Origin of the sequence: Kitasatospora sp. NPDC057940, from assembly GCF_042887425.1 — a bacterium.
In the GTDB taxonomy this organism is placed as follows: Bacteria; Actinomycetota; Actinomycetes; order Streptomycetales; family Streptomycetaceae; genus Kitasatospora.
Genome location: NZ_JBHVPH010000044.1, coordinates 1 through 45,681, shown reverse-complemented (window position 1 = coordinate 45,681; position 45,681 = coordinate 1). Strand labels below are relative to the sequence as shown.

General features: G+C 72.6%; 46 protein-coding genes and 1 pseudogene. 31 read left to right on the top strand and 16 right to left on the bottom strand.

Annotation, left to right across the window (positions count from 1 at the left end; all coding sequences use genetic code 11):
- Positions 1 to 112: 112 nt before the first annotated feature.
- From mshD to pstB, 8 genes are all read left to right on the top strand, one after another.
- Positions 113 to 1,075 (top strand): mycothiol synthase, encoded by a 963-nt coding sequence (gene mshD / locus ACFVTF_RS36475; protein WP_387818346.1) that lies wholly within the window; start codon positions 113 to 115, stop codon positions 1,073 to 1,075.
- A gap of 392 nt (positions 1,076 to 1,467) precedes the next feature.
- The gene (locus ACFVTF_RS36470) at positions 1,468 to 3,645 is read left to right on the top strand and encodes an RNA degradosome polyphosphate kinase (protein ID WP_371522723.1); all 2,178 of its coding nucleotides are present in this window, start codon (positions 1,468 to 1,470) and stop codon (positions 3,643 to 3,645) included.
- A 103-nt stretch (positions 3,646 to 3,748) separates the two neighbouring features.
- Complete coding sequence (locus ACFVTF_RS36465) at positions 3,749 to 4,837, top strand: CHAD domain-containing protein (RefSeq protein ID WP_387818344.1); 1,089 nt, start codon at positions 3,749 to 3,751, stop codon at positions 4,835 to 4,837.
- Positions 4,838 to 4,904: 67 nt separating this feature from the next.
- On the top strand, positions 4,905 to 5,348 hold the full coding sequence (locus ACFVTF_RS36460; RefSeq protein ID WP_387818342.1) for an NUDIX hydrolase: 444 nt from the start codon (positions 4,905 to 4,907) through the stop codon (positions 5,346 to 5,348).
- Between the two features lie 243 nt (positions 5,349 to 5,591).
- Complete coding sequence (gene pstS, locus ACFVTF_RS36455) at positions 5,592 to 6,722, top strand: phosphate ABC transporter substrate-binding protein PstS (protein ID WP_371517581.1); 1,131 nt, start codon at positions 5,592 to 5,594, stop codon at positions 6,720 to 6,722.
- Positions 6,723 to 6,871: 149 nt separating this feature from the next.
- Entirely contained in the window at positions 6,872 to 7,849 is a 978-nt protein-coding gene (gene pstC, locus ACFVTF_RS36450) for a phosphate ABC transporter permease subunit PstC (protein ID WP_350885123.1), read from the top strand.
- Positions 7,846 to 8,922 carry a phosphate ABC transporter permease PstA gene (gene pstA / locus ACFVTF_RS36445; protein ID WP_371517580.1) on the top strand — a complete coding sequence of 359 codons (1,077 nt, stop codon included), beginning with the start codon at positions 7,846 to 7,848 and terminating at the stop codon, positions 8,920 to 8,922. Before pstC ends, pstA begins: the two co-directional genes overlap by 4 nt.
- Before the next feature lie 43 nt (positions 8,923 to 8,965).
- Entirely contained in the window at positions 8,966 to 9,742 is a 777-nt protein-coding gene (gene pstB, locus ACFVTF_RS36440) for a phosphate ABC transporter ATP-binding protein PstB (RefSeq protein WP_063348284.1), read from the top strand.
- Between the two features lie 156 nt (positions 9,743 to 9,898).
- On the opposite strand, the gene ACFVTF_RS36435 is transcribed toward pstB, so the two are convergent.
- Positions 9,899 to 10,894 carry an inorganic phosphate transporter gene (locus ACFVTF_RS36435; protein WP_350885128.1) on the bottom strand — a complete coding sequence of 332 codons (996 nt, stop codon included), beginning with the start codon at positions 10,892 to 10,894 and terminating at the stop codon, positions 9,899 to 9,901.
- A 5-nt stretch (positions 10,895 to 10,899) separates the two neighbouring features.
- Positions 10,900 to 11,520, bottom strand: coding sequence for a DUF47 domain-containing protein (locus tag ACFVTF_RS36430; RefSeq protein WP_063348282.1), 621 nt, complete (start codon positions 11,518 to 11,520; stop codon positions 10,900 to 10,902).
- Between the two features lie 414 nt (positions 11,521 to 11,934).
- Here ACFVTF_RS36430 and ACFVTF_RS36425 point away from each other — a divergent pair, with 414 nt between their 5' ends.
- Entirely contained in the window at positions 11,935 to 12,327 is a 393-nt protein-coding gene (locus tag ACFVTF_RS36425; RefSeq protein WP_363586545.1) for a metal-sensitive transcriptional regulator, read from the top strand.
- Positions 12,328 to 12,402: 75 nt separating this feature from the next.
- On the opposite strand, the gene ACFVTF_RS36420 is transcribed toward ACFVTF_RS36425, so the two are convergent.
- A complete protein-coding gene (locus tag ACFVTF_RS36420) occupies positions 12,403 to 12,603 on the bottom strand; it encodes a hypothetical protein (protein ID WP_371517579.1) in 201 nt (66 codons plus the stop codon).
- A 196-nt stretch (positions 12,604 to 12,799) separates the two neighbouring features.
- Positions 12,800 to 13,699 (bottom strand): hypothetical protein, encoded by a 900-nt coding sequence (locus tag ACFVTF_RS36415; RefSeq protein WP_387818337.1) that lies wholly within the window; start codon positions 13,697 to 13,699, stop codon positions 12,800 to 12,802.
- Between the two features lie 162 nt (positions 13,700 to 13,861).
- Here ACFVTF_RS36415 and ACFVTF_RS36410 point away from each other — a divergent pair, with 162 nt between their 5' ends.
- The gene (locus ACFVTF_RS36410) at positions 13,862 to 14,059 is read left to right on the top strand and encodes a hypothetical protein (RefSeq protein WP_371517577.1); all 198 of its coding nucleotides are present in this window, start codon (positions 13,862 to 13,864) and stop codon (positions 14,057 to 14,059) included.
- Between the two features lie 14 nt (positions 14,060 to 14,073).
- On the opposite strand, the gene ACFVTF_RS36405 is transcribed toward ACFVTF_RS36410, so the two are convergent.
- A complete protein-coding gene (locus ACFVTF_RS36405) occupies positions 14,074 to 14,787 on the bottom strand; it encodes a phosphatase PAP2 family protein (protein ID WP_363586549.1) in 714 nt (237 codons plus the stop codon).
- Between the two features lie 185 nt (positions 14,788 to 14,972).
- Positions 14,973 to 16,217: an NlpC/P60 family protein gene (locus tag ACFVTF_RS36400; RefSeq protein ID WP_387818334.1), complete on the bottom strand. Its 1,245-nt coding sequence runs from the start codon at positions 16,215 to 16,217 to the stop codon at positions 14,973 to 14,975.
- Between the two features lie 248 nt (positions 16,218 to 16,465).
- Between ACFVTF_RS36400 and ACFVTF_RS36395 the strand changes: the two genes are divergently transcribed.
- From ACFVTF_RS36395 to ACFVTF_RS36370, 6 genes are all read left to right on the top strand, one after another.
- Positions 16,466 to 16,816, top strand: coding sequence for a hypothetical protein (locus ACFVTF_RS36395; RefSeq protein ID WP_350885142.1), 351 nt, complete (start codon positions 16,466 to 16,468; stop codon positions 16,814 to 16,816).
- A 168-nt stretch (positions 16,817 to 16,984) separates the two neighbouring features.
- Complete coding sequence (locus ACFVTF_RS36390) at positions 16,985 to 17,800, top strand: hypothetical protein (protein ID WP_387818332.1); 816 nt, start codon at positions 16,985 to 16,987, stop codon at positions 17,798 to 17,800.
- A 28-nt stretch (positions 17,801 to 17,828) separates the two neighbouring features.
- Positions 17,829 to 19,073, top strand: a complete 1,245-nt coding sequence (locus tag ACFVTF_RS36385; protein WP_387818330.1) for a hypothetical protein — start codon at positions 17,829 to 17,831, stop codon at positions 19,071 to 19,073.
- Positions 19,074 to 19,080: 7 nt separating this feature from the next.
- Positions 19,081 to 20,655, top strand: a complete 1,575-nt coding sequence (locus tag ACFVTF_RS36380) for an SCO6880 family protein (protein ID WP_350885148.1) — start codon at positions 19,081 to 19,083, stop codon at positions 20,653 to 20,655.
- A gap of 54 nt (positions 20,656 to 20,709) precedes the next feature.
- Positions 20,710 to 22,059 carry an ATP-binding protein gene (locus ACFVTF_RS36375; RefSeq protein ID WP_350885150.1) on the top strand — a complete coding sequence of 450 codons (1,350 nt, stop codon included), beginning with the start codon at positions 20,710 to 20,712 and terminating at the stop codon, positions 22,057 to 22,059.
- Between the two features lie 243 nt (positions 22,060 to 22,302).
- Entirely contained in the window at positions 22,303 to 24,102 is a 1,800-nt protein-coding gene (locus ACFVTF_RS36370; protein ID WP_387818328.1) for a bifunctional metallophosphatase/5'-nucleotidase, read from the top strand.
- Between the two features lie 39 nt (positions 24,103 to 24,141).
- Here ACFVTF_RS36370 and ACFVTF_RS36365 read toward each other — a convergent pair.
- Positions 24,142 to 24,900: pseudogene (locus tag ACFVTF_RS36365) on the bottom strand (ATP-binding protein); the annotation flags it as partial.
- Here ACFVTF_RS36365 and ACFVTF_RS36360 point away from each other — a divergent pair.
- Positions 24,809 to 25,345 carry a hypothetical protein gene (locus tag ACFVTF_RS36360; RefSeq protein WP_387818326.1) on the top strand — a complete coding sequence of 179 codons (537 nt, stop codon included), beginning with the start codon at positions 24,809 to 24,811 and terminating at the stop codon, positions 25,343 to 25,345. The pseudogene ACFVTF_RS36365 and the gene ACFVTF_RS36360 sit on opposite strands and share 92 nt — an antisense overlap.
- Before the next feature lie 253 nt (positions 25,346 to 25,598).
- Here the strand turns inward: ACFVTF_RS36360 and ACFVTF_RS36355 are convergent, their stop codons facing one another.
- The 4 genes from ACFVTF_RS36355 to ACFVTF_RS36340 form a co-directional block, all read right to left on the bottom strand.
- Positions 25,599 to 26,369, bottom strand: coding sequence for a response regulator transcription factor (locus ACFVTF_RS36355; protein ID WP_350885156.1), 771 nt, complete (start codon positions 26,367 to 26,369; stop codon positions 25,599 to 25,601).
- Between the two features lie 63 nt (positions 26,370 to 26,432).
- On the bottom strand, positions 26,433 to 27,584 hold the full coding sequence (locus ACFVTF_RS36350; protein WP_387818324.1) for a S1C family serine protease: 1,152 nt from the start codon (positions 27,582 to 27,584) through the stop codon (positions 26,433 to 26,435).
- A 125-nt stretch (positions 27,585 to 27,709) separates the two neighbouring features.
- Positions 27,710 to 28,771 carry a LacI family DNA-binding transcriptional regulator gene (locus ACFVTF_RS36345; protein ID WP_371517568.1) on the bottom strand — a complete coding sequence of 354 codons (1,062 nt, stop codon included), beginning with the start codon at positions 28,769 to 28,771 and terminating at the stop codon, positions 27,710 to 27,712.
- A 135-nt stretch (positions 28,772 to 28,906) separates the two neighbouring features.
- A complete protein-coding gene (locus ACFVTF_RS36340) occupies positions 28,907 to 29,638 on the bottom strand; it encodes a response regulator transcription factor (RefSeq protein WP_350885162.1) in 732 nt (243 codons plus the stop codon).
- 679 nt (positions 29,639 to 30,317) lie between these two features.
- Between ACFVTF_RS36340 and ACFVTF_RS36335 the strand changes: the two genes are divergently transcribed.
- The 7 genes from ACFVTF_RS36335 to ACFVTF_RS36305 all read left to right on the top strand — a co-directional run bounded on the left by ACFVTF_RS36335 (position 30,318) and on the right by ACFVTF_RS36305 (position 35,061).
- Complete coding sequence (locus ACFVTF_RS36335; protein ID WP_371517567.1) at positions 30,318 to 30,611, top strand: MoaD/ThiS family protein; 294 nt, start codon at positions 30,318 to 30,320, stop codon at positions 30,609 to 30,611.
- 5 nt (positions 30,612 to 30,616) lie between these two features.
- Entirely contained in the window at positions 30,617 to 32,014 is a 1,398-nt protein-coding gene (locus ACFVTF_RS36330; RefSeq protein WP_387818321.1) for a hypothetical protein, read from the top strand.
- A 180-nt stretch (positions 32,015 to 32,194) separates the two neighbouring features.
- The gene (locus ACFVTF_RS36325) at positions 32,195 to 32,920 is read left to right on the top strand and encodes a DUF2993 domain-containing protein (RefSeq protein WP_387818319.1); all 726 of its coding nucleotides are present in this window, start codon (positions 32,195 to 32,197) and stop codon (positions 32,918 to 32,920) included.
- Between the two features lie 281 nt (positions 32,921 to 33,201).
- Positions 33,202 to 33,282, top strand: a complete 81-nt coding sequence (locus ACFVTF_RS36320) for an Ms5788A family Cys-rich leader peptide (RefSeq protein WP_350517234.1) — start codon at positions 33,202 to 33,204, stop codon at positions 33,280 to 33,282.
- A 231-nt stretch (positions 33,283 to 33,513) separates the two neighbouring features.
- Positions 33,514 to 34,350, top strand: a complete 837-nt coding sequence (locus tag ACFVTF_RS36315; protein ID WP_063351213.1) for a sulfurtransferase — start codon at positions 33,514 to 33,516, stop codon at positions 34,348 to 34,350.
- A 38-nt stretch (positions 34,351 to 34,388) separates the two neighbouring features.
- Entirely contained in the window at positions 34,389 to 34,679 is a 291-nt protein-coding gene (locus tag ACFVTF_RS36310; protein WP_030059605.1) for a DUF1416 domain-containing protein, read from the top strand.
- Between the two features lie 109 nt (positions 34,680 to 34,788).
- Positions 34,789 to 35,061 carry a DUF3099 domain-containing protein gene (locus tag ACFVTF_RS36305; RefSeq protein WP_350885170.1) on the top strand — a complete coding sequence of 91 codons (273 nt, stop codon included), beginning with the start codon at positions 34,789 to 34,791 and terminating at the stop codon, positions 35,059 to 35,061.
- A gap of 3 nt (positions 35,062 to 35,064) precedes the next feature.
- On the opposite strand, the gene ACFVTF_RS36300 is transcribed toward ACFVTF_RS36305, so the two are convergent.
- Positions 35,065 to 35,427 carry a DsrE family protein gene (locus ACFVTF_RS36300; protein WP_371517564.1) on the bottom strand — a complete coding sequence of 121 codons (363 nt, stop codon included), beginning with the start codon at positions 35,425 to 35,427 and terminating at the stop codon, positions 35,065 to 35,067.
- Between the two features lie 348 nt (positions 35,428 to 35,775).
- Here ACFVTF_RS36300 and ACFVTF_RS36295 point away from each other — a divergent pair, with 348 nt between their 5' ends.
- The 3 genes from ACFVTF_RS36295 (at position 35,776) to ACFVTF_RS36285 (ending at position 37,904) form a co-directional block, all read left to right on the top strand.
- Positions 35,776 to 36,360 carry an FABP family protein gene (locus ACFVTF_RS36295; protein WP_387818316.1) on the top strand — a complete coding sequence of 195 codons (585 nt, stop codon included), beginning with the start codon at positions 35,776 to 35,778 and terminating at the stop codon, positions 36,358 to 36,360.
- A gap of 106 nt (positions 36,361 to 36,466) precedes the next feature.
- Positions 36,467 to 36,931: a Fur family transcriptional regulator gene (locus ACFVTF_RS36290; protein ID WP_371517563.1), complete on the top strand. Its 465-nt coding sequence runs from the start codon at positions 36,467 to 36,469 to the stop codon at positions 36,929 to 36,931.
- A gap of 10 nt (positions 36,932 to 36,941) precedes the next feature.
- Positions 36,942 to 37,904: a YgfZ/GcvT domain-containing protein gene (locus ACFVTF_RS36285; protein WP_387818313.1), complete on the top strand. Its 963-nt coding sequence runs from the start codon at positions 36,942 to 36,944 to the stop codon at positions 37,902 to 37,904.
- Positions 37,905 to 37,923: 19 nt separating this feature from the next.
- Here the strand turns inward: ACFVTF_RS36285 and dtd are convergent, their stop codons facing one another.
- Positions 37,924 to 38,364, bottom strand: coding sequence for a D-aminoacyl-tRNA deacylase (gene dtd, locus ACFVTF_RS36280; RefSeq protein WP_063348263.1), 441 nt, complete (start codon positions 38,362 to 38,364; stop codon positions 37,924 to 37,926).
- Positions 38,365 to 38,887: 523 nt separating this feature from the next.
- On the opposite strand from dtd, the gene ACFVTF_RS36275 reads away from it, so the two are divergent.
- The 3 genes from ACFVTF_RS36275 (at position 38,888) to ACFVTF_RS36265 (ending at position 40,925) form a co-directional block, all read left to right on the top strand.
- The gene (locus ACFVTF_RS36275) at positions 38,888 to 39,508 is read left to right on the top strand and encodes an ABC transporter substrate-binding protein (RefSeq protein WP_387818311.1); all 621 of its coding nucleotides are present in this window, start codon (positions 38,888 to 38,890) and stop codon (positions 39,506 to 39,508) included.
- Between the two features lie 62 nt (positions 39,509 to 39,570).
- Entirely contained in the window at positions 39,571 to 40,533 is a 963-nt protein-coding gene (locus tag ACFVTF_RS36270; RefSeq protein ID WP_363586565.1) for an asparaginase, read from the top strand.
- Positions 40,534 to 40,715: 182 nt separating this feature from the next.
- Entirely contained in the window at positions 40,716 to 40,925 is a 210-nt protein-coding gene (locus ACFVTF_RS36265) for a dodecin (protein WP_063348261.1), read from the top strand.
- Between the two features lie 90 nt (positions 40,926 to 41,015).
- Here ACFVTF_RS36265 and ACFVTF_RS36260 read toward each other — a convergent pair whose 3' ends face one another.
- From ACFVTF_RS36260 to ACFVTF_RS36250, 3 genes are read right to left on the bottom strand one after another with little or no spacing between them, the layout of a single operon-like run.
- Positions 41,016 to 41,831, bottom strand: coding sequence for a heme ABC transporter ATP-binding protein (locus tag ACFVTF_RS36260; RefSeq protein ID WP_371517558.1), 816 nt, complete (start codon positions 41,829 to 41,831; stop codon positions 41,016 to 41,018).
- The gene (locus tag ACFVTF_RS36255; protein ID WP_371517557.1) at positions 41,828 to 42,889 is read right to left on the bottom strand and encodes a FecCD family ABC transporter permease; all 1,062 of its coding nucleotides are present in this window, start codon (positions 42,887 to 42,889) and stop codon (positions 41,828 to 41,830) included. Before ACFVTF_RS36255 ends, ACFVTF_RS36260 begins: the two co-directional genes overlap by 4 nt.
- Positions 42,886 to 43,911 (bottom strand): hemin ABC transporter substrate-binding protein, encoded by a 1,026-nt coding sequence (locus tag ACFVTF_RS36250; protein ID WP_387818308.1) that lies wholly within the window; start codon positions 43,909 to 43,911, stop codon positions 42,886 to 42,888. Before ACFVTF_RS36250 ends, ACFVTF_RS36255 begins: the two co-directional genes overlap by 4 nt.
- Before the next feature lie 186 nt (positions 43,912 to 44,097).
- Between ACFVTF_RS36250 and ACFVTF_RS36245 the strand changes: the two genes are divergently transcribed.
- Positions 44,098 to 45,678, top strand: a complete 1,581-nt coding sequence (locus ACFVTF_RS36245) for an HtaA domain-containing protein (protein ID WP_387818306.1) — start codon at positions 44,098 to 44,100, stop codon at positions 45,676 to 45,678.
- Positions 45,679 to 45,681 lie beyond the last annotated feature (3 nt).

Genomic DNA, 45,681 nt, shown 5'->3' with positions numbered 1-45,681 from the left:
AGGGGGGACCCTGTGGGAGAGTAGGACGCCGCCGAACAATCATTCACAGAGAACCCCCATCCGGGAAACCGGATGGGGGTTCTTTGCATTTCCGGTGACGTATCGTCGGGGCATGGACGATCAGACAGCGGTCATTGCGAACAGTGTGCTCCGCCCCGAGCAGCGCGACGGCGCCCTGCGCGTTCTGGCGGACGCCCAGGCGGTGGACGGCCGGGCTGCCGTGTCCGAGCAGGGCCGGCTTCGGCTGCGTTCCTCGGACACTCCGCGCCCCGGGGTGAGCCACTTCATCGAGAGCGAACACGCCGACGTCGTCGGTTACGGACAGCTCGAAGTCCCGGAGGGCCCTGCCGCCAACCCCGCCGCCGAGCTGGTGGTCGACCCGGCCGCTCGCGGCCGCGGCCTGGCCCGGCCGCTGGTGGACGCGGTGCTGGCACAGGCCCACCGGGCCGGCCGCGACGCGGTGGACTTCTGGGTGCACGGCGGTCACCCGGCGGCCCGGCACCTGGCCGGCCGGTACGGGGCCGAGCTGGTCCGCGAGCTGCGGCAGATGCGCCGCACCGGGCCGCAGACCGAGGCCGTCGCCGTCCCCGAGGGCGTCGAGCTCCGGACCTTCCGCCCCGGCGAGGACGACGCCGAGTGGCTGCGGTTGAACGCGCTGGCCTTCGCCCACCACCCGGAGCAGGGCTCCTGGACGGAGCAGGACCTGGCCGAGCGGCTGGCCGAGCCCTGGTTCGATCCGGCCGGCTTCTTCCTCGCCACCCGGGGCGGCAAGGTGGTCGGCTTCCACTGGACCAAGGTGCACCCGGCCACCGCCACCGAGCCCGCGCTCGGCGAGGTCTACGTGGTCGGGGTCGACCCGGCGGAGCAGGGCAGCGGTCTCGGCCGTGCCCTGACCGCTGCCGGTCTGCGTCACCTGACCGGTTTGGACGCGGGCGAGCGCGGACTGGAGACGGTCCTGCTCTACGTCGACGCCGACAATCCGGCCGCGGTGCGGGTATATGAACGATTGGGGTTCACCATCCACGAGGTGGACCTTATGTACCGCGTCCAGTACCGCGAGGACCAGGCGGCCTAGGACCGGACAGGACTTACAGGACTTACAGGACCTACAGGACCTACAGGACCTACAGGACCTACAGGACCCGCAGGACCTACAGGACCCGCAGGACCGGGCAGGGCCTAGCGGCTCGGGGCGGTCCGGGGCAAGGGGCCGGACGTCACCGGCCCTTGCCCCGACCGACTCAGCTTTCCTCCTGGCCATGCGGTGTTTACCGTGGATTCAATTGCTGCCGCGAAGATCACAGGATGAAGTCCGTAGTGTCTCGCTCGTGCAGAGTCGACCGCCACGTGCCGGCCGGCCCTGTACGGACCGCGCCCGGCGGGTGGGCGTTGGCCCTGGGCGAGGACGACGGCCCGCAGAGCCATTCGCGTCCGGACGACGTCCTGCTGCTGGAGGAGCTGGAGCCCATGAGCATCCCCCGCCCCGTCGCTGCCTCGCTGTCCCCGCCGGCCAGGATGTCCGGTGCGCTGGGGATACCGCCCGAGCTGCCGGCCGAGGACGAGCAGGAGTTCGACGCACTGCCGCAGGGTCGCTTCCTGGACCGCGAGCGCAGCTGGCTAGCGTTCAACGAGCGCGTTCTGGAGTTGGCCGAGGATCCGGGGATCCCGCTGCTGGAGCGGGCCAAGTTCCTCGCCATCTTCGCGAGCAACCTGGACGAGTTCTTCATGGTCAGGGTGGCCGGGCTGAAGCGCCGGATCGCGACGGGCGTCGCCCAGCGCAGCGCGTCCGGCCTCCAGCCGCGCGAGGTGCTGGACCTGATCTGGACCCGCTCGCGCGAGCTGATGGCGCGGCACGCCGCCGCCTTCCAGCAGGAGGTGCTGCCGGACCTCGCCACCGAGGGCATCGAGGTGGTCCGCTGGCCGGAGCTGGCCGAGAAGGAGCAGGCCCGGCTGCACACCCTGTTCCGGCAGAAGATCTTCCCGGTCCTCACCCCGCTGGCGGTCGACCCGGCGCACCCCTTCCCGTACATATCGGGGCTCTCGCTCAACCTGGCCGTGGTGGTGCGCAATCCGGTCTCGGGGCACAAGCACTTCGCCCGGGTGAAGGTGCCGCAGTCGCTGGCCCGCTTCCTGGAGGCCTCGCCGCAGCGTTACGTCCCGCTGGAGGACGTGATGGGCGCGCACCTGGAGGAGCTGTTCCCGGGCATGGAGGTGCTCGCCCACCACGCCTTCCGGGTGACCCGCAACGAGGACCTGGAGGTGGAGGAGGACGACACCGAGAACATCCTCAAGGCCCTGGAGAAGGAGCTGATGCGGCGGCGCTTCGGCCCGCCGGTGCGGCTGGAGGTCGAGGAGTCGATCGATCCCTACATCCTGGACCTGCTGGTGCGGGAGCTGAACATCACCGAGGCGGAGGTCTTCCCGCTGCCCGGTCCGCTCGACCTGACCGGTCTGTTCGGGATCGCCGAACTGGACCGCCCGGAGCTGAAGTACCCGAAGTTCGTGGCGGGCACCGCCCGCGGGCTGACGGACGTCGAGTCGGCGTCCCAGCCGGACATCTTCGCCGCGATGCGCGAGCGGGACGTCCTGCTGCACCACCCGTACGACAGTTTCTCCACCTCGGTGCAGGCCTTCCTGGAGCAGGCCGCCGCCGACCCGGACGTCCTGGCGATCAAGCAGACGCTGTACCGCACCTCCGGTGACTCGCCGATCGTGGACGCGCTGATAGACGCGGCGGAGTCGGGCAAGCAGGTGCTGGTCCTGGTCGAGATCAAGGCGCGCTTCGACGAGCAGGCCAACATCAAGTGGGCCCGCAAGCTGGAGGAGGCCGGCTGCCACGTGGTCTACGGCCTGGTCGGGCTGAAGACGCACTGCAAGCTGTCGCTGGTGGTCCGGCAGGAGGGTGACACCCTGCGCCGCTACTCGCACGTCGGCACCGGCAACTACCACCCGAAGACCGCCCGGCTGTACGAGGACCTGGGGCTGCTGACCTCGGACCCGCAGGTCGGCGCCGACCTCTCGGACCTCTTCAACCGGCTGTCCGGCTACTCGCGCCGGGAGTCCTACCGCCGCCTGCTGACCGCCCCGCGCGGCCTGCGCGACGGGCTGGTCTCCCGGATCCACAACGAGATCGCCCACCACCGGGCCGGCCGGCCGGCGTACGTGAAGCTCAAGGTCAACTCGATCGTCGACGAGGCCGTGATCGACGCGCTGTACCGGGCCTCGCAGGCCGGCGTGCAGGTCGACGTCTGGGTGCGCGGGATCTGTGCGATCCGGCCGGGCGTGCCGGGGCTGAGCGAGAACGTCCGGGTCCGCAGCATCCTGGGCCGCTTCCTGGAGCACTCCCGGATCTTCGTGTTCGGCAACAACGGCGATCCGGAGGTCTGGATCGGCAGCGCCGACATGATGCACCGCAACCTGGACCGCCGGATCGAGGCGCTGATGCGGATCACCGACCCGGCCCACCGGGCCGAGCTGTCCGGCCTGATCGACCTCGGGATGTCGGACGAGACCGAGTCCTGGCACCTGGGGCAGGACGGTGCGTGGACCCGCCACTCGCAGGACGCCGAGAGCCGGCCGCTGCGGCACGTCCAGGATCTGCTGATCGACTCGCGCCTGCGCCGCCGGGCCGTCGCCTCGCGCTGACGCGACCACTGATGCGAGCCGCTGGAACCGTAGGGGACCGGTTCCAGCGGTCGGCCACCAGCCCCGGGGGGACGAACCCGGGGGAACGGGGATCTACCACGCCATGACCGATGCGCCGATGACGGCCCAGGCGGCCGCCACCACGACCGCCGGGGACATCCTCTCCAGCCACCTCACCGCCCAGGCCGGCGCGTTCCTGCGCGCCCTGCCGCTGACGGTGGGCGAGGTCGGCGCCAGACCGGGGACGGCCGCGGTCGTCCCGGCGGCCGGTACCGCAGACCTGCTGCGGGCGGTCCGGCGGATCGGCGGGCTGCTGCACACCTTCGGCTCCGTCTTCGAGCAGGCCTGGGCCCAGGAGTCGCGCACCGAACTGCGCTGGCTGCTCAACCTGCTGGCGCTGGAGCCCGGTTACGTCCGCCGCTCGGCCCGGCTGCTGGGCGCGCTGGACTCGCTGAGCGGCAGCGATCCGGACGGGACGGGCATGCTGGCCGGGCACGCCGGGGCGCCCAAGGCGCGGGCGCTGCTGGACCGGCAGCTGACCCTGGCCCGGACCAGGGCGCACTCCTCGGTGCTCCAGGAGCTCCGGTCGGCCCGGCTGCACGCGCTGGCGGACCGGATGACGCTGCTGGTCGGCGACGCCCCGCTGCTGGAGTCGGCGGGCGGCCGGGCGCCGGCGGTGCTGCTGCCGCAGGCGGCCGCCGCGTTCACGGCGCTGTCGGCGAGCGCCCAGCAGCTGCCGCTGCACCGGGCGGCCACGCCGTACGGCGGCGACGGGCTGCGCCGGCTGGGCGCCGTCCCGGCGGCGCGCGGCGCGGTGGACGCGGACACGGCGCTGGCGGCCGACGACGCGCCGTGGGCACGGACGCGCATCCTGGTGAAGCGGGCCCGGTACGCGCTGGAGGTGTGCGGTCGCGGGTCCGCCGAACTGGACGAGCTGGACGGGGTGCTGGGCCGGCACCAGGAGGCGGCGGACGCCGCGGTCACGGCGGCCACCGCCGCGCGGACCCCGCGGATCACCCCGGCGACCGCCTACGTGCTGGGCGTGGTGCATGCTGATCAGCGACTGGAGGTGGAGGCGGCGCGGTACGCCTTCGGCCGCCGGTGGCCCGACCTCCCGCCCGGCCTGGACGGCTGGCCGGACCTCCCCCCTGCCGAGGGCTGGGGGCATTCCCCCGCACCACGGACGGCCTGAATTGCGCGATCGCCTGAGCACCGGGCCGGCAGTGGACGCGGCCGCGACCGGGGCGGGACGTGCCCGGGTGATCCTGGCGGCTGGCGCGGTGCTGTGGCTGCCGGGCCGGCCGAAGAAGAGCGGCCGGCTGGGGCGGCCGCGGATCGCGGTGATCCACCGGCCCAAGTACGACGACTGGAGCCTGCCGAAGGGCAAGCTCGACCCGGGGGAGGGAGTGGTCGCGGCGGCGCTGCGCGAGGTGCGCGAGGAGACCGGGTTCGCCTGCCTGCTCGGTCCGGAGCTCCCGACCCAGCACTACCTGGCGCAGGGTCGGCCGAAGGAGGTGCGCTACTGGGCGGCGGTGCCGTCGAGCGGGGCGTTCCGGCCGAACCGCGAGGTGGACCGGCTGGAGTGGCTGCCCGCCGGAAAGGCCCGGGCCCGGTTGACGCACGACCGCGACCGGTTGCTGGTCGACGCCCTGCTGGCGATCCTGGGGGCGAAGCCCGTACGGGCGAGCGATCACGCTCGGTGAAGGAACGGTGGGAGTGATCTCGTCGCGCCCTTGCCGTGACGCAACCGTGACTACCTGGCGTAGTTTCCTGTCATCCTTTCGAGGTTCACTCTCCGTTCACTTGTGACCGGCTGTCGTGTCACCTACCCGGCCTAACTTCGGGTTTACCGGAGGGCCGAACGGGCCCCGGACCACAGCAGAACCCGCGCCCGCCGTCCTCGCACGGCCCGCGCGACGGGCAATGCCACAGAAAGGGACATCCCTGTGAAGCTCCAGCGGAACGGCCGCTCCAAGGCCCTCGCCATCGGTGCCATGGCGCTCGTCAGCTCGCTGTCGCTCGCTGCCTGCGGCTCGGACGACAACGGTGCCAAGGCCGCCGGTGGCTCCAGCGGCTCCGCCTCGGCCGCCGCGGTCAACTGTGGCAAGGGCGGGACGCTGCTCGCCGCGGGCTCGACGGCCCAGGCCAACGCGATCGACGTCTGGAAGACCACCTACGGCGCGTCCTGCTCCGGCACCACCGTCAACTACAGCGGTGGCGGTTCCGGCGCCGGTGTGCAGCAGTTCAACCAGGGCAAGGTCGCCTTCGCGGGCACCGACTTCGCGCTCAAGCCCGCCGACGTCGACGCCTCCAAGACGGTCTGCACCGGTGGCAAGGCGATCGACCTGCCGCTGGTCGCGGGTCTCGTCTCGCTGGTCTACAACGTCGACAACGTCGACAACCTGGTCCTGGACGGCCCGACCTCCGCCAAGATCTTCGACTCGCAGATCACCAAGTGGAACGACCCGGCGATCGCCGCCCTGAACCCGGGCGTGCAGCTGCCGGACGCCGAGATCCAGACCGTCCACCGTTCGGACGACTCCGGGACCACCTACAACCTCACCTCCTACTTCACCAAGACCTCCGGTGGCGCCTGGACCGCGGCGCCGGAGAAGGCGTGGAAGGGCAAGGGCGGCCAGTCCGCCCAGGGCAGCGCCGGCGTCTCCGCGCAGATCAAGCAGGTCAAGAACTCCATCGGCTACGCCGAGCTGTCCTACGCGCAGAGCAACAACCTCAAGAGCGCCAAGATCGCCACCGGTGCGGCCAAGCCCGTCGAGGCGACCGCGGCCAACGCCGCCCTCACCTTCGCCTCCTCCACCGTGGTGGGCACCGACGGCGACCTCGCCCTCTCCCTGGACTACGGGACCAAGGCCGACAACGCCTACCCGATCGTCCTGGTGACCTACGAGATCGCCTGCGACAAGGGCAACAAGCCGGAGAACCTGGACAACCTCAAGTCCTTCCTGACCTACGCCGTCAGCGACGCCGCGCAGAAGGCGATCGGCGACAAGGGCTACGTCCCGCTCCCCGCCGCCATCAGCGACAAGGTCAAGGCCGCCGTCTCCTCCCTGGCCTGACCCGACAGGAGCACCGGTGGGACGGCCCCGTGAGCGAGGGGGGCCGGGGCCGTCCCACCGGAACGCACCGACCCAGCACCAACGTCCGGGGCACCGCCGCCATGGTGCCGTCCTCCTTCCGGGGCGGCACCACCAGACCGGAGTAGACAATGACTTCATCCTCCCCTGCCGCCCCGCGAGGCAGGGAACGCCGACCGCGCGACAGCCGCTTCGGCGACAAGATCTTCATGAACCTCGCCCGCGGTTCGGGCATCCTGCTGCTGGTCATCATGGCCGCGATCGCCGGCTTCCTGGCCTGGCGCGCGGGCCTGGCCCTCAGCACCAACGAGGGCAACTTCCTCACCACCTTCGAGTGGACGCCGGACGCCACGAAGCCGGTCTTCGGCATCGCCGTCCTGGCCTTCGGCACCCTCGTCAGCGCCGTCATCGCGATGACGATCGCCGTCCCGGTGGCCATCGGGATCGCGCTGTTCATCTCGCACTACGCGCCGCGGAAGATCGCCCAGCCGTTCGCCTACCTGGTCGACCTGCTCGCCGCCGTCCCCAGCATCGTCTACGGCCTGTGGGGCGCGCTCTTCCTGGTCCCGCACATGGACGGCCTGACCAGCTGGCTCAACCAGTACCTCGGCTGGACGTACCTCTTCGACCAGACCAAGAGCGGCACCCCGCGCAACCTGTTCACCGTCGGCATCCTGCTGGCGATCATGGTCCTGCCGATCATCACGGCGGTCTCCCGCGAGGTGTTCCGCCAGGTGCCGCGGATGCAGGAGGAGGCGGCGCTCGCGCTCGGCGCGACCCGCTGGGAGATGATCCGCACCGCGGTGCTGCCGTTCGGCCGCCCCGGCATCATCTCGGCCTCGATGCTCGGCCTCGGCCGCGCGCTCGGCGAGACCATCGCCGTCGCGGTGGTGCTGTCCGCGAGCAACGTGCTCTCGCTGCACATCCTCGACGCGGGCGGCGGCACCTTCGCGCAGAACATCGCGCTGAAGTTCGCCGAGGCCGGCAACAACGGGCGCGACGCCCTGATGGCCTCCGGCCTCGTCCTGTTCGTCATCACCCTGCTGGTGAACGGTGCCGCGCGACTGATCATCGCCCGCCGCAAGGAGTACTCGGGGGCCAACGCATGACCGCGGCAACGACTTCCGTCACGGCCGACGCCCGGCCGCTCAGCCGGTCGCTGACCGCCAACCGGCTGCCCAAGTGGGCCCCGGCCGCCGTCGCGGTCGGCTCGATCGCGGTCGGCTGCGGGATCGGCGCCGCCGCGGGGCTGCAGAGCCACCTGCAGTGGGGCCTGATCTCCGCCCTGCTGTTCCTGCTGGTCAGCTACGGCGTCTCGGCCCAGGTCGAGGGCCGCCGCCAGGCCAAGGACCGGTTCGCCACCTCGGTGGTCTGGGTCGCCTTCATCCTGGCCGTCGTCCCGCTGATCTCCCTGACGGTCTACACGATCCAGCAGGGCATCGGCGTGGTGAACGGGAACTTCCTGAGCCACTCGATGAAGGGCGTGATCGCCTCCGGTCCCGGCGGCGGCATCTACCACGCGCTGCTCGGCACCATGCAGCAGGTCGCCCTGGCCACCGCGATGGCCGCCCCGGTGGGTCTGCTGACCGCCGTCTACCTGGTCGAGTACGGCCGCGGCACGCTCGCCAAGACCGTCACCTTCTTCGTCGACGTCATGACGGGCATCCCGTCGATCGTCGCCGGTCTGTTCGTCCTGTCGCTCTGGAACATCGCCCTGGGCTTCAGCTACTCGGGCTTCTCGGGCAGCCTCGCACTGGCGATCCTGATGATGCCGGTCGTGGTCCGCTCCACCGAGGAGATGCTCAAGCTCGTCCCGAACGAGCTGCGCGAGGCCTCGTACGCACTCGGCGTGCCGAAGTGGAAGACGATCCTGCGGATCGTCCTCCCCACCGCGATCGGCGGCATCACCACCGGCGTGATGCTGGCGGTCGCCCGCATCACGGGCGAGACCGCCCCGGTGCTGATGCTGGTCTTCGGCGCCGACGCCATCAACAGCAACCCGTTCGAAGGACCGCAGCAGTCCCTGCCGATGTACATCTGGCAGCAGTACTCGGTGGTCAACAACGACTTCGGCTACGCCCGCGCCTGGGGCGCCGCGCTGGTGCTGATCGCCTTCGTGATGGGGCTCAACCTCATCGCCCGGGGCATCGCACGCTGGCGCTCGCCCAAGGGCGGACACTGAGCGACCGACTGACGTACGAAGACAGACGAGAGAAGCAACGATCATGGCCAAGCGCATCGACGTCAGCGGACTGTCCGCCTACTACGGCACCACCAAGGCCATCGAGGACATCTCGATGAGCATCGAACCCCGCTCGGTGACCGCCTTCATCGGCCCCTCCGGCTGCGGCAAGTCCACCTTCCTGCGCACCCTCAACCGGATGCACGAGGTGATCCCCGGCGCCCGGGTCGAGGGCAAGGTCCTCCTGGACGACGAGAACCTCTACGCCTCGAACGTCGACCCGGTCGCCGTCCGCCGCTCGGTCGGCATGGTCTTCCAGCGCCCGAACCCGTTCCCGACCATGTCGATCTACGACAACGTGATCGCCGGCCTCAAGCTCGCGGGCGTGCGCAAGAAGTCCGTCCTGGACGAGGTGGTCGAGCGCTCGCTGAAGGGCGCCAACCTCTGGAACGAGGTCCACACCCGGCTGAACAAGCCGGGGGCCGGCCTCTCCGGCGGCCAGCAGCAGCGGCTGTGCATCGCCCGCGCCATCGCGGTCGAGCCGCAGGTCCTGCTGATGGACGAGCCCTGCTCCGCGCTCGACCCGATCTCCACCCTCGCGATCGAGGACCTGATCGGCGAGCTGAAGTCGCAGTTCACCATCGTCATCGTGACCCACAACATGCAGCAGGCGGCCCGCGTCAGCGACCGCACCGCCTTCTTCAACCTGGCCGGCGTCGGCCAGCCGGGCAAGCTGGTCGAGCTGGACGACACCCAGCGGATCTTCTCCAACCCGTCGGTCCAGGCGACCGAGGACTACATCTCCGGCCGCTTCGGCTAGGCCGTACCCCCGCCACCGGCCTCCGGACCGCGGGTCCGGAGGCGAACGGCGAGCACACAGGCTGCTCCGCGGTGCTGCATGGCGGTGCCGCCGTGGAGCATGAAGAAGGGCCCGCCCCCGAGATGTGGGGGCGGGCCCTGTCACGTGCGGGGCCGGTCAGCCCCAGAACAGGTGGGCGAACCAGTACACCAGCGCTGCGACGATGGCGGCCGCCGGCATCGTGATGAACCAGCCGAGCACGATGTTCTTGGCGACGCCCCAGCGCACCGCGCGGATCCGCTTGGTGGCCCCCGCGCCCATGATCGCCGCGGTGATCACGTGGGTGGTGGAGATCGGCGCCTTGAAGACGAACGAGGTGACGTACATGACCGTCGCGGCGGTGGCCTCGGCGGCGAAGCCCTGCGGCGGGTCCAGCTCGATGATCTTGCGTCCGAGCGTCCGCATGATCCGCCAGCCGCCCGCGTAGGTGCCCAGCGAGAGCATCGTGGCGCAGGAGATCTTCACCCACACCGGGATGCCCTCGCCGGAGTGGTGGCCGGAGATGGTGAGCGCCATCACCACGATGCCCATGGTCTTCTGCGCGTCCTGCAGACCGTGCGCCAGCGCCATCGCGGCGGCCGAGGCGGTCTGGGCGACCCGGAAGTTGCGCTTGGCCTTGTGCGGGTTGGCCCGGCGGAAGATCCACAGGATCGCCAGCATCACCAGGAAGCCGCCGACCAGGCCGACGATCGGCGAGACGATCATCGGGATGACGATCTTGTCGAGGACGCCGCCCCAGATCACGTCGATGCCGCCGGCCATGGCCGCGCCCACCATGCCGCCGAACAGCGCGTGCGAGGAGGAGGACGGCAGGCCGAAGTACCAGGTGACCAGGTTCCAGGCGATCGCCCCGACCAGCGCGGCGAACAGGATCACCATGCCCCGGTCGCCGGTGGGCGTCTCGATGATCCCCTGGGAGACGGTGTGCGCCACGCCGCTGCCGAGGAAGGCGCCGGCCAGGTTCATCACCGCGGCCATCGCCAGCGCGGCCCTGGGGGTCAGCGCACGGGTGGAGACCGAGGTGGCGATCGCGTTCGCGGAGTCGTGGAAGCCGTTGGTGTAGGTGAAGAAGAACGCAACGCCGACGACGGCGATGAGTGCAGCCATGTCCACGAGGGTCAGGACTCCTTGACGGCGATGGTCTCCACCGTGTTGGCGACGTGCTCGAACGCGTCCGCCGCCTCCTCAAGGACGTCCACGACCTGCTTGAGCTTGAGCACCTCGATGGCGTCGTACTGGCCGGAGAACAGGTGGGCGAGCAGCTTGCGGTGGATCTGGTCGGCCTGGTTCTCCAGCCGGTTGACCTCGATCCAGTACTCGGTGAGGTTCGACATGCTGCGCAGGTTCGGCATCGCCTCGGCGGTGAGCTCGGCGGCCCGGGCCAGCACCTCGATCTGCTGCTCGATCCCCTTCGGCAGCGTCTGGATGTCGTAGAGGACGACCAGGTCGACGGCCTCCTCCATGAAGTCCATGATGTCGTCCAGCGACGAGGCGAGGTTGTAGATGTCCTCGCGGTCGAAGGGCGTGATGAAGGACGAGTTCAGCTGGTGGAACACGGCATGGGTGGTGTCGTCCCCGGCGTGCTCGGCGGCGCGCATGCGCTCGACGATCTCCGCGCGGGCCGACACGTCTGATCCCAGCAGTTCCAGCAGGAGCTTCGAACCGACGACGAGGTTCTCCGCGGCGGCAGAGAACATGTCGTAGAAGCTCGTCTCCTTCGGGGTCAGGCTAAAACGCACGGAAATCTCCGATGTGCGGGGTAGGGACTGAACGATGCTAGGTGCAACCAAGCGCAATCGCGCAAACGGGGTGGTGATGGTGGAGGCGGAACCTCCTCTTCCGTTCGGCTGCCGCACCAGCTGACCCGGACCGCACACCCAGGTGCGGACGTGAGCCCCCAGTCTGACGGAACCTCGCCCGGATTGTCCCCGTGGTACGTACGGAAGACGGGGGCGCCGCTCAGACGGGTGAACCGCGCGGCGGCCCGCCCGCAGCCCGTCCGCAACCCGTTCGCGGACCGCCCGGAACCAGTCCGCAGACCGTCCGGAACCCTTCGGCACATGCCGCGTCGGCCGTCGGAACACCACGGACGGCCCCGGTGTTGGACACTGGTGGCCGACGCAGCCACCAGGCATCCAGACGAAGGCGGGCCGATGACCACGACGCAAGCGCGCACCGAGCCGGACCACGGGCACGGCACCGACGCGCAGGCCGACGCACCCGCCGCCCCCGCGGCCGCCGCAGGACATCAGGGCGGGCACGGCCCGCACGGCTACAGCGCGCAGAAGGACGCCCACCTCAAGCGGCTGCGCCGGATCGAGGGCCAGATCCGCGGCCTCCAGCGCATGGTCGACGAGGACGTCTACTGCATCGACGTGCTCACCCAGGTCTCGGCCGGCACCAAGGCGCTGCAGTCCTTCGCGCTGTCCCTGCTGGAGGAGCACCTGCGGCACTGCGTCGCGGCCGCCGCCGAGGAGGGCGGCGCCGAACTCGACGCCAAGGTCGCGGAGGCCACCGCCGCGATCGGCCGGCTGCTGCGCAGCTGAGGCCGGGCCGGTTCCGGGCGAGCGGGTCCGGGCTGCGCACGCCCCGGCCGCCAACACCCCCGGGCCGCGAACCCGCTAGCCGTCGGCCTGCCGCCAGGCCTCGCCGTCGGTCCGCCCCGGCTCGATCCGGTCGAGCAGCACCTCGTCGATCCGCTCGGTCGGCAGCCGGTCGCCGGTGCTGGCCGTCGCGGCGATCATCAGCTCGCCGGCCAGATCGATCTCGTCGAGGGCCGCGTCGTCGTGGCCGCCGCTGCGGCCGCCCGTGGACGACACCACCTGCACCACCCCTTCAGTGCCTCGCCAGCCCGGGCGGCAGCCACCCGACGTCCAGCCTAGGCACTTCGGAGCCCGTCCACATGGCACGGACGGGCCATCTCGGCGCCGCCGAAACGGGTGGCCGCCGCTCCCCGGGCGGCCACCCGCTCCGGCGGCGCCCCGGTTCGCCCCGGCGCCGGAGCCCTGCCCCGGCGGCCTACTTCGGGCTTTCCGAGGGTTTCATCGCGTAGATGTCCGAGGCCGGCGGCTCGGCCGCCTCCACCGGCTTGCCGAAGTCCGTCACCGAGGTGGTCGACGTCACCTTCACCTGGTCCTTGGCCTCCTTCGAACCGGCCACCCCGGCGAAGGTGAACACCTCGACCACCTTGTGCAGCCGGCCCTGGTCGTCCAGCCAGACGTCGTACGGGACCTCCTTCACGGTGAAGGTCTGGGCCCCCATCCGCAGGCCGTCCCCGCCGCGGCCGCCGGTCGCGTCGGCCGCCTTGGCCAGGTCCAGGGTGCCGCGGTAGTGGTGCAGCGCGACCCCGTCGACGGTCTCGGTGCCGACCGCGTCCGCCTTCTGCGCCCCGCGCAGGGCGCCCGCCGCCGAGGCCGGGTCGGTGGCGCCGCTGCTGACCAGGTTGCCGTCCGGCAGCTGGCGCACGTCCAGCTTGACCCACTTGCCCTCGGGCACCTTGGCGCCGCTGTTCTGCAGGTAGACGGTGCCCGGCAGGACCACCTCGACGATCTTCCCGGTGGTCGCCGCGCCCGGCGGCACCTGGACCTCCAGCCGGCCGATCCGCTTCACGTAGTCGTAGCCGCCCGTCCCGGTGAAGACGGCCTTCTTCTCGGACGACTCGGTGACCAGCTCGGTGGCGGTGTGCGCGGAGCCGGTGCGGCCGGTGATGTCGGCGCTGTTGCGCACCGCCGTCAGCGGGTCCGCGGCGAGCTGGTCGGGGGCACCCGACTGCCGGTCGGAGGAGCCGCCGCTGGAGCCGGCCGCACAGCCGGCGGACAGGCCGGCCAGGGCGGCGGCGAGCAGGGCGGCCCCGGCCGCCGAACGCAGATGCGGCCGCGGACGGCGCCCCGGCCGTCCGCCACGCTGCTGGTCGGTCATCTTCATCCTCGCGACAACCCCCTCGGGCCCGACTGCCCTGCCGACACCACCAGGTGAGCAGAGCTCTTTCCGGGCAAACGAGTTGAGCCGCGAAGGGTTACGCGGAAAAGGTCTCGTGGACGGCATCGCGCGCCCGGCGCCCGGCGCGTTACGGTGAACCACGTGCACAGTGAGCTGCCGGCCTCCCCCGGCACCGCCCGGATGCCCGAACACCGCGTCGCGGTCAGCGAGCGCGGTTCCTTCGCCTTCGCGACCTGCAGTTGCGGCTGGTTCTCACCGGCCCGCCGCTCGCGCGACCTGGTCCGGCGCGAGGGGGACGACCACCTCGCCCTCGCCGAGAGCGGCGCTGGACCGGGGTAGCCGGGCCGGGCGGCTCACGCCGCCAGGTCGGACTCCGGCGGCTGCTCCTCGGAGCGCACCGCCCCGCGCTCGCGCCCGCGCCGTCGGCCGCGCGGGCCGCCGCCGGCGCGCTCCGGCGCCCGGATCAGCGGGGCGAGGGCGGTCCGGCCCAGCGCGTGGCAGAGCGGGACGAGCACCGCCATCGCGATCGGCGCCAGCAGCAGCACCACCGCGGCGGCGAGCGCGAAGCCGCCGATCACGTCGGTCGGGTAGTGCACGCCCATGAACATCCGGCAGAAGCCCTGCAACAGGGCCAGGCCCCCGGCGATCCAGCCGAGCCGCCGGTTCACCAGGAACAGCGCCACCGCCACGCCCATCGTCATGGTCGAGTGGTCGCTGACGAAGGAGTGGGTGCCGGCCTTGCCGTCCACCAGCACCAGCAGCCCGCTGTGGTCGACGAACGGGCGCGGACGGTTCACGATCGCGGCGATCGGCAGGTTGGCCAGCTCGGCGATGGCGACGGAGAGCGGCACCCAGAGCAGCCCGGCGACGGCCACCGGCGCGTCGGGGCGGCGTCTCGCCTGCAGCCAGGCCACCAGGCCCAGCATCGCGAGGCCGATCAGGATGCCGTACTCACCGATCCACGAGACCAGGTGGTCCAGCCACTGCGGGGAGCGCTTGGCCAGTCCGTTGACGGCGTAGAGCAGGCCGAGGTCGGGGTTGGTCGTGTCGGCAAGCGGCGTCGACACGCCGCACCTCCTTCTGGTCCGCTGCAGCTGTTCGATCCGGTCGGGGCCCTTCCCGGCGCGGGAAGCTGACGGTGGGCCATCGGGACCAACGTCATCGCCGGGGCACAGCGTTCCACGGAAACGCGCGGTTATGGAAACTTGACTCAGCGTCCACAGGGCACTCACACCTCGGGGCCACGGGCGGCTCAGTTCTTCGCCGTCGGCCGCCCCGCCCCGGCGGGGTCCGGGCCGGTCGGGGCGGGTGGCGCGGCGGCTGCGGGCGGTCCGGCGGCGGGCCGGGTGGCGGCGCCGCCGGGGCTCGCCAGGGCTGCCGGGGCCACCGGGGCCGAAGGGGTGGTCGCCGCGGCCGGACTGGCCGGACTGGTCGGACTGGTCGGGCTGGTCGGTGTCGTCGAGCCCGGGCGGCTCGGGGCGCTCACGGAGCCGTCCGCGTTGCGGGCCGGCAGCGCCTGGGCGCCGTCCGAGGTGACCCGGGTCGCGCCGATGTACTCCCTGGTGTCGATCTTGTCGTAGCGGATCACCGCGCCGGTGTGCGGCGCGTTGATCATGTAACCGCCGCCGACGTAGATCCCGACGTGGTGGATGCTCCGCGGATCGTTCAGGTCCGTCGCCCAGAACACCAGGTCACCCGGCCGCAGCTGATCGCGCGACGGGTGCGGCCCGGCGTACCACTGGTCGTTCGCCACCCGGGGCAGCGTGATGCCCACGCTGGCGTACGCCGCCTGGGTCAGGCCCGAGCAGTCGAACCGCCCGTTCTGCGAGGGCAGCCCCTCCCCGCCCCACAGGTATGGCGTCCCGAGCTTGCTCTGCGCGAAGTAGATCGCACCGGCCGACTGCCCGGACACCTCCACCGGCGCCGTGGGCACCGAGAAGCTGCGGGCCATCGCCTGGATGTTCCTCACGTAGCCCTGGGTCTCCTTGTACGGCGGCACCCCGTTGTACTTGGTCACCGCGTACGGGCCGGCGTTGTAGGCGGCCAGCAGGTTGGCCTGCCGGTCGCCCGGGACCTTGGCGACGTCCTTCGCGAGCGCGCAGTCGAAGGTGGCCGCCGAGGCGATCGCGTCCAGCGGGTCCCAGACGTCCTTCTTGCCGTCCCCATTGGCGTCCGTGCCGTACGCCGCCCAGGTATCGGGCATGAACTGCGCCATTCCCTGTGCCCCGACGCCCGATTGGGCCTTCGGATCGAAACCGCTTTCCTGGTAGAGCTGTGCCGCGAGCATCGGCGGCGAGATCTCCGGGCAGAGCGCGCCCCACTGCTGGATCGGTGCCTGGAACGCCGCCGGGACCGTCCCCGGCGAGAGTGCGGCGCGATTCGCCGACTGCTGCGGCGTCCCACTCGCCGCGAACGTCCCCACCGTCACCAAACCGAGCAACCCGAACGTCACAACTCCCGCAGCGGCGGCGGCCGTACCGGCCTTCCGGAGTACCATCAGCACCATCCCGACGAATCGTCAGTCGAAGTGTTCCGGAAGGCGTTGCTCACCGCAATCATCAGAGATACAAAGAGTGAGCGCTATCCTTCGTACGGTGGACATCCTCGCGTACGTGCCCGGTGCCTCACGACCAATCCGCGAGAAGTAGCCAAGTCGACATCAGATCTGGCCAAGAATAGGTACCGACCCTTCGCGCGGGCGGGGTCAGGGCCCTTGAATTTGCCTGATCGGGCGGTGAGATGGAAATGAACCTGAGCAGCGTGCACACGAACGCGATCGGCCACCTGGCCGAGGACCCACCAAAGAAGCCGAATATCGACACCATCATCGGCGGGATCGCCCCGGACTGGGGCCCGTTCGCGACCCTCGGGTCGGAGGCCAGGGTGATGGTCGAGGTCATCATGGCCGTCGCCATCCTCATCTGCCTCGGCATCGCCGTCTGGGGGGCGGCCAAACAGCGGATCGGTGCGACCGCGATGCGCGACAGCTTCGGTGCCGAACAGGGTAAGGGGCTGATCGTCGCCGGTCTGACCGGCGTGTTCATCATTGGATCACTCGGCACTCTGTTCACCATTGTCTACGGCATGGCGATCTGACGATCGGACAGCAGTAGCCAGGCCCGCCCGCCCCGGGGCCAGGTCCCCGTCCGGACCGCCCCGAGCCCACCCGCCAGCAGTCCACCCCCCGTTCCCACCCTCCGTCCGCGCCCGCCCCCGGCGGAGGGTCCCCGGAGCCGCCCGGCTCCCCGCACCAGGAGGGCCGCCGTGCCGTTGTCCGACGACCAGCCGCACACCCGTACGCGGCTGCCGGTCGGCGAACAGCCCTCCTCCCAGCCGACCCTGCGTCAGGCCCGACCGCTCCGCACCCTGCTGACCGTCCTCGTCGTCGTCACCCTGCTGGTCGTGGCCATCGCCATCGCCAACCGCGACAAGCCCGACCCCGGCAGCACCGGCCGCTCCGCCGACCACGCGGCCCCCACCGCGCCCGCCGGCGCCGGCCCCGCCCCCAGCGGCGACCAGCCCGTCGGCACCACCATCAACGGCATCGGCTCCGGCTACCCGCACACCGACCAGGGCGCCCAGTCCGCCGCCGCCAACTACGCGGTGGCGATCGGCTCCGCCGACATGTTCCGCACCGACAGCCGCCACACCATCGTCGCCACCATCGCCGACCCGGGCGCGGTTGCGGGCCTGCAGAGCCGCCTGGACCAGGGGTTCTCTCCCGAGACGGCGGCCAGGTTCGGGGTCGATGCCCAGGGACAGCCGCCCAAGGGGATGGCGTTCGTCAGCCGGACCATCCCGGTCGGGACCAAGAGCAGCAGTTACACCGCGGAGAGCGTCAAGGTCGACGTCTGGTGCACCGGGTTGTTCGGACTGGCCGGCGAGCGTTCCACCAGGCCGGTGTCCGAGGAGTGGTTCACCCTGACACTCAGCCTGCGGTGGACCGGGACGGACTGGAAACTTACCGACTTCAGCCGAGCAGCCGGTCCGGCGCCGGTTCCGCCGGACCAGCAGGCCGCAACCGCCGAGGAGATCACTGGTGCCGTCGAGCAGTTCGGAGGCTTCCGTTATGCCCGCTGACGGTTGTTCCGGTTTCGTGCGGCGGGGCATGAGCCGCCTGGCCGGTGGGGCGCTGGTCGGCGTCCTTACGGTGGTCCTGACGGCCCACCGCGCCATGGCTGAGCCGTCGCCGACCCCGACCTCAGGGGCGACCAACACGAGTTGCCCGGGTGTTCCCCTGCCCGGCAACGACGTCTACTGCGCTCCGGGCGGCTCCGGCGCGCTCCCGGGCGGTGGGGCCATCGGGAGTGTGGCCGATCCGTTGGGGTCGTTGGCCAAGGGGTGTGCTCAGGCGGCGGCTTGGGTGGTGCGGAAGCTGTCGAGCGCGATCGACGGGACGACGCAGGTGGACTTCACCAACGCGTCGTTCCTGCAGCAGTACGCGGTGGTGTTCGCCGTGTCGACGGTGATCACGCTGGTGCTGTGGCTGCTGGCGGTGACGAAGCGGGCGGTGCGGGGGGCGCCGTTGGCGACGGCGTTCACGGAGGCGATCGGCTTCCTGTGGCTGACCGTCGTGGCGTCCGCGTTCACGCCGCTGATCCTCTACACCGTGGTGAGCGTGACGGACGGGCTGACCAAGGGGATCGCGGTGGGGACGAAGTCGGACACCGGGTCGTACCTGGGCGCGTTCGCCGACACCCTGGAGAAGGGTGACATGGGCGGCGGCCCGCTGATCCTGATCATCGTGTCGCTGGTGGCGGTGCTGGCGGCGGCGGTGCTCTGGATCGAGCTGCTGATCCGGGCGGCGATGTTGTACGTGGGCGCGCTGCTGGGTACGGCGGTGTACGCGGGGTTGGTGGACAAGCAGCTGTGGAAGCACGTGCGCCGGTGGGCGGGGGTGATGGTGGCGGTGGACCTGGCGAAGCCGATCATCGTGGTCATCCTGGGCCTGGCGGGTGCGGTGGCGTCGGGGGCCGGGGCCAGCGACGACTTCGCGCGGGTGCTGTCGGGGCTGGCGATCCTGTTCCTGTCGATCTTCGCGAGTGCCGCGGTGTACCGCTTCGTGCCGGGCTTCGGCGACGAGATCATGAACATGCGCCATGCCCGGGCGAGTGCGGTGTCGGCCGGATCGGCGATGATCAACGGCACCGCGAACATGATGAAGCAGGGCATCACCACCCACGGTGACCGCGGGCCGGTCGGTGCGGGTGGCGGCGGTGGTGGCGCGGGCGGCGGTTCGGTCGCCCCGGGCATCGCCGCGCACGCCGGGCGGACGCCGGCGCCACCAGCGCAGGCCGGGCCGCCGCAGACCTCGGTTCCGATCCGCGACAGCAACTCAGCGAAGGGAGGGTGACGGGTAAGTGAGCAGTGAACCGCTCGGCCAGTACGGAGCCCAGTACGCCCAGCCGTACGTGCACCAGCGCCGCACCTACCTGATCGGCAAGGCCCGCCCGAACGCGCCGATCGGCCGCAACCGGGAGTCCGGCGAGATCGTCCTGATCATCTTCGGGGCGTTCCTCGGCATGCTCTGGGGCCTGCTGATGCCGATCCTGCCGCTGCGGATCGGCGGCCTGATCGGCCTGCCCATGGTGGCCATCGCGGCGGTGTACGTGCCGTACCGCAGGCGGACGTTCTACAAGTGGGCGGAGATCAACCGCACCTACCGCCGGACGGTGCGGAGCGGCCGGTCGGTGTGGCGCTCGGACGTGATGGACGCCGGGACCCGGATGGACGGCCGCGAGGTGGAGGTCGGCCCGCCGCCCGGGGTGGGGCGGCTGCGCTGGCTGACCGCGCCGTTCGGGCCGGACGAGGTCGGGGTGCTGATGCACCTGGAGCGGCGGACGGTGACGGCCGCGATCGAGATCGAGGGCCCGGGTGTCGGCCTGCGCGACTCGGAGGACCAGGAGGCGCTGGTCGACCGGTTCGGCACGCTGCTGAAGCACGTCGCCAACGGGGACGGCTTCGTGACCCGGTTGCAGATCCTGGCCCGGACGCTGCCGGCCGACCCGGACGCGCACGCCAAGGACGTCGAGCGGCGCGGGGACCACGACGCGCCGCGCTGGCTGCAGGACTCGTACGACCAGTTGCAGTCGATGGTGTCGACCTCCTCGGAGCAGCACCGGGCGTACCTGGTGGCCTGCATGCACTACACCCGCGACCTGGCGGCCGAGGCGCACGCGATGGGCCGTACGGCGACCGGCCGGCGGGCCCGGGACGACGAGGGGCTGGCGGCCGTGATGGCGCGCGAGCTGACCGACATCTGCGCCCGGCTGGCGGAGGCGGACATCCGGGTGCGCCAGCCGCTGGGGCAGGCCCGGCTCTCCTCGCTGCTGCACTCGATGTACGACCCGGACCACCCGATCGACCACATCCAGGCGATGTCCCGGCGCAACGCCTGGCCGGCCGAACTGGACGCGACCAACCCGCAGTACCTGGAGGCGAAGACCCGCGAGTCGGCGACCCGGGAGCCGTGGTGCCACGCCACCGCGTGGATCAAGGAGTGGCCGCTGACGCCGGTGGGGGTCAACTTCCTGGCGCCGCTGCTGGTGCACACCCCGGACGTGATCCGGACGGTCGCGGTGACGATGGACCTGGAGCCCACCGACGTCGCGATCGAGCGGATGCTGACCGAGAAGACCAACGACGAGGCGGAGGCCAGCCGCGCGGCCAAGATGAACCGGACGGTCGACCCGCGCGACCTGGCCCACACCGGCCGGGTGGACCAGCGCGGCGACGACCTGGCCTCCGGCGCGGCCGGTGTGAACCTGGTCGGCTACATCACGGTGTCCTCGCGCAACCCCGACGCGCTGGCCCGGGACAAGCGCACCATCCGGGCCTCGGCCGGCAAGAGCTATCTCAAGCTGGAGTGGTGCGACCGCGAGCACCACCGGGCCTTCGTCAACACCCTGCCGTTCGCGACCGGCATCCGCCGCTGACGCCCGGTCCGCACCGCTCCACCACCGCCCGTCGACCAGACCAGGAGGCCGTACATGGCGCTCGGCAACCTCTCCGAGGCGTTCACCAGCCTGATGTTCGGCAAGGTGGAGACCACCCGGCTGCCGGTGCGCACCTCCACCGGCCAGGCGCAGGCGGTCTACCTGCCCACCGCCGCGCCGGGGCTGGGCGACTCGGGCGTGATCATCGGCCGTGAGGTGTACAGCGGCAAGGGGTACGTCTACGACCCCTTCCAGCTGTACGGGCAGCAGCTGCCGGCCCCGCACTGGCTGGTGCTCGGCGAGTCCGGCAACGGCAAGTCGGCGCTGGAGAAGACGTACGTGCTGCGGCAGTTGAGGTTCCGCGACCGGCAGGTCGTGGTGCTCGACGCGCAGGGCGAGGACGGCGTCGGCGAGTGGAACCTGATCGCCAACGCGCTGGGCATAAAGTCGATCCGGCTCGACCCGATGGCCGCCCGGGACGGCGGGGTGAAGCTCAACCCGCTGGACCCGGCGATCACCCAGACCGGCCAGCTGTCGCTGCTGCGCACCATCGTCGAGGTGGCGATGGGCCGGGGCCTGGAGGAGCGGGCCGGGTTCGCGCTGAAGGCCGCGCACGCCCACGTGGTGGCGACGGTGAAGGACCGCCAGCCGGTGCTGGACGACATCATCGACACCCTGCGCAGCCCCGAGCTGTCCTCGGTGGAGTCGCTGGGCGTGGCGGTGGACGAGGTGCAGTCCTGGGGCCTCGACGTGGCGCTGGTGCTGGACCGGCTGGTCGACGGCGACCTGCGCGGCATGTTCGACGGGTCGACCACCGACGGCATCGACCTGGACGCGCCGCTGATCGTCTTCGACCTCTCGCACATCGACCGGAACTCGATCGCGATGCCGATCCTGATGGCGATCGTCGGCGTGTGGCTGGAGCACACCTGGATCCGGCCGGACCGGAAGAAGCGCATCTTCCTGGTCGAGGAGGCCTGGCACATCATCAACAGCCCCTTCGTGGCGCAGCTGTTCCAGCGGCTGCTGAAGTTCGGCCGCCGGCTCGGGCTCTCCTTCGTCGCGGTGGTGCACCACCTGTCGGACGTGGTGGACGGCGCGGCGGCCAAGGAGGCGTCGGCGATCCTGAAGATGGCCTCCACCCGGACGATCTACATGCAGAAGGCGGAGGAGGCGCGGGCCACCGGCCGGGTGCTGGGCCTGCCGCGCTGGGCGGTGGAGATCATTCCCACCCTGTCGCCGGGCATCGCGGTCTGGGACGTCAACGGCAACGTCCAGGTGGTCAAGCACATCATCACCGAGGCCGAGCGGCCGCTGGTGTACACCGACCGTGCGATGACCGAGGACGCGGTGGCCGAACGGGACCGGGCCGAGCGGCAGTTGGCGGCCGAGCCGGGAGTCTGAGCGGCCGGAGGGGGTCCGGGCGGCCGGCGGGGGCCGGGCGGCTCTGCCGGGCGGGGCCGGGAGGCCAGGACGGGGGCAGCGGCCCTGGTCGGACGGCGACGGTTCGTCAGGAGGTAATCCTCTCGTTACGTTCAACGTCCTGACAGCTACGCGCGTTGACTCTAGGCTTCACAGGCGCAACACATCGCCCAGACGCCCGGTCCAGTCCACAGCGGGCGCTCCTCCAAGGTGCAGGGGACCCTCATGCTCACCGTCAGATCCCGACGCGCGGCGCTCGCCGTCGTCGCCGCCGCAGGTCTGTTCGGCACGGTGGCCGTGCCGACGGCCGCGCAGGCCGCCGACGCCAACGCCAAGCGTCACAAGACCGTCAACCTCCAGCTGCTGGCGATCAACGACTTCCACGGCAACCTGGAGCCCCCGGCCGGTTCGTCCGGCACCATCCGGGAGATCGACCCGGCCACCGGCAAGGAGGTCTCGACCCCGGCCGGTGGCATCGAGTACCTGGCCACCGAGCTGCGCAAGGCACGGATCCCGGCCGACGACTCGATCACCGTCGCGGCCGGCGACATCATCGGCGCCAGCCCGCTCACCTCGGCGCTCTTCCACGACGAGCCGACCATCGAGGCGATGGACAAGCTCGGCCTGGACGTCACCTCGGTCGGCAACCACGAGTTCGACGAGGGCGCGCAGGAGCTGCGGCGCATGCAGGACGGCGGCTGCCACCCGGTCGACGGCTGCTACGAGCCCGGCCGCACGTTCAAGGGCGCCAACTTCAACTACCTGTCGGCCAACGTCACCGACGAGAAGACCGGCAAGCCGCTGCTGGCCCCGTACTGGGTGACCAAGTCCCAGGGCGTGAAGATCGGCTTCATCGGCGTCACCCTGGAGGGCACGCCGAACATCGTGACCGCCGAGGGCGTCAAGGGCCTGAAGTTCGCGAACGAGGTCACCACGATCAACAAGTACGCCGGCGAGCTCAAGGCCAAGGGCGTCAACTCGATCGTCGCGCTGATCCACGAGGGCGGTTACCCGGCCAGCAGCGTCTACAACTACGACTGCGGCCCGGCCGGCCAGGGCATCTCCGGTCCGATCGTCGACATCTCCAAGAAGCTCGACCCGTCGGTCGGCGCCATCGTCACCGGCCACACCCACAACGCGTACGCCTGCACCATCCCCGACCCCAACGGCGTCCCGCGCTCGGTCACCAGCGCCGCCTCCTTCGGCCGGCTGTACACCGAGATCGACATGAAGCTGGACAAGACCACCGGCGAGATCGTCCGCCCGACGGTCAAGGCCGAGAACCACGTGGTGCGCCGCACTGTCGAGAAGGCGCCCGACATGACGGCGCTGGTCGACCACTACTCCAAGCTGGCCGCCCCGATCGCCAACCGGCCGATCGGCTACATCGCCTCGGACATCAACGGCCGCGGCAACAGCGACCTGGAGAAGCCGCTCGGCGACCTGATCGCCGACGCGCAGGTGGAGGGGCTCGCCCCGGCCGCCAAGGGCGGGGCGCAGATCGCCTTCATGAACCCCGGCGGCATCCGCGCCGACCTGGTCTACAAGGCCTCCGGCGCCGAGGGCGACGGCGTGGTGACCTACGGCGAGGCGTTCACCGTCCAGCCGTTCACCAACATGATGCAGGTCAAGACGCTGACCGGCGCCCAGCTGGTGCAGCTGCTCCAGCAGCAGGTCAGCGGCTCCAACGCGGCCGCGCCGAAGATCCTCCAGGCGTCCTCGGGCCTGCACTACACCCTGGACATGCGCAAGACCGGCGCGGACCGGGTGGTCGTCGACTCGATCCGGCTGAACGGCGCTCCGATCGACCCGGCCGCCAAGTACCGGGTCGCGGCCAACGAGTTCCTGGCCGGCGGCGGCGACGGCTTCCCGGCCTTCGCGGCCGGTACCGACAAGCTCGTCGGCGCCTCCGACCTGGACGTCTTCGCGGCCTACCTGGGCGCCCACAGCTCGGCGGCCTCGCCGCTGAAGGCCCCGGCGCAGGACCGGATCAAGGTCATCGGCCCGGGCGTCGACATCGACTGACCGAGCCGGTTCCGGGGCGGGGCCGCCGGGCAGCCGGACGGTCGCCAGTGCGCCCGGGCCGCCGTCCCCGGCCGGGCCCAGCGACACCTCGCCGCCCGCCTCCCGGACGCTCTGCGCGACGATCGACAGGCCCAGGCCGGAGCCGGGCAGCTGTCGCGAGGACGGCGAACGCCAGAACCGGTCGAAGACGTACTGCAGTTCCTCCGGCGGAATGCCGGGGCCGTGGTCGCGGACGGTCAGCACGCCCTGTTGGAGCCGGACTTCGATGGTGCCGCCGGGCGGGCTGTACTTGACCGCGTTGTCCAGCAGGTTGATCACCGCGCGTTCGAGCCCGGCGGCGTCGCCGTGCACGAACCAGGGGTCGGTCGCGGTCTCGAAGACCAGCCCCGGGCCGCGCAGCTTCGCCCGCTCGACCGCCCGCCCGGCGATCTCGTGCAGGGCCACCACGGTGGGGTTGTGGACCGGCTTGGGGGAGTCCGGTCGGGACAGCTGGAGCAGGTCCCCGATCAGGACGGTGAGCTCCTGCATCTGCGCCTTCATGTTGCCCAGCAGCTTGGTCTTGGTCGCGGCGGGCAGCGGGCGGCCCGTGTCGTTGCTGCGGATCAGCAGGTCGACGTTGGTGCGCAGCGAGGTGAGCGGGGTGCGCAGCTCGTGCCCGGCGTCGGCGATCAGACGGGTCTGCCGCTCGCGGGAGTTGGCGAGGGCGGTGCTCATCGAGTTGAAGGAGGTGGAGAGCCGGGCGATCTCGTCGTCCCCCTGGACGGGGATGGTGGTGCCGACCTCCTCGGTGCGGGCGATGTGCTCGACGGCGTCGGTGAGTTGGTCGACGGGCTTGAGCGCGGACCGGGCGACCACGCGGCCGGCGATGGCGGCGAGGATGATCCCGCCGAGGGCCACTCCGCCGAGGAGGAGGGCGAGCCGCTGGAGGGAGTCCTCGATGGGCTGGGAGGGGGTCGCCACCATGACGACGACGGGCACCTGGAAGCTGTGGTTGAGGGTCAGCCGGACGATCGCGGGGTCGCCGTTGGTGTACCGGCCGTCCCGGATGATCGACTGGCCCGGCTTGAGCCGGAATCCGGCGGCGTCCTCCGACGTGGTCACGATGGCCTTGGTCGCCCCGGGGGGCAGGCAGACGCCCCCGGCCCCGCCCCGGAGGAACTGGGTGTCCCGGGGGACGGCTCCGCTGATGTCCGGGATGACGACGCCGCGCTGGTTCTCCAGCGCGGCTTCCGGGGTGGCGTAGCAGTCCAGGGAGTTCCTCCCGATCGGCGCTGCGGGAGCACCCGCCAGGTCCGCTCGGACCTGGTCGTACAGCTGCTTTTCCACGATGAACCAGCAGGCCAGCGCCGACAGGGCGATGGCCACCGCGACCGCGGCCGCGCTCAGGAAGGTGAGGCGGCTGCGGAGGGAGCGGGAGCGGAGCCAGTGGGTGAGGCGCCGGCGGCGGGGGACGCCGGGTGGAGCCAGTGGCGGGGGCGGGTAGGGCGTGGGGGAGGTCACGTGGTGGCGCCGGCAGCCGGGCGCAGGGCGTAGCCGACGCCGCGTACGGTCTGGATGAGGCGGGGCATGCCGCCCTGCTCGGTCTTGCGGCGCAGGTACATCACGTAGACGTCCAGGGAGTTGGAGGAGGGTTCGAAGTCGAAGCCCCAGACGGCCTTGAGGATCTGTTCGCGGGTCAGGACCTGGCGGGGGTGGGCGAGGAACATCTCCAGCAGCATGAACTCGGTGCGGGTGAGTTCGACGGGCTTGCCGGCGCGGGTGACCTCGCGGGTGGCGGTGTTCATCCGCAGGTCGCCGAAGGCCAGCACCTCGCTCTCGTCCTCGGCGGCGGCGCGGGCGGCGGCCTCGGTGGCGAGGGCGTTGCGGCGCAGCAGGGCGCGGACGCGGGCGAGCAGTTCGTCGAGTTCGAAGGGCTTGGCGAGGTAGTCGTCGGCGCCGACGTCCAGGCCGGTGACGCGGTCGCCGACGGCGTCGCGGGCGGTGAGCATCAGGACGGGGACGGTGTCGCCGCGGGAGCGCATCCGGCGGACGGCGGTGAGGCCGTCCATCCGGGGCATCATGATGTCCAGCAGGACGAGGTCGGGCCGGTCGCGTTCGACGGATTCCAGGGCCTCGTAGCCGTCGGTGGCGGTGGCGACCTCGTAGCCCTCGAAGGCGAGGCTGCTCTCCAGGGCGTCCCGGAGGGCGGGTTCGTCGTCGACCACGAGGAGCCGGGCGGAGGGGTGGCCGGCCTCGGCGGGGGTGCGGTCGTCGGCGGACGGGGTCATGGGCTGCTGCCCTTTCTCGTCGGGTGGAGGGCCTGCTGGGAGTACCGGGGGCAATTGTCCGTCCTACAGGTTCTGGCCGGCCTCCAGTTTCGGCAGAACCTGCTTGATGTCGTTGATTGGGATGGCGAAGCCGAGGCCGACGCTGCCGGCGCTGCTGCCGCCGCCGCCGGCGGTGGAGCTGGCGCCGCTGGGCGCGTACATCGCCGAGTTGATGCCGATGACCTGGCCGTTGGCGTTGATGAGCGGGCCGCCGGAGTTGCCGGGGTTGAGGGCGGCGTCGGTCTGGAAGGCCTTGTAGGTGGTGGTGCTGCCGCTGTTCTGCTGCGGGAGGTTGCCGCGCGTTCCGGGCAGGTTGGGCAGGCCGGGCAGGCTGGGGAAGCCGAAGCCGCCGTTGCTGCTGGTGGTGCCCTCGTCGAGCTGGACGGTGACGTCGCGGTTCTCGGCGCTGATGATGCCGGAGGTGACGGTGCCGGTGAGGCCGTCGGGGTTGCCGATGGCGACGACGGGGTCGCCGACGGCCACGGCGGAGGAGTCGCCGAGGGTGGCGGGGGTGAGGTTCTTGCCGCCGCCGGCGGTGATCACGGCGACGTCGAGGGACTTGTCGGTGCCGGTGACGGTGGCCGGGGCGGTGGAGCCGTCCTTGAAGGTGACGGTGATCTGGCCGCCGTCGGCGGCGGTGTCGATCACGTGGTAGTTGGTGAGGATCCGTCCGCTGGTGTCGAGGATGACGCCGGTGCCGGTGGCGGTGCCGTTGCCGTTCTTGACGGTGATCTGGACGACGCTCGGCGAGACGGCGGCGGCGATGGCCGGGACGTCGGCGCCGCCGTCGGAGCGGGCGGAGACGGGGCTGGCGACGGTGCTGGTGCGGGTGGCGGAGCCGTGCTGCTCGGCGGCGACGAACCCGCCGGTGACGCCGCCGATGACGGCGGCGACCGCGGCGACGGCGGTGACCAGGGCGAGCCGCCCGCGCAGCAGGCCGCGCCGGGCGCGGTTGCCGTGGCCGCCGTGGCCGCCGTGGCCGCCGGGCTGGCCGGTGGTGGGCGGCTCGGGGGGCATGGGCGGGGGCGGGGTCGGGGAGTCGAAGCCGCCGGCCGAGTGGTCCTCGCGGTACCCGTAGGCGGTCGTGGCGGCGCTGCTGCCGAGGACGGTGCCCTCGACCACGCGGGGCTCGTACGGGCCGTACTGCTCGTCGTGGTGCTGCTGCTGTTCGCTCATGCCGACCAAAGTCCGCCTGGTGGATGAGGATGGCATGAGAACCGGCTCAGAAGGGTCCGAGAAGCCCGTTGGGTTCTCATAAAGCCTGGTCAGGCGGTGTACGGCGGCGGGTGGAGCGGAGTGCGCTACTCCGCTTCCCCGGTCGGGACCGCCGCGGCGCCGCCGCAGCCGCAGGAACGGCGGATCACCAGGCGGGACGGGAACTTGCGGACCCGCTCGGTGTCCGACCCGGGCACCATCAGCGAGTCGTCGAGCACCAGGTCCACGGCGGCCCGGGCCATCGCGTCGCGGTCGGAGGCGACGGTGGTCAGCGGCGGGTCGGCGAGCGCGGCCTCGGGGACGTCGTCGAAGCCGGCCACCGCGAGGTCCTCCGGGACCTTCAGACCGACCTCGCGGGCGGCCCGCAGCACGCCGATCGCCTGGTCGTCGGTGGAGCAGAAGATCGCCCGCGGCCGGTCCGGCGAGCGCAGCACCCCGAGCGCGACCTCGTACGCGCCGTAGCGGTGGAAGGGCGCGTCGATCAGGTGGGGCTCGGTGGGCAGGCCGTGCGCGTCCATGGCGCGCTGCCAGCCCTCGACGTGGTCGATGACCGGGTCGCCGGGGGCGGGGGACTCGACCGGGCCGCCGAAGCAGGCCACGTACGGGTGCCCGTGCACCTCCAGCAGGTGGCGGACGACGGCCTCGGCGCCGCCGACGTCGTCGGTGACCACCGCGACGTCGTCGATCGCCTCGGGGCGGCGGTGCAACAGCACGACCTTGGCGCCCTCCATCGCGGCGAACTCCTCGGCGGCGCGCTGCGAGGGGCCCTGGCTGACCAGGATCAGGCCGGAGACGCGCATGCCGAGGAAGGCCCGGACGTAGTGCACCTCGCGGTCGTCCACGTAGTCGGAGTTGCCGATCAGCACGAGCTTGCCGCGCTCGGAGGCGGCCCGTTCCACGGCGTGCGCCATCTCGGCGAAGAAGGGCTGGCGGGCGTCCGGGACGACCATGCCGATCAGGTTGGTCCGGCGGGAGGCCATCGCCTGGGCGACGCTGTTCGGCCGGTAGCCGAGCTGATCGATCGCGGCGAGGACCTTCTCCCGGGTCGCGGGTGCGACCGGGCGCGGCCCGTTGTTGATGACGTAGCTGACGACCGCGGTCGAGGTACCAGCCAGCCGGGCTACATCGTCGCGCGTCACTTTGGCCACGGGGGGAGTCTACGCGTGTGGCGTGCGCGCCGGCAGTGGGACCTGGGGCTTTCCGTCAGGGCTTTCGGCGGGTGCCCGGCAGGTGCCGGGAGCGAACCGGACAAGCCGGGCGGGGGCGGCCCGCCCGGCCGTCGGTCAGGCCTCCAGCGGCGCCGAGGGGCGCTGGGCGAGCTCCGGGCGCTCGCCCTTCTCCGGCTTCTCCGGGACGACGAAGCGGTAGCCGACGTTGCGCACGGTGCCGATCAGCTGCTCGTGCTCGACGCCGAGCTTGGCGCGCAGCCGTCGGACGTGCACGTCCACCGTCCGGGTACCGCCGAAGTAGTCGTAGCCCCAGACCTCCTGCAGCAGCTGGGCCCGGGTGAAGACCCGGCCGGGGTGCTGGGCGAGGTACTTGATCAGCTCGAACTCCTTGAAGGTGAGGTCGAGCGCCCGGCCCTTGAGTTTGGCGGAGTAGGTGGCCTCGTCGACCGAGAGGTCGCCGTTGCGGATCTCCATCGGGCTGTCGTCGGTGCTGATGTGGAGCCGGCCGAGCGCGAGCCGCAGCCGGGCCTCGACCTCGGCCGGGCCGGCCGTGTCCAGCAGGACGTCGTCGATGCCCCACTCGGCGGTGACGGCGGCGAGGCCGCCCTCGGTCACCACCAGGATCAGCGGGCAGCCGATGCCGGTGGAGCGCAGCAGCTGGCACAGGCTGCGGATCTGCGGCAGGTCGCGCCGGCCGTCGACCAGGATGACGTCCGCACTGGGGGTGTCCACCAGGGCGGATCCCTCGGCGGGGGCCACCCGGACGTTGTGCAGCAGCAGGCCGAGGGCCGGCAGCACCTCCGCGGAGGGTTGCAGAGCGTTGGTGAGGAGGAGGAGAGAACTCATACCCGGTAGTCCCCTTTCCGGGTCGTCGCGGTCGCGTTACGGCTGCCGCCACAGCCGGATGGCGCACGTGCTGAGGTCGGGGGGAGGTGGACGGACGTCAGAGGAGCGCCGGAGGGCCGGCCGGTGCGCAGGACGCGACGGCGCACGCGCCGAGGGTCCCGCAACCCTTGGCGCACCGTTTCTGCCCTGTTCATCCCGCGAATCCTCCGGTTCGTTCCGGTCCCGGGCGGCGGCCCGGGTGCCGGGTGGACACCCCGGCCGGCCGGGGCACGTCGTCGTGCCGCGTGGGGCGGGGCGGTTCCCGCGACGCGCCGGGGGTGGGCCGACGAATCGCAAGAATGTCCGTACTGGCGTCCTGAAAGCACAAAAGGACCCGGGGGCGACTCTGCCCGGATCCCTCTTGGACGTCGAGAATAGCCGACGGCCCTGCGCGCCGGGAGGGCTCGAATCCGGCGGTTCGCCCAATCCGGGCGCGCGCCGGGTGAGCCTGGACACAGCTTCGAGCCGTCCTCCGGGCCCCCTGGGCCAGGGCGATTGCCCCTCGTGGCGGCGGACACGCCATCATGGGACCCACATCGGCGGCGCCGTGCGAGTCCATCTTTCGGGTGGTCGGGCGGCCCGGTGGCGAGCCGGACCGGGGCACCGGGGCCGGGCGAGGACGACGAGAAGGGGTGGCCCGATGGGTGCGACCACGGAGCCCGCGAGCGGCGCCCGGGCGCGCGGGACGATCCGCTACTGGGCGGCCGCGAAGTCCGAGGCCGGGCTGGCCGAGGAGCCGTACGAGGCGGTGACCCTGGCGGAGGCGCTGGCACAGGCCAGGCGGCGGCACGCGGACCGGCCGAAGCTCGTCCAGTTGCTCGGGCACTGCTCCTACCTGGTCGACGGCTCCCAGGTCGGCGGCCGGGACCACACGACCGTGCCCCTGACCGAGGGCGGCACGGTCGAGGTGCTGCCGCCGTTCGCGGGAGGCTGAGCGGCGTGACGGACATGAACAACGCGAACCAGGGCGGCTACGGCGAGTGGCCGCAGCAGCCCCCGCCGCCCCAGCCGCCCTACCGGCATCCGCAGCAGCAGCCCCAGCCGCCGTACCCGCAGCCGCCGTACCCGCAGCCGCCGTACCCGCAGGCCCAGGCGCCGCAGCCGGGGCAGCAGCCGTCGTACGGCTACCCGGGGTACGGGCAGCCGCCGATGGACGACGCGGCGACGACCCTGCTGCCGCCCGTCCCCGCGACGGACGACGCCACGGCGACCACGCTGCTGCCGCCCGTGCCGCCGATGGACGACGCGGCCACCACGCTGCTGCCGCCCGTGCCGCCGATGGACGACGCGGCGACGACGCTGCTGCCGCCGGTGGTCGTGTCCGGCGCGATGCCGACCGCCCCGCCGGCCTGGACGCCAGCCCCACCGCCGCCGGCGGCCCGGCACGCCGCGCCGCCGCAGGCCCGGCACGCCGCTCCGGCGCCGGTCCCGCGGCAGGCGGCCCCGCCGGTGGTGACCCCGCCGACGGCGCCCCCGCAGCAGGGAGGGCCCGCCCTCGACTCGCCGACCATGACGCTCAAGCGCCCGGTCGCCCCCGGCGGCCCGGCGGGCGCCCCGCCCGCGCCGCCGTACGCGGCCGTCCCGGCGCAGCCCGCGCCGGTGGCGCCGCCCGCCGGCCCGCGCGGCCGGACCGGTTCGCCGATCATCGATCCGGGCCTTCAGCCCGCGCTGATCACCGCCGGGGTGGCCGCGCTGCTGGCCGGCGGCGCCGCGCTCGGGCAGGTGGCGCTGGCACTGGTGGTGGCGCTGCTCCAGGTGCTGACGGCGGCCGGCTGGTTCCGGCTGAACGGGATGTGGCCGGCCCGCCAGGGCATCGCGCTCGCCGCGCTGGCCGGGCTGACCGCGGACGCGGCGGTGCTGCTGGCGGACTCCGAGGGCAGCGTGGCGGCGGTGGTCGGCACGCTGGGCGGGTTCTTCCTGCTGGTCCTGGTGCTGCAGACGTTCCGTCCCTCGGACCCGAAGGAGCGGTTCTACGCGCTGACGGTGCTCGGCTCGGCCACGGTGGTGACGGCGCTGTGCACCTCGCTGCTGGTGGCCGACTGGGTGCCCGCCGGGGTGGGCGCGGTCGCGCTGGCCACCGTGCTGGCCGCGGCGCCGCTGCCCGGCCCGAAGCTGCTGGGCCCGGTGCTGGGCCTGGCGGCGGCGGTGCTGCTGGGTCTGCTGGTGGGCGCGCCGCCGGCGCTGGGGGTGCTGGCGGGGCTGGGTGCGCTGGTCGGCCGACGGGTCGCGGCGTACGACTTCCCGTCCCGGTTCGTGCACATGACGGCGGGCGTGGCGCTGCCGCTGGCGGTGGCCTCGCCGCTGATCTGGATCGCCACGGACCTGCTGGCCGGCTGACATCCGGCCGACGACCGCGCGTCCCGCTCCGGAACCATGCTCCGGGGCGGGACGTCGTACGGTCGGGTGGGAACGGCCTCGGCCGGGGCCGCCGCGCAACGCCGGGCAGGGAACGCCGGGCGAGGAACACCGGACGAGGACAGCGAACGACGACGGCGACCGGCGACGACGGGGAGTGCGATGCGCGGATGGCTGAAGGCGACGATCGGCCTGGTGGTGCTCTCCGGCCTGCTGGTCGGCGCCGACCGGATCGCGGTCGGGGTGGCCGAGGACCAGGCCGCCGACCGGATGGTCAGCAGCGGCCGGATGAGCCAGCGGCCGGACATCTCGATCGAGGGCTTCCCGTTCCTCACCCAGGCGCTGTCGATGAAGCTGGACGACGTCCGGATCTCCTCCGACGGCCTGACCGTCGGCGACGGCGGCCGCCAGGTGGCGCTGCGCTCCTTCAAGGCTCGGCTGTCCGGCGTCACGGTGAGCGACAGCCTGAGGAGCGCCACGGTGGACAGCGGGACCGGCAGCGGCCTGATCTCGTACGCGGACCTCGCGCAGCTGCTGCCGCCGGCCTCCCAGCTGGTGACGGGGGCGGGCAAGCTGCCGGTGGGCGGCAACACCCGGCTGGCCCTGTCGTACGGCGGGCCGGGCAAGGTCAAGGCCGCGCTGGGGCCGATCGAGGTCGGTGAGGGTTCGGTGCACAACAGCGGGAGCACCGTCACCGCGGACGGCTTCCAGCTCAGCGCGCTGGCCGGGATGTTCGCCGGGGTCACCGACCAGCGGCTGAAGCCGATGAGCTTCACCCTCGACGCGCTCCCGGCGGGGCTGAAGCTGGCCGACAAGGACGGGGCGACGCCGCTGCCGGAGGGCCTGCAGCTGACCTTCGAGGGCAAGGGCGTCAAGCTGCTGGGCTGACCGGCCGGTCACTTCCGCTCCCGTGCCGTCCCCTCCTCCGCTCCTTCCGCTCCTTCCTCTTCTTCCGTCTCCTGCGTTCCGCTCCGCGAGACACGCCGTCCGGCGCGTCTGGCGGAGCGGTGCCGTTTCCGCCCGTTGTGGGCCGCCCGGGGCTGCTGGTCTCGGGCGGGACGGCGGCCCGGCAGGCCATGAAAAGGTCAAATCTCGGCATTCGGGCTATTCAGTCTCGACATTCGGTACGCTGATGACAGCGGACCTCCGGTGTCCCTAGCATCGTCGACATGAAGCGACAGACGGATCTCACGAAGCGGCGGGCGGTCGACCTGTGCCGCGTGGCCGCCTGTCTGTGTCGAATGCGCTAACTCGGCGTTTTTGCTGGGCAGTTGAAGCCCGCCGCCGATTTTCCCGGTGACCTTGCCCGGCCACTCCGGCCGGCCGTCGCCGCCGCACCCCGCAGTTCCTCGCCCGTCGGCCCGGACCGCCACCCCCGTCCCAGTATTCGGACAGGAATTCGGACCGCAGTCGCCCGGGCACCCAGCAGCACCTCCCGAGCAGAACCTTCCGCACACCGCCCTCGGATGGAGAACACCACCATGAGCCGCAGCGACGTCCTGGTCGACGCCGACTGGGTCCAGGCCCACCTGGACGACCCGAAGGTCGTGATCGTCGAGGTCGACGAGGACACCTCCGCGTACGACAAGAACCACATCCGCAACGCCGTCCGGATCGACTGGAAGCAGGACCTCCAGGACCCGGTCCGCCGCGACTTCATCGACCAGGCCGGCTTCGACGCGCTGCTCAGCGCCAAGGGCATCGCCAACGACGACACCGTCGTGCTCTACGGCGGCAACAACAACTGGTTCGCCTCGTACGCCTACTGGTACTTCAAGCTGTACGGCCACGGTGACGTCCGCCTGCTGGACGGCGGCCGCAAGAAGTGGGAGCTGGACTCCCGCGACCTGGTCGCCGAGGTGCCGGCCCGCGAGGCCACCGAGTACCGGGCGCAGGCCGCCGATTCCTCGATCCGCGCCTTCCGCGACGACGTGCTCGCGGCCATCGGCCAGCTCAACCTGGTCGACGTCCGTTCGCCCGACGAGTTCTCCGGCAAGCTGCTCGCCCCGGCGCACCTCCCGCAGGAGCAGTCGCAGCGCCCCGGCCACGTGCCGAGCGCCCGCAACATCCCGTGGGCCAAGAACGCCAACGACGACGGCACCTTCAAGAGCGACGACGAGCTCAAGGCGCTGTACGAGGCCGAGGGCATCGACCTGGCGAAGGACACCATCGCCTACTGCCGCATCGGCGAGCGCTCCGCGCTCACCTGGTTCGTCCTGCACGAGCTGCTCGGCCAGGAGAACGTCAAGAACTACGACGGTTCGTGGACCGAGTACGGCAGCCTCGTCGGCGTGCCGATCGAGCTCGGCAGCAACTGAGCCCGCGGCTCGACCGTCGTCAGAAGGGAAGACAAGACATGTGCGGTGCGAAGGCCGGCGGGCCGGACCTGGCAGGAGTTGACGTGGCGAACGAGACGATCATCCAGGGTTCGGTGACCCGCGACGGTGAGCCGGTCAACGGCTACGTCCGGCTGCTCGACGAGGGGGGCGAGTTCACGGCCGAGGTGCCCACCTCGGCGACCGGCCAGTTCCGGTTCTTCGCCCGCCCGGGCAAGTGGACCCTGCGCGCGCTGGTGCCGGGCCAGACCGTGGACCGTCAGGTGGTGGCCTCCCAGGGCACCGCCGTCGAGGTCGCGATCGCGGTCTGACCGGAACCCGGTCCGCCCGTTCCACCTGTGCCACCCGATCCGCCTGATCCACGGGCGGAGTACACCGAGGGCCCTGCCGCGGCAGGGCCCTCGGTCGTACCGTGGAGACGTGCAGACAAGGCGGCGGCGGCATTACTACTTCGCCCTGATGGGCGTCTGCCTGGGCCTGTTCGTGCTGGCCTGGGGCGTGGTGAGGTTCTTCTCCGTGCCCGCCGCGATCGGCATGTGCGTGGTCGCGATGGTGATCCCGCCGGCCGCCGCCGTGTTCGCCAACAAGCGGGACCCGGACGACGACTGGTGGAACGACCCGCGCTGGGACGACCCGAAGTGGGACGAGCCCGGTCACGACCGGGACCGCCCCGACCACGAGGAGCACCCGTAGCCGTCAGTAGACGAGTGCCTGGACGTTGTCCGCCATGATCTCGCTGACGAAGACCTGCGCGCCCGCGATCCGGACGCCCTCGACGGTGTCCTGCTGCACGATCCCCCGGCGGGCCGCACACTGGGTGCACAGCGTCACCGAGCCGTTCGCGAGGATCGCCTCCAGCAGGTCCGGAAGCGGTGCCGCGTGCGGCAGTTCGAACTCCGCCGCCCGCCCCGGCAGGGCGAACCAGGAGGACTCCCCGGTCAGCCAGAGCGAGACCTCGATCCCGCTGGCGACGGCCACCGCCGCGACGGTGAACGCCTGCGAACACCGCTCCGGCGCATCGGCCCCGGCGGTGACCTTGATGACGAGTTTCTTCGACATGGCGCCACCTTAGAGGGCTCGCGGCCCCCGCTCGCCGTCATCCCAGGATCCCTTGGGGAAACCTTGGACGGCGGGGGAAAATCGGCGCGAACGATGACGTGGTGGGGCTCACCGCGACCGGCCGATGACCGGCGGATAGAGTGAGCGGCAGCAAAATCCACCACACTGTCGCCGCCTGGGAGCCACCCGTGTCCGGTCTGGAAATCTTCTTCGACGGTCTGCTGGCCCTCATGGCCGTGCTGATCACCTGGTTCGCCATCTTCTCGGTGATGAAGCTCTACCAGGGCCAGCGCTGATCCTGCCGTACGGTTGAGGCAGCCCACACCGACGACGACAGCGACCAGGAACATGATCGAGATCCCCTCTGACCTCCACAAGGACGTCGTCCCGCTCGCCTTCCTCCTTGGCACCTGGGAGGGCGCGGGCGTCTATGACTTCCCTGGCACCGAGAAGTGCAACTTCGGCCAGGAGATCGTGATCCGGCACGACGGCCGGCCCTTCCTGGAGTTCCGCTCCCGCACCTGGGTGCTGGACAACGAGGGCGAGAAGGTCCGCCCGCTGGAGAACGAGCACGCGTTCTGGCGCATCACCAGCAACCACGACGGCACCAGCGGCGTCCGCGGGATCGAGATCTCGTCCGTCCGCGACGACGGCACCGTGGAGATCTGGTACGGCGAGCTGGCCGACGGCAAGCCGCAGATCGACGTCTCCACGGACGCGGTCGCCCGGATCGAGGGCTCGCCGGAGTACTCGGGCGGCAAGCGGCTGTACGGCTTCGTGAACGAGGAACTGCTCTGGGTCGGCGAGAAGGCCGCCCCGAACGTTCCGCTGCGCCCGTACATGTCGGCCCAGCTGAAGAAGGTGCTCAGCCCGGCCCAGCTGATCAAGGACATCAACGACCTGCCGGACGACGGCATCGCGTTCTTCAAGTGAGCCCGGCGCTCCGCTGAGCGGTACGGCTTTCGCGTGAGGTAGGGACCGGCCGCCGGCCGGTCCCTACACTTGCCTCAGGACCCCCGACCTTGGCAGGGACAGCACCGTGGCGGACACCGGCACCACCGACTGGCAGCTCTCCGGCGACTGGAAGGCCGACCTGCGCGAACGCGGCTACCGGCTGACCCCGCAGCGGCAGCTCGTACTCGAAGCCGTCGACCGCCTCGACCACGCCACCCCCGACGACATCCTCTGCCACGTCCGGCAGACCGCCAGCGGCGTCAACATCTCCACCGTCTACCGGACCCTGGAGCTGCTGGAGGAACTCGGCCTGGTCTCGCACGCCCACCTCGGCCACGGCGCCCCGACCTACCACCTGGCCGGCCGCCACCACCACCTGCACCTGGTCTGCCGGGACTGCGACAAGGTCTCCGAGACCGGCACCGAGATCGCCGAGCCGCTGATCCGCAGCCTGCGCGAACAGCACGGATTCGACACCGACCTCAAGCACTTCGCCATCTTCGGCCGCTGCGCGGACTGCACCGCCAAGCTCGCGGACGGCCGGTCGTAAGCTGGCCGGTATGAAGAGCCCGCTGCTGAGCCTGCCCGGAGCCGTCCCCGCCGAAGGCGCCGACGAGGGCGTCGCCGCCCACTACGGCGACATCTTCCGTGAGCAACGCAACCTCTCGCAGGGCACGGGCTTCGTCGACCTCTCGCACCGCGGCGTGCTCACCGTCACCGGCCAGGACCGCCTGGCCTGGCTGCACCTGCTGCTCACCCAGCACGTCAGCGCGCTGGCGCCGCAGGAGGCCACCGAGGCGCTGGTGCTCTCCCCGAACGGTCACGTCGAGCACGCGCTCTACCTGGTCGACGACGGCACCACCACCTGGGCGCACGTCGAGCCGGGCACCCAGGGGGCGCTGCTGGGCTACCTGGAGAGCATGAAGTTCTTCTACCGGGTGGAGGTCGCCGACGCGACCGCCGAGTACGCCGTGGTGCACCTGCCGGCGGGCTCCACCGCCTCCGTCGAGGGCGCCGCAGCGGTGCGCGAACTCCCGTACGGGCGCGATCTGTTCGTGCCGCGCGCCGAGCTGGCGGAGCTGACCGCCGGGTACGGCCCGGCGGCGGGGGTCTGGGCGTACGAGGCGCTGCGGATCGAGGGCCACCGGCCGCGGCTGGGCTTCGAGACCGACCACCGGACCATCCCGCACGAGGTGGACTGGCTGCGCACCGCCGTCCACCTGCAGAAGGGCTGCTACCGCGGACAGGAGACCGTCGCCCGGGTGCACAACCTGGGCCGGCCGCCGCGCCGCCTGGTCTTCCTGCACCTGGACGGCACCGAGGAGACGCTGCCCCCGCACGGGACACAGGTGCGGCTGGCCGCGGAGCCGGACGGGCGCCCGCTCGGCTTCGTCACCTCCTCGGCCCGCCACCACGAGCTGGGGCCGATCGCGCTGGCGATCGTCAAGCGGAACGTCCCGGTGGACGCGGTGCTGCTGGCCGGGACGGTGCCGGGCACCCAGGACGTGATCGTCCCGCAGTAGCCCGTGCGCCCGGCTGCGGTCAGACCTCCACGAGGACGGTGAACGGGCCGTCGTTCACCAGCGCCACCTGCATGTCGGCGCCGAACCGGCCCGTCTCCACCTTGGCGCCGAGCGCGCGCAGTTGGGCGACCACCTCGTCCACCAGGGGCTCGGCGACCGGGCCGGGGGCGGCGGCGTTCCAGGTCGGGCGACGACCCTTGCGGGCGTCGCCGTAGAGGGTGAACTGGCTGATCACCAGCAGCGGGGCCCCGAGGTCGGAGCAGGACTGCTCGACGCCCTCGTCGTCGGCGGGCAGCAGCCGCAGCGTCCACAGTTTGCGGGCCAGCTGGGCGGCCTTGGCCGGGGTGTCCTCGTGGGTGACGCCGACCAGGACGCAGAGCCCGGGTCCCTCGATCGCGCCGACGGTCTCTCCGGCCACGGTCACCCTGGCCTCGGTCACTCGCTGCACCACTGCTCGCATGCCGCCATTGTGCCGGAGGCCCGGGGCGGGCCCGACGGGCACCCGGCGCCGTGCTCGGCGGGCACCCGGTGCCATGTCCGGCGGCACCCCGGGGCGTGCGAGAGGGGCGCGTGTGCAGGTGGTGCACGCCGGGTGGTGCGCGCCTGCGCGGGGTCGGGCGCCGCTCTTCCTGCGGAAAGGTCCGGTCATATCAGCCACCCCCGTTCGCCAGGGGGCCGTTCGGGTGCACGGGCGGTGCGCCCGCGCCGGGCGGGGTGGCACGCTGGTGGACCGTACGGAGGGCCCGGCGCGCCATGTGGTCCGCCGCACCGGGCCGGGCTCGGCCGGGCGGTCGAGCCCGTAGGTCAGGCGTTCTGGCGGCATCGCCCCGGTGGGTGGTTCCGGCCGGGAACCGGAACCTTCGGGGGCGGCCGGGCGTGCCAACGGACGGGACGCGTGAGCCCGTCGGGGGACGGGCCGGACCGGCGGCAGGGACGCAGTGCCGCGAGCGGGCGGGATCGGACGACGGCAGGTGGGTTGGTTGATGGACGCGAGCAGCGCGGCGTGGGACCGGTCCGGGCACGTGGCGGAGGTCGCCGGGGGCGCCGGGGCCCTGGACACGGCGATAGAGCCAGACCTGGAGCGGCTGGGCCTGGACCAGCTGCGGATCCTGCGCCGGGAGACCCTGGAGCAGGAGGCCGACCTCTCCTACCTGCGGCGGCTGCTGCACGGGCGGATGGACATCCTGCGCGCCGAACTCGACCGCCGGCCCGGCGGCCCGGTCCGGGCTGCCGGGCCGCCCGGGGCGGACGGCGCCGACGGGCCCCCCGGCGACCTGCTGGACCGCCTGCCGGCCATCCTGACCGACGCGCCCTCCACCGTGCGGCGCTCGGCCCGGCACGTCACGCTCGGGCCGCCGCGCGGCCACGAGTCCCAGCTGGAGGCGGCCGAGCTGATGGGGGACGTCCAGCTCGCCGACCTGGCCGCGCACCCGGCGGAGGAGCTGCTGGCCGCGCTGGAGCGGCTGCGCGCGCACGAGCGCGAGGTGTCCGGGCGGCGGCAGCTGCTGCTGCGGACGGCCGACGGTTGCAGCGCGGAGATCACCCGCAGGTACCGTGATGGGGAAGCACGGGTCGAGGACCTGCTCGCAGGGGGGCCGCTCTGACCGGGTGAGGTACCACGGGCGGGCGGGGCCCGGTCCACCCTCACCCCCGGAAGGCTCCCGCCATGTCCCAGTCCGCCACCCCGCCCGTCGTCCTCGCCGAGGTCATACGCTCGGGCTTCACCGAGGGCCGCCACCACGGCTCCCTGGTGCTGCTCGCCGCCGACGGCTCGGTGGAGTTCGCGCTCGGCGACCCCGACGCGCCGGTCTTCCCCCGGTCGACCGCCAAGCCGTTCCAGGCGGTGGCCACGCTGCGGGCCGGGCTGGCGATCGAGGGCGAGCTGCTGGCGCTGGCCGCCTCCAGCCACTCCGCAGAATCGTTTCACCTTGACGGTGTCCGGACCATCCTGAGCTCCGCCGGGCTCGACGAGTCCGCCCTGCGCACCCCGGCCGACCTCCCGCTCGACGAGACCGAGGCGGAACTGCTGCTCGGCTCCGGCGGCCGCCGCGCCCCCGTCCTGATGGACTGCTCCGGCAAGCACGCCGGCTGGCTGGCCGCCTGCGTCGCCAACGGCTGGGACACCGCGAGCTACCTCGACCCCGGGCACCCGATCCAGCGGCTGGCCCGCGAGGCGCTGGAGGAGGGCACCGGCGAGACCGCCACGCACGCCGGGGTGGACGGCTGCGGCGCGCCGCTGCTGGCCGTCACGCTGACCGGCCTGGCCCGCGGCTACCGCGGCCTGGTGCTCGCCGCCGAGGGCACGGCGCCCCGCCGGGTGGCCGACGCGATGCGCGCCCACCCCGAGTACGTGGCCGGCACCCGCCGGGCCGACACCTGGCTGATGCGGGCCGTCCCCGGCGCGCTGTCCAAGATGGGCGCCGAGGCCGTCCAGGTGGTGGCGCTGCCGGACGGGCGGGCGCTCGCCTTCAAGATCGACGACGGCGGCGAGCGGGCCCGCGGCCCGGTGCTGGCGGCCGCGCTGCGCCGGCTCGGGGTGACCGGTGCGGACGAGACCGTCGAGCGGATCGGGGCGGCCCCGCTGCTGGGCGGCGGCGCCCCGGTCGGGCAGGTGCGGGCGGCCTTCTAGCGGCCTCCGCGGGCTCCCACGGTCGTCCCGGGGTGTGCCGGCGGCCTCCCCGGGGCGTCCCGGAGGCCTGACAGCGGCCTTCCAGGGGATGCGGGGCGGCCGGAGGCGGCCGTCGGCGTGCGGGCGGAGCGGCGGCGGTGCACGGTGGACCGGGGGCCGTCGCACAGCTGAGGGAGTCCGCCATGACTGACCACGTGTACCGGGTGACCGAGATCGTCGGATCCTCGACCGAGAGCGTCGACGCCGCGATCCGCAACGGGGTGGAGCGGGCCTCCCGGACGCTGCGCAACCTCGACTGGTTCGAGGTGACGCAGGTCCGGGGCCACCTGGAGGACGGCGGGGTGAAGCACTACCAGGTCGGACTGAAGCTCGGCTTCCGGCTGGAGGACTGAGCCCGCTCCCACGGCCCGCCCCGGTCCGCCCGCCCCGGCCCGCTCGCCCAGGCCCGCCCGCAGCCCTGCCGCCGCCGGCCCCGCGCCCGGTCAGCGTTCGGGCAGCACCAATGGCACCCCGGTGCGCGGGTGCGCCAGCACCTCGACCGGGTGGCCGTACACCTCGCTGAGCAGCGGGGCGCGCAGCACCTCGGCGACCGGCCCGTCCGCGACCGTCGCCCCGGCGTTCAGCAGCACCACCCGGTCCGCGTAGGCCGCCGCCAGGGACAGGTCGTGCAGCACCACGACCACGCCGTCCCCGGCGGCGGCGCGCTCCCGGGCGACCCGCAGCACCAGCTCCTGGTGGCGCAGGTCGAGGGCGGCGGTCGGCTCGTCCAGGAGCAGCAGCGACGCGCGCTGGGCCAGCACCCGGGCCAGCGCCACCCGGGCCCGCTCGCCGCCGGACAGCGCGGTGAACGGGCGCCCGGCGAAGGCGGCGGACTCGGTGGCGGCCATCGCCTCGGCGACCACGGCCTCGTCCTCGGCGGCGGCCGCCGTGCCGGTCCAGGGGGCGCGGCCCATCCGGACCACCTCGTCGGCGGGGAACGGGAAGGACAGCGCGGCGGACTGCGGCAGCAGCGCGCGGTGCAGGGCGAGCTCGGCGGCGCCGTAGCCGGCCAGCGGGCGGCCGCGCAGCCGGACCTCGCCGCCGTCCGGCCGGACGTCGCCGGCCAGGACGGACAGCAGGGTGGACTTGCCGGCGCCGTTCGGCCCGAGCAGCGCGACCACCTCTCCGGCGGCGACCCGCACCGACGCGCCGTCCAGCAGGGCGCGCCCGCCGATGGTCAGCCGGACGGTCTCGGCGGTCAGCAACTCGGTTCCGGGCACGGGCCGTTCGGGCACCTCCCGGAGGGTTCGCAATCTCATGCCCAGCCTCCCTGCCTGGTCCTGGTCCGGCGCAGCAGCCAGAAGAAGAACGGACTGCCGATCAGTGCGGTGAGCACCCCGAGCGGCAGTTCGGCCGGCTCGGCGACGGTGCGGGCGGCGAGGTCGGCGGCCACCAGGACCAGCGCGCCGCCGAGCGCCGAGGCGGGCAGCAGGAAGCGGTGGCCGGGCCCGGCCAGCATCCGCAGCAGGTGCGGGACGACCAGTCCGACGAAGCCGATGATGCCGCTGACCGCGACGGCCGCGGCGGTGAGCAGCGCGACGACGGTGATCAGCACCAGCCGCATCCGCTCGACGTCCACCCCGAGGTGGCGGGCCGGGCGTTCGCCGAGGGCCAGCAGGTCCAGCTTGCGGGCGTACAGCGGGGCGACGGCCAGGCCGACGGCGGCGAACGGCAGGACGGCGAGCACCTTGCCCCAGGTGGCCTGGGAGAGCGAGCCGAGCTGCCAGAAGGTGACCTGGCTGATCGCGGCGGAGTCGGCGGTGAACAGGAAGATCCCGATCAGCGCACCGCAGAAGGCGTTCACGGCGACCCCGGTGAGGATCAGCGTGACCACCTCGGTGCGGCCGCCGGAGCGGGCCATCAGGTACACCGCGAAGACGGTCAGCAGGCCGGTGGCGAAGGCGAAGGCGGTGATCGTCCAGCTGCCGAGGGCGTCCAGGCCGAGCACGATGCAGGCCACCGCGCCGACCGCGCCGCCCGAGGAGACGCCGATCACGGCGGGCTCGGCCAGCGGGTTGCCGAACACGCCCTGCATCAGCGCCCCGGCGCAGCCGAGCGAGCCGCCGACCAGCAGGGCGAGCACCACCCGGGGGAGCCGGACGTTCCACAGCACCGACTCGGGCACCCGGTCCAGGGCGTGCCCGCCGAGGCCGAGCCGGTGGGCGGCGGAGGCCAGGATGTCGCCGAGCGGGATGCGGTAGGCGCCGATGCCGGCGGCGAGCAGGGCGCAGAGCACCAGGGCGGCGGCGAGCCCGGCGGTGATCAGGGTGGTCCTGCTGACGGCGGGCGCGCTCTTCGCCCGTACGGCGGTGGTCACTTGGCGTCCGCCGGGTAGAGCTGGGCGGCGATCTCGCGGAGCACCTGGGGGGTGCGCGGGCCGTAGCTGAGCAGTTGGCCGTCCTCGATCGAGACGATCCGGCGGTCGAGGCCGGCCGGGGTCTGGGCGACGCCGGGCAGCTTGAGCAGGCCGTCGACGCCGCCGACCGAGTCCAGGCCCTTGCTCATCACCAGGATGGCGTCGGGCGCGGCCTTGACCAGGGCCTCGCTGGTGAGCGGGGTGAAGTCGCCGGTGAGGCCGGCGGCGGTGCCGGCGTCCTGGCCGCCGACCGCCTCGATCAGCGAGCCGGCGCCGGAGGCGGGCCCGCCGAGCAGGTAGACGGAGGCGCTGCCGCGCAGGTAGAGGAAGGCGACCTTGGGGTGGCGGGCGGCGGCCGGGGCGGCGGCCTTGGCCTCGTCGATCCGCTGGTCGGTGCGTTCCTTCAACTGCCGTCCGGCGTCCGGGACTCCGAGGGCGGCGGCGACGGTGTCGATGCGCGGGCCGACGTCGGCGAGCCGCTTGGCGTCGTCCAGGACGAGCAGCGGGACGCCGGCCGCGCGGATCTGCGCGATGGCCTCGGCCGGGCCGGTGGAGCGGTCGGCGAGGACGACGGTGGGGTGCAGCGACAGCACGCCCTCGGCGGACACGTCGTGGGCCTGGGTGATCACCGGCAGGGCGGCGGCCTGCTGGAAGGTGGTGGAGACGTCCCGGGCGACGACCTTGGGGCCGAGGCCGAGGCTGAACACCAGCTCGGAGAGGCTGCCGTTGAGCGGGATGATCCGCTCGGCGCTGGTGACGGTGACCTGGCGGCCGTCGACGGAGGCGGTGGTGGCCGGGAGCTGCGGGACGGGTTCGACGGGCAGCGGTTCGACCGCGTCGGGGGCCCGGGATGAGCTCGCCGCGGCCGCTCCGCCGGTGGTGCCGGACGGGCCGCAGGCGGTGAGGGCGAGCAGCAGGCCGAGGGCGAGCAGCAGGAGGGCGGGCCCGCGGGCCGCCCCGGTTCGGATCGTACTGCTGCTCAACGCTCTTCCCTTCAGTGGGAGTTGTCGCCGCTCCGGTCCTGGTGGAGGGGTTGCGGCGGGACTCTTGACTCATATATTAGGTTAGCCTTACCTGAGTTCCGCAAGGGGGGTCGGCGCCACGCCCGACCCCTCCCTTGCCGCGTCCTCCACCGCCACTGACCGCACCCCGCCGAGGAGTGATCCGCCGTGCCCCTGTCCAGCCGGCTCCGCCGTCTGGCCGCCACCCTGGTGGCCGCCCTCGCCGCCCTGCTGGCGGTGGGCCTGTCACCCGGCCCGGCGCACGCGGCGGAGGGCAAGGTCGCCGGCGGACGGCTGGACTGGGGCATCAAGCAGTCCTTCCTGACGTACGTCACCGGGCCCATCGCCAAGGGGAGTTGGACGCTCAACGGCGGCGCGGCCACGGTCGGCGGCAGCACCTTCCGGTTCCACTCCGCGACCGGCGGCTACGACCCGGCGACCGGTGCGCTGACCGCCGCCTTCTCCGGCGGGGTCCGGTTCACCGGGCACCAGGAGAACGGCGCCAACGCGCTCGACCTGAGCCTCAACCGGCTCACCGTCCGGGCCGTCCAGGGCGGCGCGGCCGGGCTGTACGCCGACGTCAGCAGCAAGTCCAAGGACACCGGGCAGGTCAGCAGCGCGAGCCAGGCCAAACTGGCCGAGCTCTCACTGGGCGGCGTCGACCTGCGCGGCGCGGCCGGCACCCTGACGCTCAGCAACGTGCCGGGCACCCTCACCGACGCCGGGGCCAAGGCCTTCGGCAACTTCTACCCCGCCGGGACGGCCCTGGACCCGCTCACCCTCTCGGTCAACCTGCCCGCCGCGCAGCCGACTTCACAGGCCCCGTCGCCGACCGCCGCGGCCACCCCCTCGGCGGCCGCCGTGCCGACGCCGTCGGCGACCGCCGAGGCCCCGAGCGCGGAGACCCCGACCGCCCCGCCCGTCGCCCAGGCCCCCGCCAGGACCGAGTTCGCGAACGGCGCCCTCGACTGGGGCGTGCGCCGCACCTTCCGCGACTACGTCACCGGCTCGATCGCCCAGGGCCGCTGGGAACTCGGCGCCGGCGCGGCGGACGGCGGCGCCTACTTCCGCTGGACCCCGGCCAAGGGCAGCTACGACCCCGCCGACGGCGGTCTCACCGCCGCCTTCGCCGGCACCGTGCGCTTCACCGGCCTGCGCAGCGGCGACACCTACGGCCTGGACCTCACCCTCGCCAACCCGGGCGTCACCGTGGCCGGCGGCCAGGGCCGCCTGGTCGCGGACGTCTCCGGCCGGACCCCGGACGGCGCCACCCAGCAGCTCGCCGGCGTCGAGCTGGCCGCCTTCGACCCGGCCGGCCTCAAGCCCGAGGGCGGCCTGCTGAAGGCCGTCGAGGTGCCGCTGAAGCTCACCGAGGGCGGCGCCAAGGCCTTCGGCGGCCTCTACCCGGCCGGCACCGAGATGGACCCGCTGAGCTTCGCCGTCGCGCTCGACCCGGCCGCCGCGCTGCCCCCGCTGCCCGACCTCGGCAGCGCCCCGGCCACCGCGCCGAGCGCCACCGCGACCCCCGCCACCAGCCCCTCCGCCGCACCCGTCGCCGCCTCCTCCCAGGGCGGCTTCCCGGTGGCGGCCGTGGCCGGCGGCGCCGTGCTGGTGGCCGCGCTCGCCGTGACCGGCGGCCTGCTCGTCCGGCGGCGGCGCGCGGCCGCCGCGTCGGGCGCGGCCGACGGCCCCGGCGACGGCCCCGGCGACGGCCCCGGCGCCGCGTCGGGCCCCGGCGACGCGGCCTGACAC

Coding starts and splice junctions, on each gene's coding strand:
- mshD (WP_387818346.1), top strand. CDS start 113: ATGGACGATCAGACAGCGGTCATTGCGAACAGTGTGCTCCGCCCCGAG.
- ACFVTF_RS36470 (WP_371522723.1), top strand. CDS start 1,468: ATGAGCATCCCCCGCCCCGTCGCTGCCTCGCTGTCCCCGCCGGCCAGG.
- ACFVTF_RS36465 (WP_387818344.1), top strand. CDS start 3,749: ATGACCGATGCGCCGATGACGGCCCAGGCGGCCGCCACCACGACCGCC.
- pstC (WP_350885123.1), top strand. CDS start 6,872: ATGACTTCATCCTCCCCTGCCGCCCCGCGAGGCAGGGAACGCCGACCG.
- pstA (WP_371517580.1), top strand. CDS start 7,846: ATGACCGCGGCAACGACTTCCGTCACGGCCGACGCCCGGCCGCTCAGC.
- pstB (WP_063348284.1), top strand. CDS start 8,966: ATGGCCAAGCGCATCGACGTCAGCGGACTGTCCGCCTACTACGGCACC.
- ACFVTF_RS36425 (WP_363586545.1), top strand. CDS start 11,935: ATGACCACGACGCAAGCGCGCACCGAGCCGGACCACGGGCACGGCACC.
- ACFVTF_RS36415 (WP_387818337.1), bottom strand. CDS start 13,699: ATGACCGACCAGCAGCGTGGCGGACGGCCGGGGCGCCGTCCGCGGCCG.
- ACFVTF_RS36400 (WP_387818334.1), bottom strand. CDS start 16,217: ATGGTACTCCGGAAGGCCGGTACGGCCGCCGCCGCTGCGGGAGTTGTG.
- ACFVTF_RS36395 (WP_350885142.1), top strand. CDS start 16,466: ATGAACCTGAGCAGCGTGCACACGAACGCGATCGGCCACCTGGCCGAG.
- ACFVTF_RS36385 (WP_387818330.1), top strand. CDS start 17,829: ATGAGCCGCCTGGCCGGTGGGGCGCTGGTCGGCGTCCTTACGGTGGTC.
- ACFVTF_RS36375 (WP_350885150.1), top strand. CDS start 20,710: ATGGCGCTCGGCAACCTCTCCGAGGCGTTCACCAGCCTGATGTTCGGC.
- ACFVTF_RS36370 (WP_387818328.1), top strand. CDS start 22,303: ATGCTCACCGTCAGATCCCGACGCGCGGCGCTCGCCGTCGTCGCCGCC.
- ACFVTF_RS36355 (WP_350885156.1), bottom strand. CDS start 26,369: ATGACCCCGTCCGCCGACGACCGCACCCCCGCCGAGGCCGGCCACCCC.
- ACFVTF_RS36350 (WP_387818324.1), bottom strand. CDS start 27,584: ATGAGCGAACAGCAGCAGCACCACGACGAGCAGTACGGCCCGTACGAG.
- ACFVTF_RS36340 (WP_350885162.1), bottom strand. CDS start 29,638: ATGAGTTCTCTCCTCCTCCTCACCAACGCTCTGCAACCCTCCGCGGAG.
- ACFVTF_RS36335 (WP_371517567.1), top strand. CDS start 30,318: ATGGGTGCGACCACGGAGCCCGCGAGCGGCGCCCGGGCGCGCGGGACG.
- ACFVTF_RS36325 (WP_387818319.1), top strand. CDS start 32,195: ATGCGCGGATGGCTGAAGGCGACGATCGGCCTGGTGGTGCTCTCCGGC.
- ACFVTF_RS36320 (WP_350517234.1), top strand. CDS start 33,202: ATGAAGCGACAGACGGATCTCACGAAGCGGCGGGCGGTCGACCTGTGC.
- ACFVTF_RS36315 (WP_063351213.1), top strand. CDS start 33,514: ATGAGCCGCAGCGACGTCCTGGTCGACGCCGACTGGGTCCAGGCCCAC.
- ACFVTF_RS36310 (WP_030059605.1), top strand. CDS start 34,389: ATGTGCGGTGCGAAGGCCGGCGGGCCGGACCTGGCAGGAGTTGACGTG.
- ACFVTF_RS36300 (WP_371517564.1), bottom strand. CDS start 35,427: ATGTCGAAGAAACTCGTCATCAAGGTCACCGCCGGGGCCGATGCGCCG.
- ACFVTF_RS36295 (WP_387818316.1), top strand. CDS start 35,776: ATGATCGAGATCCCCTCTGACCTCCACAAGGACGTCGTCCCGCTCGCC.
- ACFVTF_RS36285 (WP_387818313.1), top strand. CDS start 36,942: ATGAAGAGCCCGCTGCTGAGCCTGCCCGGAGCCGTCCCCGCCGAAGGC.
- dtd (WP_063348263.1), bottom strand. CDS start 38,364: ATGCGAGCAGTGGTGCAGCGAGTGACCGAGGCCAGGGTGACCGTGGCC.
- ACFVTF_RS36275 (WP_387818311.1), top strand. CDS start 38,888: ATGGACGCGAGCAGCGCGGCGTGGGACCGGTCCGGGCACGTGGCGGAG.
- ACFVTF_RS36270 (WP_363586565.1), top strand. CDS start 39,571: ATGTCCCAGTCCGCCACCCCGCCCGTCGTCCTCGCCGAGGTCATACGC.
- ACFVTF_RS36265 (WP_063348261.1), top strand. CDS start 40,716: ATGACTGACCACGTGTACCGGGTGACCGAGATCGTCGGATCCTCGACC.
- ACFVTF_RS36260 (WP_371517558.1), bottom strand. CDS start 41,831: ATGAGATTGCGAACCCTCCGGGAGGTGCCCGAACGGCCCGTGCCCGGA.